The sequence below is a fragment of the Kitasatospora sp. Root107 genome, assembly GCF_001424875.1.
GTDB lineage: Bacteria > Actinomycetota > Actinomycetes > Streptomycetales > Streptomycetaceae > Kitasatospora.
Genome location: NZ_LMCT01000045.1, coordinates 115,344 through 171,527, shown reverse-complemented (window position 1 = coordinate 171,527; position 56,184 = coordinate 115,344). Strand labels below are relative to the sequence as shown.

Here is a 56,184-nt window from a genome sequence, read left to right as displayed (position 1 = left end):
ACCCGCGCGGGCTGCTGTTCGTCAGTTACCAGTCCGACCTGGTCGAGCAGTTCGAGTTCATCCAGAAGGCCTGGATCAACAACGTGGACTTCCCGCCGAACCGGCCCAACAAGCCGGGCCCCGACCCGGACGTCGGCCCGACCGGGACGGTCAGCTGGGAGTCGCCCGGCGCCTCCACCAAGCTGACGTTCAACCAGTTCGTCACCACCGAGGGCTCGGTGTACGGCTTCGCGCCCTCGCTGACCACGCTGCGGCTGCTCGGCGAGGGGCGGCTGACCGACAAGCTGCCCATCACCGTCCGGCCGACCGACGCCTTCCTGGCTGTTCCCGACCTCTACCGGCAGGGCGGCAAGAGCTGGTTCTGGGCCTACGGGACGGGCAGTTCGGGCCCGGTCGCCCGGACCATCTCGATCGCCGACGGCGCCGAGCACCACGACAAGGTGGAGCGGCCCGACCGGCCGCTCTCCACCTGGCCGCAGATCTACACCGGGGTCGACCGGGTGGACGCGGTGCTCCCGGTGCCGGACGAGCAGCGGAAGAACGGGCGCAGCCGGTTCTGGCTGTTCCACACCACCGAGGGCCGCCAGGTCTACCGGCTGATCTCGATCGCCGACCGGGCCGAGTCCGGCCTGCCGCCGGACCAGGCGGGCACGGTCGACCGGGGCGACCGGCCGATCACGGCCTGGGCCTCGTTCGACGGTATCCAGCAGGTGGACGCCTTCCTCCCGGTGCCCGACCAGCAGCGGGAGAACGGCAAGAGCTGGTACTGGGTCTTCCACACCTTCATGGGCCAGCAGGTCTACCGGCTGATCTCGATCGCCGACGGCAGTGCGCACACCGACCTGATCGAGCGTGGTGACCGCTCGATCTCGCTCTGGCAGTCGCTGGCCGGGATCAGCCGGGTGGACGAGTTCCTGGCCCTGCCGGACATGCAACTGGTCAACGGGTTCAGCCTGTTCTGGGTGTTCCACCAGGACAGGTACCGGATCATCTCGATCAAGAGCGGCGCCGGGCACCCGGACCAGGAGTCGGTCGCCGACCGGGCGCTGACGCTCTGGACCTCGCTCACCAGCTGACGTGGACTCATCCCGTACGACCCTTCGTGGTCGTACGGGATGTTTCAATCTCTTGAACTGATGTGAAATATGCCTTGGATTTGAAGGTCATCAGATTTTCCCATGCTTGGATCAAAGGCATGGAACACCCCTCCTTCTCTGTCCGGCTCGCGGCCACCGCCGCTGCCATCGCCCTCTCCACCACCCTGCTGACCGCCTGCTCCAGCGACAGCGCGGGCTCGGGCAAGGTCAGGATCGGCATCTCGGGGGCCAGCTCCGACTGGGACGTGCTCAAGCAGAAGGCCAAGGCCGAGGGCATCGAGATCGAGCTGGTCACCTTCGACGACTACGCCCTGCCGAACAAGGCGCTGGCGGCCGGCGACATCGAGCTGAACGCCTTCCAGCACCTGGCCTTCCTCAGTCAGTTCAACGCCAACAACAGCACCAACATCGTGCCGATCGGTGCCACCTCGGTCTCCCCGCTCGGGCTGTACTCGCTCAAGCACAAGGCCGTCGACCAGATCCCGGACGGCGCGAAGATCGCCGTCCCGAACGACCCGTCCAACCAGGGCCGGGCACTGCGGGTGCTGGAGCAGGCCAAGCTGATCGAGCTCAGGGCCGACACCGGCCTGTACGGCACCCCGGAGTCGATCTCGGCCAACCCGAAGCACCTGAGCATCGTGCCGGTGGACGCCCAGCAGACCCCGCGCAGCCTGCAGGACACCGCCGCCGCCGTGATCAACTCCGGGGTGGCGGGCCAGGCCGGGTACGAGGTCAAGCAGGCGATCTTCCGGGACGACCCGAAGAACCCGGGCACCCGCCCGTACGTCAACGTGATCGCGGCCCGCGCCACCGACCGGGACAACCCCATCTACCTGAAGATCGCCGAGCTCTACCACTCCCCCGAGGTGCAGGCCGCCGCGGCCGAGGAGTCCAAGGGCGCCAGCGTCCCCAGCGACCTCGACCGGCCCGCCCTGCAGGCCGAGTTGGACCGGCTGGCCAAGCAGGTGAGGAGCAGGTGATCGAGCTGGTCGAGGTCAGCAAGGAGTACGGGGACTTCCGCGCCCTGGACCGGGTCAGCCTGACCGTGCCGGACGGCGGGATCTTCGGCGTGATCGGCCACAGTGGCGCGGGCAAGAGCACCCTGCTCAGGCTGATCAACCAGCTGGAACGGCCGACGGGCGGTTCGGTCCGGCTGAACGGGACCGAGCTGACCGGCCTGAGCGAGCGACAACTGCGCGCGCACCGGCGGGAGATCGGCATGGTGTTCCAGCAGTTCAACCTGTTCAGGTCGCGTACCGTGCTCGGCAATGTGGCCTACCCGCTCGGGCTGGCCGGACTGCCCCGCCCGGTGGTCCGGCAACGGGCCCTGGAGGCGCTCGAGTTCGTCGGCCTCGGCGAGTACGCCAAGCGCCACCCCGAGCAGCTCTCCGGCGGACAGCGCCAACGGGTCGGCATCGCCCGGGCGTTGGCCAACTCACCCAAGGTGCTGCTGAGCGACGAGGCCACCTCCGCGCTCGACCCGGAGACCACCCTCGAGGTACTCGACCTGTTCCGGCGGATCAACACCGAACTGGGCGTCACCATCGTGCTGATCACCCACGAGATGGACGTGCTGCGGCGGATCTGCGACCGGGTCGCGGTGCTCGACAGCGGGCGGCTGGTGGAGACCGGCGACGCCTACCGGGTCTTCGCCCGGCCCCGGCACCCCACCACCGCCGCGTTCGTCCGCTCCGTACTGCCCGACCGCCCGGCCGGCGCCACCCTGGAGCGGCTGCGCGGGCGGAACAGCGGCCGACTGCTCACCGTGCCGTTCACCCACGACGGCGACCTCGGCCGCGGCCTCTCCCGGCTGCTCCGGGAACACCGGCTGGACTTCTCCCTGGTGCACGGCGGGATCAGCGAGGTCGGCGCGCTCCCGCTGGGCAGCCTGACCATCGAACTACACGGCGAGGAAGCCGATCTGACGGCCTTTCTGGCCGCCTGGGCGAGCCGCTCGGAGGTGCCGGCCGCATGAAGGTCGACTGGAACGTCTTCTGGCCCAAACTCGCCGACGCGACCGGGCAGACCGTCTACATGGTGTTGGTCACCCTGCTGCTCTCCTCGGCCCTCGGACTCGTGTTCGGCCTGCTGCTGTACGCGACCCGGAAAGGCAACCTGCTGCAGAACCGGGCGGTCTTCTCACTGCTCAACCTGCTGATCAACCTGGTCCGGCCGGTGCCGTTCATCATCGCGATCGTGGCGATGGCCCCGCTCACCCGCGCGGTCACCGGCTCCATGATCGGGACCGAGGCGGCGATCTTCCCGATGGTGGTGGTCGCCACCTTCGGGGTGGCCCGGATCGTCGAGAACAACTTGGTCGCGGTCGAGCCCGGGGTGATCGAGGCGGCCCGGGCGATGGGGGCGGGACCGGTCCGGATCATCCTGACCGTGTTGGTGCCCGAGGCGCTCGGCCCGCTGATCCTGGGACTGACCTTCATCCTGGTAGCGCTGATCGACTTCTCGGCGGTGGCCGGGACGGTGGGCGGCGGCGGGGTGGGCAACCTGGCCATGACGTACGGCTACCTGCGCTTCGACACCTCGGTGATGGTGGTGACGGTGGCCGTGCTGATCGCGCTGGTGCAGATCGCCCAGCTGACCGGGAACCTGCTGGCCCGCAAGGTGCTGCGGCGCTGATCCGGGGTCAGACAGGCGCCGCTAGCTCAGTTGGTTAGAGCAGCTGACTCTTAATCAGCGGGTCCGGGGTTCGAGTCCCTGGCGGCGCACAGACGGTCGGAAGGCCCTTCACTTCGGTGAGGGGCCTTCCGGCGTTTCCGCTCCGGAGCGGGCGGTCGGCCTGTCCAATGGACGACAGAGGCCACGCCAGCAGAGGAGCACACCCATGCCGAACCCCGCCCAGGGCCACCGGATCGACCTGGTCCACCCCGAGCAGACCGTGACGGTACGGATCGACGGCACCCAGGTCGCCAAGTCGAGCCGCCCGCTGGCGCTGTTCGAGACCGGCCTGCCGGTCCGTTACTACCTGCCGCCGCAGGACGTCGATCTGACGCTGTTCCAGCCGAGCGTGACGCACACCACCTGCCCGTTCAAGGGCGAGGCCTCCTACTGGTCGTACGGCGACCGGACCGACGTGGCCTGGTACTACCCGGAGCCACTGGACTCGGTGGCGGCGATCGCCGGGTACGTCTGCTTCTACGACACCGTCGCCGAGCTGAGCGTGGAGGGCGAGCTCCCCGGCCAGTAAGCCCGGCGTAAGAAAAAACGGGACAAAGGTCCCTAACATCTCCCATACCGTTCGGGGCAGGCTGGGACGGATCGTCTGAATCCGACCGCGTGAGCAACCGTCACAGGTCTCGCAGGAAAGGCCTCCCGTTGCCCCGCACTGCCCCGAACGGTCCCCGTCCGCGCCCCCGGAAGCCCGGTGGCTCCCGTCCCCGCCGGACCGGTTGGCGTCGGCTGATACCGACCTGGCGGTTCACCCTGGTCGGCACGCTGGTCTGCACGGTGCTCGGGGTCGGCCTGTTCGCGCTCGGGCTGACGTTGGTGAAGGTGCCGGACGCGCACGCGCAGGCCACCGCGCAGAGCAACACCTGGCTCTACCAGGACGGCACCCTGCTGGCACGGACCGGGCAGACCAACCGGCAGAACGTCGGCCTGGACAAGATCTCCCAGGACGCCCAGCACGCCGCGCTCGCCGCCGAGGACCGGAACTTCTACCACGAGGGCGCGGTCAACCTGAAGGGCCTGACCCGGGCGGCGTTCACCACCGCCACCGGCGGAAGCACCCAGGGCGGCTCGACGATCACCCAGCAGTACGTCAAGAACACCTACCTGAACCAGAAGCAGACCGTCACCCGCAAGGTGAAGGAGCTGTTCATCGCGCTCAAGGTGGACGCCACCGAGACCAAGGACGAGGTGCTGGCCGGCTACCTCAACACCTCCTACTACGGACGCGGCGCGTACGGCATCCAGGCCGCCGCCCAGGCGTACTACGGCATCGACGCCGCCCAGCTGAACCCCGCGCAGGGCGCCTACCTGGCCGCCCTGCTCAACGCGCCCAGCGCGTACGACGTCTCGACCGCCACCCCCACCGGCAAGCAGAACGCCACCAACCGGTGGAACTACGTGCTCGACGCGATGGTGCAGGAGAGCTGGCTCTCCGCCACCGACCGCGCCGCGATCACCTTCCCCGAGGTGAAGGAGCCGAAGAGCGCCCCCGGTCTGGCCGGCCAGGCCGGCTACCTGGTGACCGCCGCGACCGAGTACCTCACCGCGCACAACGTGCTCACCGACGCCCAGCTCGCCCAGGGCGGCTACACCATCAAGCTGACCGTGGACCCGAAGCGGCAGCAGGACCTGGACGCCGCCGTCCGCAGCCAGCTCACCGACCGGCTCAAGCCGGACAGCCGGCCGGTGGACGCCGCCGCGCAGGCCGGCGCGGTCTCGCTGGACCCGAAGACCGGGGCGGTGGTCGCGCTGTACGGCGGCCAGGACGCCACCAAGCACTGGATCGACAACGCCACCCGGCAGGACTACCAGGCCGGTTCGACCTTCAAGGCGATCGCGCTGGCCGCCGCGCTGGACTCCGGCGCGGAGACCCAGTCCGGACAGACCGTCACCCCGCAGACCGTGTACGACGGCCGGAGCAAGCGGCCGGTGGTGGGCGGTCGCGGCACGCCGTACGCACCGCCGAACGAGGGCAACAAGAGCTACGGACAGATCTCCCTGCAGCAGGCCACCGACTGGTCGGTGAACTCGGCCTTCGCCCAACTCGCCCAGGACACCGGGCTGGAGAAGGTCCGGGAGACCGCCGTCGCGCTCGGCCTGCCCGCCGACACCCCTGGTCTGGAGGCGGTCGCCTCGATCGCGCTCGGCTCCTCCACGCCGAGCGTGCTGGACATGGCCGGCGTGTACGCCACCCTGGACAACGGCGGCAAGCAGACCACCCCCTGGCTGGTGAAGTCGCTGGAGCACGAGGGCGAGAACGTCGCGCTGCCTGCGCCCAAGACCAACCAGGTGATCAGCGAGGAGACCGCCAGGACCGTCACCTCGATGCTCCAGGGAGTGGTGAGTGATCCGGGCGGCACCGGGTACCGAGCAAAGGAACTCGACCGACCGGCGGCCGGCAAGACCGGCACCACCGACGACCTCAAGTCGGTCTGGTTCGCCGGCTACACCCCTGAACTGGTCACCACCGTCGCCCTGTTCGGCCAGGACCCGGTCAGCGGCAAGCAGGTCTCGCTGGACGGGACCGGTGGCGCGGCCGGTGCGGCGGGCGGCAACTTCCCGGCCCGGATCTGGACCGCCTACATGACGGCGGCGCTGGACGGACAGCCCGTCACCGAGTTCCCCGAGCCGACGGGCGGCCGGAGCTGGTCCACCGAGCCCTCCTCGACCCCGTCCTCGACGCCGTCCAGCACCCCGAGCACCGCGTCCTCGAGCCCGGCCGAGCAGCCGTCGACCCCGGTCGACCCCGACCGGTCCAGCCCGACACCGACGCCCACCCCCACCCCCACGCCGAAACCGAAGCCCACGCCGACGCCCACACCCACCCCGACCCGGTCGCCCTCCCCGACTCCGCCGGACCCGACCCGGGAGCCGACGAACGACGGGGCGGCCTCGCCCAAGGCGGTGCAGACGGGCTGACCGTCGCTCCACAGCTGGCAGGACCGTCAGGCATGGACACCCCTTACCCGACAGCGGGTCGGACTGGCACAATGCGTCGGTGCACAGCTCCTCATCGCCACTCCCTCAGGTCTCCTGGCTCTCCCCCCGGTCGCTCGGCCTCTCGCTCGCCCTGATCTCGGCGCTCGCCTTCGGGGGCTCCGGCACGGCGGCCAAACCGCTGATCGAAGCGGGGCTCTCCCCGCTGCACGTGGTCTGGCTCCGGGTCACCGGTGCGGCGGTGGTGTTGCTCCCGCTCGCGTACAGGCACCGGGACGCGGTGCGGCGCCGGCCCCGGCTGATGATCGGCTTCGGGCTGCTCGCGGTGGCCGGGGTGCAGGCCTGCTACTTCGCCTCGATCTCCCGGATCCCGGTCGGGGTGGCGCTACTGATCGAGTACCTCGGGCCGCTGCTGCTACTCGGCTACCTCAAGTTCGTCCAGCGCAAGCCGGTCTCCCGGGCCGCCACCATCGGCGCCGGGGTCGCGGTGGCGGGCCTGGCCTGCGTGGTCGAGGTCTGGCACGGGCTGGCGTTCGACGCGCTCGGCGTCCTGTTCGGGCTCGGCGCCGCCTGCTGCCAGGTCGGCTACTTCCTGCTCGCCGACGCCGGCCGGCAGGGCGACAGCCCGGTCGACCCGATGGCGATCAGCGCGTACGGCCTGCTGATCGGTGCCGTCGCACTGACCGCGTTCACCCAGCCGTGGACGGCGGACTGGAGCGTGCTCGGCGGTGACGTGGTGATGAACGGGCGGGTGCTGCCCGCCGCCCTGGCCGCCGGCTGGATGGTGCTGATCGCCACCGTGCTCGCGTACCTGACCGGCGTGGTCTCGGTGCAGTTCCTCTCACCGGCGGTGGCCGCCGTGGTGGCCAACCTGGAGGCCGTGGTCGCCACCGTGGCCGCCTGGTTCCTGCTCGGCGAACGGCTCGGCGGCTGGCAGCTGGTCGGCGGCGTGCTGGTGCTGATCGGCGCCTTCACCGCCCAGACCAGCCGGCCCGCCGAGCTCACCCCGGAGACGGCACAGCCGCCCGCCGAGCGCAGCGTGGCGGGCCGCCGGGGCTGACGCCGACTCGGGACCGGGGACCGGGGCTTGGGCTTGGGCTTCGGGGGCTGATCAGGCGGCGGCTACCGGACGAGGGTCACTTTCCGGCCCAGCCGAACCAGTCCAGGTGACCCAGCGGCCAGACGACCGCCGACGCCGGGCCGACCACGTCGGACACCGGGACGGCTCCGGCCCCCGGGCCGCCTTGGTGGTAGCGGGAGTCGGCCGAGTCGCTGCGGTGGTCGCCCTCCACCCAGACGTACCCCTTCGGAACGGTGACCGGGCCGAAGTCCAGACCCGAGCAGGAGTCGTTGCCCGGGTGCAGGTACGGCTCGGACACCGGTGCACCGTTCACCGTGAGGGTCTTGTCGGTGCACCGGACGGTCTCACCACCGGTCGCGATCACCCGCTTGACCAGGTAGTTGTCGTCCTTCGGCGGCAGCAGGCCGACAAAGCTGAGCGTGCTGCCGACCGCGTCCGAGAACGCGTTGCCGGCGGTCGGCTGCCGAGGCAGCCAGCCGCCCGGGTCCTTGAACACCACCGGTTCGCCGGGCTTGGGCTCCCAGCCCAGCAGGGGTGCCATCTTGTTGACGGCCACCCGGTCACCGATCCGCAGGGTGTTCTCCATCGAACCGGACGGGATGCTGAACACCTGGAACAGGCAGGTCTTGATGGCCAGCGCGATCACCAGGCCGAGCACGATCATCGCGGGGAACTCGACCCACCAGGGCAGCCTGCGGCGACGTCCGTCGACCTTGGCCTTGGCTCGGGTCTTGGCTTTGGCCTTGCCGCCGGTCCCGGTGAGGTGGTGCTGTGCGCTGTGCTCGGCGGCAGGGGGCGACGTCTCCACCACTGGGCCGGACTGAGGAAGGGTCACGGATCAGGCCGCCTGCGGGCCGAAGCCCGGTGCGGACTCGGCGGAACGTCGCCGGAACACCACGACCGCCCCGACACCCGTGGCCGGCGCGGCCGACGCCGCTCGCCTGGTGCCGTCCTGCTTCTTGGACTGGGGCTTTTGGGGCTGGGACTTCCTGGCCATCGCGCTGTCCTTGCCTTTCCGGGGGTCCGGGGAGAACAGCACGCTAACGCCGCACAGGAACTGTCGCGAAATCAGACATTTAGCCACCACTGACAGATTAGGGTGGCTCGCGGGTTTTGTCGGGCCGCAGCAACGGGCCCGGGTCGCCTCAGGACTGGGCGATCGCCTCGTGGTGCCTGATCACCTCGGCGATGATGAAGTTCAGGAACTTCTCCGCGAACACCGGATCCAGGTGCGCGCCGGCGGCGAGTTCCCGCAGCCGGGCGATCTGCGCCCGCTCCCTGGCCGGATCGGCGGGCGGCAGCTTGTGCTCGGCCTTGAGCCGGCCGACCCGCTGGGTCGCCTTGAACCGCTCGGCCAGCATGTGGACCACGGCGGCGTCGATGTTGTCGATGCTCTCGCGCAGGCTGACCAGCTCGGCCCGGACCGACTCGGCGATCCCACCGTTCCCGTCGGCGGCGGCGCCGGTGGCGGCCGTGGAACTGGCCTTGGAACTGGCCGAGGAACCGGCGGTGGTGGCGGCGGAGTTCGTGGGCTGATCCGTCATCGGGGTGGCTCCGGAGCTAGCTGACTGGGCTCTCGCAATCTAACAGTGCAGCCACCTGGCCAGCCCGGAGTGTGTCACCTTCGTCCGCCATGTGGACACGACGGCGGACCGGCAACCGGCTTTCGGGCCTTCGTGTGGTGTTCGACACGTAGGCTGAACGCGGCATGACCGGAACTGACGGACCAGCAGTCCCCCAAGCACAGGAGGTACCTGATCATGGCAGCCACCCGTACCGCGCGCACCGCCTGGCAAGGCAATCTGCTCGAAGGCAAGGGCGAGGTCACCTTCTCCTCCTCCGGCCTCGGCCAGTTCCCGGTCTCATGGCCTGCCCGCACGGATGAGGCGGCGAACGGGAGGACCAGCCCCGAGGAGCTCATCGCGGCCGCGCACTCGGCCTGCTTCTCGATGGGCCTCTCGCACGCGCTGGCAGGCGCGGGCACCCCGCCCACCGCTCTGGACACCCAGGCCGATGTCACCTTCCAGCCGGGCGCCGGGATCACCGGCATCCACCTGACCGTCGTCGGCCAGGTCCCCGGCATCGACGAGGCTGCCTTCGTGAAGGCAGCCGAGGACGCCAAGGTCAACTGCCCGGTGAGCAAGGCGATGACCGGCACCACCATCACGCTGACCGCGAAGCTCGCCTGACGCTGCTCGCCGTCACACCGCTCCCTGACTCTCCGTCCGACAAGTAATGCTGTCCGACAAGAGGGGCGGAAGGGGGCGCGTGCGCCCCCGGTATGCATCTCACGATGCGTACCGGGGGCGCCGTCACGTACCGGCACGGTTGCCGCGAAACCTGACGAATCACCCTGGCGGCGGTCGCCGTTGCAACTGCGCGCGTCCTATGATCACGGCAGCGCCCTGCTTCCTTGCCGAACGCCATCCACCCGCGTTCTCCGCACCGAACGTCGACCGAACGTCGAGGGCCTCACAGAGCGGTGAGCCGGCCACTGCGGTGCGGTCGGCGGGAGCAGCATCAGCAGCGGACGGGAGCATGCCGTGCCGGGTCGGAACGAGGGGACCGACCGTTTCTGCCCGGTCTGCTCCGGACCACTGGGCCTGGGCGACAGCGGCCCGGACTCACTTGTCGACGCACTCCAGGCCAGCGAATCCCGTTTCCGTGCGGCCTTCGCCGACGCCGGGATCGGCATGGCCCTGATCGGCTCCGACGACCGGATCATCGAGGCCAACCCGGCCTTCGCCGCCATGATCGGCCGTGAGGCGCCGAACCTGGTGCGGACGCACATCCACGAGATCATCGACCCCGAGGACACCCCCCGGCGGCTCTATCTGGAGCTGCTCCGCGGCGAGCGTGACCGACTGCGGGTGGAGAAGAAGCTCAAGCACCGCGAAGGTCACGCGGTCTGGAGCAACGTGACCATCTCGCTGATCCGGGACGGCGCCGGGCACCCGATGTACACCCTCGCCATGGTCGAGGACGTGACCGAGCAGCGACTGCTCGGCGACCAGCTCGCCTACCAGGCGATGCACGACCCCCTGACCAGACTGCCGAACCGCACCCTCTTCTTCGAGCGGCTCAACGCGCTCTTCGGGCCCGGCCAGCTCGCCGAAGCCACCGAGGCCCCCGACGCCGCTGATGCCGCCGATGCCCCCGTGCCCGATCCGGTCGATCCCGTCGGTCCCGGCGAACTGGACAGCTCGGCGAGGCCGGACGGTCCGGACAGGCTCCCCCAGCTGACCGAGCTCGCCGGTCAGGGCAAGCGGGTCGGTCTCTGTTACGTCGACCTGGACGGCTTCGCAGCGATCAACGAGACCCTCGGACACCATGTCGGCGACGAGCTCCTGGTGGCGGTGGCCGCCCGGCTGGAACACGGCTTCGCCCGGGGCGACGGCCGGCTGGTGGCCCGGCTGGGCGGCGACGAGTTCGCCGTGCTGGTCTGCGACAGCGACGGGAGCGAGCAGCTGACCTCGCTCGCCGCCGAGCTGATCAAGATGCTGGAGGAGCCGTTCGACGTGGCCGGCCAGCAGCTGGTGGTGACCGCGAGCGTCGGAGTGGTCGAGCGTCGGATCGTCGAGACCACCCCCACCGACCTGCTGAAGGACGCCGACGCCACGCTCTACTGGTCCAAGGCGGACGGCCGGGCCCGCTGGACGCTCTACGACCCGGACCGCGGCGCCCACCAGCTGACCAGGCAGCGGCTGGCCACCGCGCTGCGACCGGCACTGGAGCGCGGCGAGTTCACCGTCGAGTACCAGCCGCTGGTGGGACTGGCCGACGGCACCGTGCACGGCGCCGAGGCGCTGGTCCGCTGGCGGCATCCCCGATACGGGACGCTCTCCCCCGACCGTTTCATCCCGCTCGCCGAGGAGTCCGGCGCCATCGTGCCGCTGGGCAAGTGGGTGTTGGAGGAGTCCTGCCGGCAGGCCAAGCGCTGGCTGCTGGAGTTCCCCGACGCCGAGACCTTCGTCAGCGTCAACCTGGCGGCCCGTCAGATCTGGGACTCCGACGTGGTGGCCGACGTCGCCCAGGCGCTGAAGCTCACCGGCCTGCCCGCCCGGCTGCTCCAGCTGGAGATCACCGAGAGCGCGGTGCTCGGCCCCGGCGGCCGCCCGGTCCAGGCTCTCCAGGCGCTGGCGGACATGGGCATCCGGATCGCCATCGACGACTTCGGCACCGGGTACTCCAACCTCGCCTACCTGTCCCGGCTGCCGGTGCACGTGCTCAAGTTGGACGGCAGCTTCATCGAAGGCTTCCGCGACCCGGCTCCGGGCGGGCGCCCGGACAGTCGCTTCCGGCGCACCGACGCGGACGAGCAGATCGTCGGCGCGATGGTCCAGCTGGCACACGCGCTCGGCCTGACCGTGACGGCCGAGGGCATCGAGAACGCCTCCCAGGCCGAACGCCTGCGGCTCACCGGCTGCGACACCGCCCAGGGCTGGTACTTCGCCCGGCCGGGCGAGGCCGAGCGGATCGCGGCCATACTGCGCGAGGGTCGCGTCCGCTCGGCCTGACGGGCCGTCGTGGCTACCGACCGTCAGCTCTCACTCAACCCGTATGCCTCCGCGATCAGCCCGTACGAGCGCTGCCGCGCCTCGTGACCGTGGATGTGCGAGGTCACCATCAGCTCCTGGGCACCCGTCCGCTTGCGCAGTGCCTCCAACCCGTCGGCCACCTCGCCCGGGGCACCGAGTACGACGTTGGCGAGCCAAGCATCCAGGAAGTCGGCCTCGGCCGGGCTGTACGGGTACTGCTCCGCCTCGTCCGGGGTCGGGATCAGCCCCGGTGTGCCGCGGCGCAGCCGGAGCATGGCCAACCCCGCCGACCGGGCCAGCCGCCTGGCCTGCCGCTCGTCGTCGGCCGCCACCGCGCTCACCCCGATCAGCGCGTACGGCTCGTCCAGGACGGCCGAGGGGCGGAAGGACGAGCGGTAGAGGTCGAGCGCGGGGACGGTGTTGGCCGCGCTGAAGTGGTGCGCGAAGGCGAACGGCAGGCCGAGCCGCCCCGCCAGCTGGGCGCTGAAGCCGGACGAGCCGAGCAGCCAGACCGGCGGCCGCCCGTCCCCCTGGGGTACGGCGCTGAGCCTGGCGTACGGGTGCCCGTCCGGGAAGTCACCGTCCATGAAGTGCAGCAGCTCCGAGAGCTGCTGCGGGAAGTCGTCCGGACTGTCCGCCACACCCCGGCGCAGCGCGCGGGCGGTGGCCGGGTCGGTGCCGGGCGCCCGGCCGAGGCCGAGGTCGATCCGGCCCGGGTGCAGCGACTCCAGCAGGCCGAACTGCTCCGCGATGGCCAGCGGCGCGTGGTTGGGCAGCATCACTCCGCCGGAACCGAGCCGAAGGGTGCGGGTGTGCGCGCCGAGGTGGGCCAGCAGCACGGCCGGGGTGGAGCTGGCGACTCCGGGCATCCCGTGGTGCTCGGCGACCCAGAAGCGGTGGTAGCCCCAGCGCTCGGCGTTGCGGGCCAGCTCGGTGGTGGCCCCCAGCGCCTCGCTGGACGAGTAGCCGACGCCGATCGTCGCGAGGTCGAGGATGGAGAGCGGGGCCGGGGCGGTGCCCCGGGCCACGCCACGGATGGGGTCGGCGGGCGGGGCCGGCGGTGTGCTCGCCTGCGGCTCGTCCTCGGAGGTCATGCCGGGGTTCTCCCTTCTGACAGGTGCGGGGTGTCCGTTCCTGCCGTCGGGACTCAACCAACCGAGCCGGGTGGTCTCCTGTTCCCGGTGGGCGGGCTCGACCGCCGTCGGCCGGGCGGCACCGGGTGTCACCGATCCCCCGGCCTACCACCCGTTGGTGAGCTGACGATCCGACAGCACCCTTCACCAGGAGGTGAATTAGGGGGTGGCGAATTGACGCCAGCGCGAGAAGTCGCCAGCCGTAGGACTCGCGCCGCCGCAATCCTTTCGGGCAGGCTTTCCGATCAGTAGGGCAGTGCATCAGCACGCCCACTCCCACCTGCAAGGTCGGCGGGCTGGACCAGTTCCGCTGGACCCCTGTGAGCCCCTGGAGCGGCACCCCGCCTCAGGGGCTCACGCCAATCCGGCCACCCTCCCCGAGCGGCTGCCGACTCGCCCGGGGTCATATCGTGACACCCGACACACGGGGGTGCTTCAGGGCATGAAACGTCAACCCGCTAGCGTTTACCCCCGTAGTCACTGGGACACCTCCCGGAGACTTGTTGAGGGAGCATCGCCTTGGACGCCGCAGCGCTGGTAGGGCCGGTATGGATCTGCGTACTCGCGCTCTTTGCCGTACTCGGTGACGCCTTCCTGCCCTTCCTGCCGAGCGGCACCCTGGTGATCCTGGCCGTCCTGAACACCGCCGAGGTGGACGGTGCGCCGCTGCTGCTCGCGGCCGGTGTCGCGGTGGCTTCCTTCCTGGGTGACTTCGTTCTGCTGAATCTCGCCCGCCGTGGTTCGCCCCGGGTGCAACGTCGGCTCGACGACCGCCCCGAACTGGCGGCCAGTGTCGAACGGCTGCAGCAGTACTTCAGCGGGCAGACCAGTCGGACGGCCGCCGCCGTGGTGATCGTGGCCCGCTTCGTCCCGGCCGGGCGGACCGTCCTCAACCTGGCCGTCGGCCACTCCGCCTCCTCCTCACGCCGCTTCCTCCGGATGTCGGCGCTGGCCGCGCTGATCTGGGCCTCGTACATCGTGAGTCTGGGCTGGCTGAACAGCCACTGGTTCAACACCGACTGGCTGAGCCTGGCGGTCTCCTGCGTCGCGGCGACCGCGATCAGCACCACGGTGGCCCGGCTGGTACGCCGTCGGCGCCGCGAGCTCGCGCTCACCTGACGCTCCCCCAGTTCGACGCTCCGGGCGGGCTTCCAGCCGGCCGGGCTTCCACCGACCGTCTCCCCTCGAGTGGTCTTCCGGAGAACTGTCCCAAGACTGCAACAGTGCTCCTATCGTGGAGCCGGACGCCCCTTTACTGCGTGTTGTCCCGCAGTGGAGGGGCTTTGAAGTGCTCTCATCCCACATGGCATGCTGGCGATGAAATATCCATCAATATCCGATTTCTCCGCATGGACTGTCGGATGCACTACGGCTGGGGAGACCATGGGCAGCATCTCGCGCAGGACCGTGCTCAGCGCCACCGCGGCCACCGCCGCACTCGGAGCGGTGGCCGCCTGTGGTGACAGCGGCTCCGGGACCGGTGGTTCGGGAGCCGACACGTCCAAGCCGGGAAGCGCGGCGGCGAGCGGCGGTTCGAGCACCGCGCCGGTGAAGGGCAAGCCGATCGGGGACGGCTCCGCATCGGACACCGGGGCTCAGCCCAACCAACCGAAGCCCGAGAAGCTCAAGCCCGGTGAGCGTCCGCCGCAGTTCGTGGTCTTCTCCTGGGACGGTGCCGGCGGCACCGACGACAACCAGTTCCCGAGGTTCCTCAAGCTGGCCGAGCAGTACAAGGCCACCATGACCTTCTTCCTCTCCGGCATCTACACGCTGCCGAAGAGCAAGTCGAACCTCTACCACCCGCCGCAGCACTCGGTCGGCGCGTCCGACATCCCGTTCCTCTCCGACAACGCGGTGAAGAGCACCATCAAGCTGATCAGCCAGGCCTGGTTGGCCGGGCACGAGATCGGCACGCACTTCAACGGACACTTCTGCTCCACCCGCTCCGACGGCAACGGCGTCAACAAGTGGAGCCCCGAGGACTGGCAGAGCGAGATCGACCAGGCCGTCTCCTTCGTCACCCAGTGGAAGACCAACACCGGCTTCACCGACGTCGACCCGCTCCCCTTCGACTACAAGAAGGAGCTGATCGGCGCTCGGACCCCGTGTCTGGAGGGCCAGAAGACGCTGCTGCCGACGGCGGTCAAGCTGGGCTGGAAGTACGACGCCAGCTCGCCGGGCGGCCTGCAGATCTGGCCGCAGAAGGTACAGGACGGGAAGATCTGGGACTTCCCGCTGCAGTCCATCCCCTTTCCCGGGCACGGCTTCCAGGTGCTCTCGATGGACTACAACATCCTGGCCAACCAGTCCGCGGGCAGCACGAAGGGTGACCCGGCCAAGTACGACGCCTGGCGCACCCAGGCCAAGGACGCCTACCTGGCCGGCTTCGACCGCGCCTACAACTCCAACCGCGCGCCGCTGTTCATCGGCAACCACTTCGAGCAGTGGAACGGCGGCATCTACATGGACGCCGTCGAGGAGGCGCTCAAGGTGATCGCGGGCAAGCCCGAGGTCCGGCTGGTGTCGTTCCGTCAGTTGGTCGAGTGGCTGGAGGTCCAGGACCAGTCGACGCTGCGGAAGCTGCGGACCCTCGGTGTGGGGAAGGCGCCCGCAGAGGGCTGGCCCGCCTTCCTCGGCTCGGCAGGCTGACACCCCGGGATTGCTGCTCCCGGCGGGCGCCGCCGCAGTGAAGACGGACAGTTGACGGCGAGTCAGACCATGACATCCGTCATCCGGATGTCATCACCGGCGGCACTGCCGGGCGGTACCCCTGTCGCGGGATTCTCATGGAGGCAGCAGACAGCCGCCGGGGGAATCATCGGACAGGGGAGACAGCGATGGCACTGACAACCAGCACTCGGATCGACGGCGGCGCCCGTACCGGCGGCGGCACTCGGACCGACTCCGCGGCCACTGACGCACGCGGTACCGGAGTGGACCCGAGGATCGCCGGGCTCGCACCGCTCGCCCTCGACGTGGCGCTGCCGCTCGCCGTGTACTTCACGGCCCACTCGCTGCTCGGGCTCTCGCTGGTCACCGCACTCGGCCTCGGCAGTGCGGTGCCGGCTGTCCGGACGGTGGCGAGCCTGGTGCGGCGGCGTCCGGTGAACGCGCTCGCGCTGCTGATGCTGACCGTCAACGTGGCGGGAATCGCCCTGTCCGCCGTGGCGGGTGACGCCCGACTGATGATCGCCAAGGACGGTGCAGTCTCCAGCGTGATCGGCGGCGCCATCATGATCTCGGCGCTGCTCGGCCGGCCCGCGATGAGCGCCGGACTGCGACCCTTCCTGGTCAAGAACAGGGCCGACCGGGAGGCGGCCTGGCTGCGGCTCTCCGCAGGGGACGACGTCTTCCGCCGCAACGAGCGGAACTTCTCCCTCGCCTGGGGCACCGTCCTGCTCATCGAGTGCGCGGCCAAGATCGTCGGTGCCTATGTCTTCCCCGTCGAGACCATGGTCTGGCTGGGGCCGGTGATGCTCTCCGCCGCCATCACGGTCGGTATCGCGGTCGGCAATGTCTTCGCCGGACGGATGGCCGAGCGCCTCGGCGCCGAGACGCTCTGAACCTGACGCGGACCTGACGCTTCCCCGCCCCCTGCTGGCTCGGGCCTCTCCGGACTTCCTCCGGAGGGGCCCGAGGCGTTGCTCGGGCGGAGCTGATGCCTCGTCACGACAGGGACCCGGGCTCCGGCCCGGGCTCCGGCCCGGGCTCCGGCCCGGGCTCCGGCCCGGGCTCCGACCGGGTCAGCCCGCGAGCAGCCGCAGCACGATCTGCTCGGCTCCGACCGGGCCGGCCACGATCGTGTAGTGGTTGGTGTCCGGCACCAGGGTTGCTCTGACCCGCTCCAGGTCGAGCCCCGCGAGCGCGATCCGCTCCACGTCGTACAGCCCCTGCGGCTCGTCCATCAGGCCGCGCTCGGCCCACAGCAGTTCCGCGGGCAGCGGCAGGCGGTGGACGGCGCCGGCGGCGTCCTTGTCGAGCAGGACCTCGCCGCCGTCCTGCCGAATCGCCTCCGGCACGCAGGAGGACCGGAGTTCGGGCTCGGTGCCGACCAGGTCCCGCTGGATGTAGGTCTCGAGCTCGGCCGTCCACGTTCCGGCGAAGGACGGATGCTGCTGCCAGAACGCCCGGTAGGCGTCCCGGCTCGGGAAGGTCATCGAGAGCCGGGCCAGCGCCGGGCCGAGCACGGCGGCCAGCGCGGCATCCTCGGTCACCCCGACCGGCAGCGGGAAGCTGACCGCCCCGTCCACGAGGAGCAGCGAGGACGCCAACTCGGGGTGCCGGACGGTGGCGAGCGCGGCGATCCAGGCGCCCATCGAGTGCCCGGTGAGCCGGACCGGGCCGAGGTCGAGCGCGGCCACCAGGGCGGCCACATCGTCGGCGTGCCGGGCCAGGCCGTACGGCCCGGTGACCGTCCGGCTGGCTGCCCGGCCGCGCAGGTCGGGAGCTATCAGGGTGGCCCGGCCGGCCAGGCAGCGGGCCACCTCGCTCCAGGCCAGGGCGTTCGCGGTGATGCCGTGCAGAGCCACCACGGTGGGCGCGCCGGGGTCGGTGGCCGGCCACCGAAGCACCGTCAGATCGCCGCCCGGGACGGGGACGGTCAGCTCTTCGTACTGGGCGGGTCCGGAGCTCACGTGGTGCCACCTTCCAGGGAGTGGGCCGGGCCGGGAACTCCGACCGTGTCGGTCTTGGAACGGCCGGCCCGGATACGAGCTGGCAGCTTAGCCAGGCCGCCCGGGAGCAGATAGACCACCGCGACGAACAGTGCACCGAGCAAAAAGAGCGGCTGCGACAGCGGTACTCGGAGCACAGCCGGGAGGTCCGCGATGGCCGAGGAGTTCGCCAGATCACCCAGTCGGTGACCCGCCCAGGTGTAGAGGACACCGCCGAGCAACGGGCCCCACCGAGTGCCCGAACCGCCGAGCACGACCATCACCAGCAGCGCGAGGGTCGCGTCCGAGGTGGCTGCCTGCGGCGTCGCGCCGCCGGTCAGCAGCAGGTAGACGACCCCGCCGGCGCCGGCCAGGCCGCCGGCGATGACGAAGGCCACCAACTTGAAGCCGTAGGGGCGCAGGCCGAGCACCTCGACCCGGCGCTCGTTCTCCTTGATGCCCTCCCAGATCCGGCCGGTGGGCGAGCTGACGGTCCACTGGACGACGGCCAGGGTCAGCACCAGGTAGCCGAGTGCGATCCAGTAGAGGTTGGCGGTGTTCTCGATCCCGACCAGGCTGTCGGGCAGCATCTCGACCGGCGCGGCTCGCCCCTCTTCCCCGCCGGTCACCCCGCCGGGGTTGCGCTGGACCAGGATCGAACCGGCCTGGGCGAACGCGAGCGTCACCATGGAGAACCCGATCCCGGTCACCCGCAGGCTGACCGAGCCGAGCAGCAGCGCGAGGCTGATGGAGCAGCCGATGCCGAACAGTGCGGCGGCGGCGAACGGGAGTTGGAGTTCGAGCATCGCGAGGTCGGTCGCGTAGAGACCGGTGGCGAAGTAGAGCGCGTGCCCGAACGAGAGCAGACCGGTGCGGCCGAGCAGAAGGTCGTAACCGGTGGCGAGCGCCCCGTAGACCAGGCAGAGGGCGATGAGTTGCAGGCTTCCCGGACTGCCGAGCGGGCCGTCGAGCAGTCCCGGGAGCGGAAGCGCACTGTATGGGGCGACAAGGAACAGGATCAGCAGAGCGATCGGCCACCAGCGTAGCGCTCTGTATATGAGTGTCGAGCGTTCCGTGATTGATTCACCTGTTCGAGGGATGGCGCGATCTGCCCTCCCTGGAGCAGACTTGCCGTCAGCGGCGCTGCCGGTGCTCGTGGTTGAGGTGTCTGTGCTCACGCGAGCCTCCCGGTGAGTCCGCGCGGTCGTACCAGGAGCAGTACGGCCAGCAGCACGACGACCGAGAGGTCGCCGAGCCCGGCAGCGGTGTAGTAGTTGGCGAACTGCTGGACAAGGCCCACCGCGACGGAGGCCACTGCCGCTCCGGTGACGGAGCCCATGCCTCCCATCACGACCACGACGAAGGCGAAGATGAGCAGGCTGGTCCCCTGGCCGGGGTGGACCGAGCCGAAGTAGAGGCCGCTCAGCGCCCCGCCGAGTGCGGCGGCCGCGCCGCCGATCGCGAAGACCAGCGTGAACGCCTTGCGGACGTCGATGCCCAGGGCCGTGACCATCGCGCGGTCCTCGACGCCGGCCCGGACCACCAGGCCGTACCGGGTCCGGCTCAGGAAGAGCCGCAGCGCCACCAGGACGAGGGCCGCTGCCGCGAGCAGGACGAAGCGATTGACCGGGACGATCGCGCCGAACAACCCCACCGTGCCGGAGAGCGCGGCGGGTTGGGGGAAGGGACGGGAGTCCGCCCCCCAGATCCCCATCAGGAGCGCGGGCACCGCGAGACCGACACCGACCGTGGCCAGGATCTGGTCCCGGGGCCGGTTGTAGAGAGGACGGATCAACACCAGTTCGAGCAGGACGGCCGCGACCGTCCCGACAGCCGTGCCGAAGACCACCGCCAACCAGAAGCCCATCCCGCCCTCGGTGCCCGCCCACCAGGTGGCGTAGGCGCCGACCGAGAGCAGCGCCCCGTGGGCGAAGTTGAGCACATCCATCAGACCGAAGATGAGCGAGAGCCCGGAGGCGACCAGAAAGTACAGCGCACCCAGTCCGAGACCGGTGCAGGTGAGGAGGACGACAGTGTCCATCAGGGAGCCACCTCCTTGGTGACAGTGGCAGTCGGAACGACGGGAGGAGGTACGGCAACGGTCGGCGTGGGCGCCGGGCCGGGGACAGAGGTAGCGGCAGGCGCCGGGCGGCCGACGCCGAGCAGCCGGCGGGCGGCCTCCTCGTCGGCGAGCAGCTCGGCCGTGCCACCACGGTGGGCGGTCCGGCCGTCGGCCAGCACGGCACAGGTGCCGGCCAGTCGGCGGACCAGGGCGAGGTTCTGCTCGACCAGCAGGACGGGCACCGTCGCGGCGGCCCGCTCCAGCACGTCGGCGACCTCGGCCACGATCTTCGGCGCCAGGCCCTTGGTGGGCTCGTCGGCGATGATCAGGCGATTGCCGTTGAGCAGGGTCCGCCCGATCGCCACCATCTGCTGCTGACCGCCGGACAGCGTCCCGGCCAACTGCCCGGCCCGCTGCTTGAGTTCTGGGAAGAGCTCGTGGACCAGGTCGTACGCCGGGGAGCCGTCCCGTTCGGCCAGCCGGAGGTTCTCGGCCACGGTCAGGCCGGCGAAGATCCCCCGGTCCTCCGGCGCATAGCCGATGCCCTGACGGACCACCAGATGGGTCGGCAGCTTGACCAGTTCGGTGCCCGCGAATCGCAGGCTCCCGGTTCGCGGCACAAGCCCCATGATCGCTTTGACCGTGGTGGTCTTCCCCGCGCCGTTGCGCCCGAGCAGGGCGGTGACCCCGCTCGGCGCGACGTCCAGGTCCACCCCGTGCAGGATGTGCAACCCGTCGATCACCACCCGCAGGTCACGCACGCTCAGCAGCGCCGCTCTGTCAGCAGCGGCAGCCGAAGTAGCAGAGGAAGCGCCCACGGCAGGGTCGGTCTGACCGGAGGTCAGGAAGGAGGAGTCCGTCACAGTCCCTCTCCCAGGTAGGCCTGCTGCACGGTGGCGTCCGCCATCACCGCAGCAGGGGTGTCGAGCGCGAGCAGCGTGCCGTGGTGCATCACGGCGAGCCGGTCCGCGAGTCCGAGCAGGACGTCCATGTGGTGCTCCACCATCAGCACGGTGCGGCCGAGGTCCCGGTGCACCGAGCGGATCAGCGCGGTCAGGGCCGGGACCTCCTCCGCGCTGACTCCGGCCATCGGCTCGTCCAGCAGGATCAGCCGGGGGTCGGAGACCAGCAGGACGGCCAGCTCGAGCTTGCGCTTCTCGCCGTGCGACAACGCACTTGCCAAAGTGTCGGCCCGGTGGGCGAGTTCGGTCCGCTCCAAGGTCTCGGCGACCTGCCCGGCGTACCGGCCGGCCCGGCGCCAGATCCGGTACGAGGCGCCCGGCCCGGCCGCCGCCTGAGCGGCCAGCCGGACGTGGTCTGCCACCGTCATCCCGCTCCACAGGGAGGAGGTCTGGAAGGTGCGGCCCAGACCACGGCGGGCCCGGCCGTGTACCGACTCGGTGGTGATGTCCGCTCCGTCGAGCTCGATGGCCCCGTGCGTCACCGGGTAGATCCCGGAGATCAGATTGAACAAGGAGGTCTTACCCGCACCGTTCGGGCCGATGAAAGCGATGAACTCGCCCTCGTGCACGTCGAAGGAGACGTCCTCGACGATCGGCACCCCACGGACGGACCAGCCCACCCCGCGCAGCCGCAGCACCGAATCGACCGAGGCTTCCGCCGACGCTCCCACCACACCCACTGAGGCTCCCGCCGCGGCGGACGAGGCAGCTGCGGCTGCACGGTTCGGCATGTGGATCAGCCCGCGATCGGGGTGACCGGGGGTGCCACCTGGTCAGCGGGAAGGCTCTTCTCCACCGTCGGCTTCGCATCCGCGCCGGTCCCGGTGAGCTTCACCTGGAACATCGGCTGCAGCAGCGCGTGGTCCTCGGCCCGGACGGTCAGCTTGCCCTTGACCCCCTCGAAGCTCCACCCCTCCAGCGCCTTCACCAGAGCGTCGGCGTCATCGGCCGAACCCTTGTTGGCCTCGATCGCGTGCACCACCATCTGCGCGGCGGTGAAGCCGTCGGGAGTGAAGATGTCCGGCTTGGCACCGGCCTTGCCGACGGCGGCAGCCATCGCCTTCTCGGCCTCCGTGCCGGCCGCGCCGTCGAAGTAGTGGTTCAGGAAGGAGATCTTCTCGGCCGCCGGACCGAAGAGCGGGTAGGAGGCCGCCAGATCGAGGCCGGTCACCACCTTGGTCGAGGCGAAGACGTCCTGCTGACTGAGCGAGGTCCAGAGCGCGGAGGCGGTCTCCCCCGCCCAGGCGACGTACAGCAGATCGGGCTTGGCGGACTTCGCCTGGGTGGCGAACGGGGTGAGGTCGGTCGCACTCGGCGGCGCGAGCACCGACTCCACCGTCGCGCCCTGACCGCCCAGCACCGCCTTGACGGCCGCCACGTTGCCCTGCCCGAAGGCGTTGTCCTGGGCCAGCACCGTGACCTTCTTGCCCTTGGCGTCCCCGATGAACGAGGCCGCCGTTCGGATGTCCTGGTACGACTGCCGGCCCGAGCGGAAGGTGTACCTGTTCAGCCCGGTGACCTTGTCGGTGGCGGCCGGGCCGCTGATGAAGAGCACCTTGTTCTGCGCCGCGATCGGGCCCACCTGAAGCGCCACGCCCGAGGCGGTCGACCCCGCCAGGATCTTGTGCCCCTTGCCGATCAGGTCCTTGGCGGCGGAGACGGCCTTGGCCGGGTCGCCCGCGTCGTCCTGCTCGGCGATCTCGATCTTGTGGCCGTCCACCGCGCCGGTGCCCTTGGTCGCGTAGTCGAGACCGGCTTTGAAGCCCTCCAGGTACTGCTTGCCGTAGGCCGCCAGCGGACCGGTCTTCGAGTACACCAGGCCGACCTTCACCGGGGCCTTGCTGCCGCCCGCGTCGGCCGCCGTGGTGCCCGACGAGGTGCCCGCCGTGCCGGCCTTGGCGCAGCCGACCACGGATACCGCGAGCAGGCCACCCAGCGCAGCGGCGAGCAGGCGCCGGCTCCCTCGGCGAACGGTCGGTCGTGCGGCCTGAGCTGCGGGTCTGGGGGTGTTGGTCGAACTGCGCATGATGGCCGACTCCTGACGACACGGCGGTGGTGGATTCCGGAACCGTAGGTGCGGCACCGGGCGGGCGACATGTGACGGGACGACGCAGCGTCAGCTGTCGATATGTGCCGGACAGCCATATCCCCGGCCATCGCCCCGGCTCATGTGCCTGATCGACATGAGACCGGCCACCCTCATGGCCACAGTCGCCATGGAAAGCCCTGGTCGGCTGCGGAGAAGGTGGTGGGCGCAGCAAGGTCCCGACCTCCTGCGGCACCGTCCCAACCCCCTCATGAGGTGACTGACTTGGACAAGGTCCTGGACTCCCCCGCCCGCGCGGTCGAGGACATCCCCGACGGCGCGACACTCGCCGTCGGCGGTTTCGGTCTCTGCGGCATTCCGAGCACGCTGATCGGCGCCCTGGTCAGTGCCGGCACCTCCGGCCTGCGGGTGGTGTCCAACAACTGCGGGGTGGACGACTGGGGTCTCGGCCTGCTCCTGCGGGCCGGCCGGATCGCCCGGATGACCTCCTCGTACGTGGGGGAGAACAAGGAGTTCGCCCGGCAGTACCTGTCCGGCGAACTGGAGGTCGAGCTCACCCCGCAGGGCACGCTGGCCGAGCGCCTGCGGGCGGGCGGCGCGGGCATCCCCGCCTTCTTCACCCCGGCGGGCGTCGGCACCCAGGTCGAGGAGGGCGGCCTGCCCTGGCGGTACGCCGCCGACGGGGGTGTCGCGCTGGCCTCACCGCCCAAGGAGGTCCGGGAGTTCGGCGGCCGGCGGTACCTGCTGGAGGAGGCGATCACCGCCGACTTCGCGCTGGTCCGCGCCGAGGTGGCGGACCGGCACGGCAACTGCGTCTTCAACGCCGCCGCCCGCAACTTCAACCCGCTCTGCGCCACCGCCGGCCGGATCACCGTGGTCGAGGCGGACCGGATCGTCGAGCCCGGCGAGCTCCCGCCGGACGCGATCCACCTGCCCGGCGTCTACGTCGACCGGGTGGTCGCCGCCGACCCCGCCGACCGCCGGATCGAGCGCCGCACCGTCCAGGCCCTGCCCGCCAACTCCACCACCCCCCAGGGGAGCTGAGCCATGACCGCCGCCACGCCCACCACCGCCACCACCACCCGCGCCACCACCCCCGCCCGCGCCCTCGACCCGCGCGACGCCCTGGCCGCCCGGGCGGCCCGCGAGCTCCGCGACGGCCAGTACGTCAACCTGGGCATCGGCCTGCCCACCCTGATCCCCGGTCACCTGCCGCCCGGCGTGCACGTGGTGCTGCACTCGGAGAACGGCATCCTCGGCGTCGGCCCCTACCCGTACGACGGCGCGGAGCACCCCGATCTGATCAACGCGGGCAAGGAGACGGTCACCGTCGCCGACGGCGCCGCGTACTTCGACTCGGCGTTCTCCTTCGGCATGATCCGGGCCGGCCGGATAGACGTCTCGGTGCTCGGCGCGATGCAGGTCTCCGCCGCCGGTGACCTGGCCAACTGGATGATCCCCGGCAAGATGGTCAAGGGGATGGGCGGTGCGATGGATCTGGTGCACGGCGCCCGTCGGCTGATCGTGGTGATGGAACACACCGCCAGGGACGGCTCCCCGAAGATCGTTGACGAGCTGTCACTGCCCGCCACCGGCCGGGGCGTGGTGCACCGCATCGTCACCGACCTGGCCGTCATCGACGTCACCCCCGAGGGCCTCCGGCTGGTCGAGGTCGCCCCCGGTCACACCTTCGACGAGGTGCAGGCCGCCACCGGCCCGAAGCTGCTCTGACCCACCCTCAGTCGGGCCCGGCCGCATCCCTCACGGAAGACGCCGGGCCCGGCCCGCCTCAGTGAGCCAACCGACGCCCCGTCAGCCCTGCTCGGCCAAGTCCGGCACCCGCCAGTCGATCGGCTCGCTGCCGAACCCGGTCAGCGCCTCGTTGATCTGCGAGAACGGGCGGCTGCCGAAGAACAGCCGGGCCGACAGCGGCGAGGGGTGCGCCCCCTGCACCACCACGTGCCGGGAGGTGTCGATCAGCGGCAGCTTCTTCTTCGCGTAGTTGCCCCAGAGCACGAAGACGCAGGGCTCCGGCCGGTCGCTGACCGCCGTGATCACCGCGTCGGTGAACTTCTCCCAGCCCTTGCCCTTGTGCGAGTTGGCCTCGTGCGCCCGCACGGTGAGCACCGCGTTGAGCAGCAGCACGCCCTGCTCGGCCCAGTGCATCAGGTAACCGTTGTCGGGGGCGGGGATGCCGAGGTCGGCGTCCAGCTCCTTGAACATGTTCCGCAGCGAGGGCGGGATCTTCACGCCGGGCTGCACCGAGAAGCTCATCCCGTGCGCCTGGTTGTCGTCGTGGTACGGGTCCTGGCCGAGCACCAGCACCCGGACCTTGTCGTACGGCGTGGCCGCCAGCGCCGCGAACTCCTGCCCGCTGGGCGGGAAGACCTGGTGCTCGGCCCGCTGCTCGGCCACGAAGGCCGCCAGCTCGCCGAAGTACGGCTTGGCCAACTCCCCCGCCAGCGCCCCGCGCCAGGACTCCGGCACCTCGAACCCGGCCACCGTCTCCACCAGCTCAGTCACAGCCCCACTGCCTTTCACCGCACAACACCTCTGGCACCCGAATGGCACCCGAAATGACACCCCGAACGCTACACACCCGGACCGACACGCCAGTGCCCCTCCGGCCGCTGGAAGCCCAGCCGACCGAAGGGGCACCGAGAGCGAACAGCGGTCAGACCAGCTCGATCAGGTCGGCGATCGACTTGACCACCCGGGTCGGCCGGTACGGGAAGCGCTCCACGTCCGCCTCGGCGGTCAGACCGGTGAGCACCAGGATGGTCTCCATGCCGGCCTCCATGCCCGCGACGATGTCGGTGTCCATCCGGTCGCCGATCATCACGGCGGTCTCGGAGTGGGCGCCCGCGCTGTTCAGCGCCTCGCGCATCATCAGCGGGTTGGGCTTGCCGACGAAGTACGGGTCGACACCGGTCGCCTTGGTGATCAGCGCCGCGACCGAGCCGGTGGCCGGCAGCACGCCCTCGGGGGACGGGCCGGTCTCGTCCGGGTTGGTGCAGATGAACCGCGCCCCGGCGTTGATCAGGCGGATCGCCTTGGTCAGCGCCTCGAAGCTGTAGGTGCGGGTCTCGCCGAGGACCACGTAGTCCGGGTCCTTGTCGGTCAGCACGTAGCCGGCCTGGTACAGCGCGGTGGTCAGGCCGGACTCGCCGATCACGTACGCGGTGCCGCCCGGGCGCTGGCCCTTGAGGAACTTGGCGGTGGCCAGGGCCGAGGTCCAGATGCACTCCTCCGGCACCTCCAGGCCCATGCCGGCCAGTCGGGCGCTGAGGTCCCGGGGGGTGTAGATGGAGTTGTTGGTCAGCACCAGGAACGGCTTGCCGGACTCCCGCAGGCGGCGGAGGAACTCCTCCGCGCCCGGGATCGGCGTGCCCTCGTGAATGAGGACGCCGTCCATGTCGGTCAGCCAGGACTCGATGGGCTTGCGCTCTGCCACGTGCGTGTCTCCCGAAGTCGTGCGAGGTCGTGCGGATAGCGGTGACGGTGGTGCCCCGGAGAGCCCCACCAGGGATACTGCGCTGCCCCAACGGGGCACAGCCTAATCCGCACGCCTGCCCGACGGGAGTACGTCCCGCCCACCGGACGGCCCGCTCCGCCCCTCGGATCGATCCTCATGGCCACCTCAAGACAGTCTTAAAGGTTTCCTAACAGACCTGAGGGCCCGTCAACTACCAAGCGGCGCCTGGCTAGCGTACTTCTCAGCGACCCCCACCGCTGAAGGAGTACCCCCACCATGTCCGTTCGTCGCACCGCCGTCGTCGTCGCTCTCGCCGGCACCGCCCTGGCCACCACCGCGCTCGGCGCCGGCACCGCCACCGCCCACGGCTCCCTGCAGAACCCGCTCAGCCGGGTGTACGGCTGTTACCTGGAGAACCCCGAGCAGCCCAAGTCGGCTGCCTGCAAGGCCGCCATCGCCTACGGCGGCACCCAGGCCATGTACGACTGGAACGGCATCCGGATCGGCGACGCCGCCGGCCGCCACCGCCAGCTGATCCCGGACGGCCGCCTGTGCAGCGCCAACGCCACCGAGTTCGTCGGCCTCGACCTGGCCCGCAACGACTGGCCGGCCACCAACCTGACCGCCGGTGCGAGCACCACGTTCAAGTTCCGGGCCACCGCGCCGCACCGGGGCACCTTCCAGCTCTTCATGACCAACAGCAGCTACAACCCGAACCTCCCGCTGAGCTGGTCCAACCTGGACACCACGCCGTTCGCCAGCATCACCGACCCGGTGGTGGTGAACGGGTACTACTCGTTCCCGGTGACCGTCCCGACCGGTAAGACCGGCCGTCAGATGATCTACGCGATCTGGCAGCGCTCGGACAGCCCGGAGGCGTTCTACACCTGCTCCGACGTGACCTTCGACGGCACCGGTACGGCCGCCGCACCGGCCGCCGTGGTCCCCGCCTCTGACACCTCCGCGCACCACGACCACGCGGCCGCACCGGCCGTCGCACCCGTTGCTGCCGCCGCCGTACCCGCCGCCGCGCCGGCCACCAGCAAGCAGCTGGCCGAAACCGGCACCGACCGCTCCACCGGCCTGATGACCGCCGTCGGCACCTCGTTCGTGCTGGCCGGTGGCGCCGTCGCCGTCCTGCACCGCCGTCGCCGGATCGAGGGCCGGTCCGCCCGCTGACCTGGGCCGCCACCTCGTACGCGCCGTACCCGCCCGGGGCGGGGGTCGTGGTTGAGTAAGGGCATGAGCAGCACGCCCCGACCCCCGTTCCGTGTCGGCCTCGTCGGCTTTGGCCTGGCGGGCTCCGCCTTCCATGCCCCGCTGATCGCCACCACCCCCGGACTGCAGCTGGACGCGGTGGTCACCGCCAACCCCGACCGCCGCGCCCAGCTGCACCGCGAACACCCCGGCGCCCGCCCGCTGGACACTCCTGAGCAGCTGTTCGACGAGGCTGCCGAGGGCCGGCTCGACCTGGTGGTGATCGCCTCCCCCAACCGCACCCACGTGCCGCTGGCCCGCACCGCGCTGACCGCCGGACTGCCCACCGTGGTGGACAAGCCGCTGGCCGCCACCGCCGCCGAGGCGGCGGAGCTGTGCCGGCTCGCCGAGCGCACCGGCACCCTGCTGTCGGTCTTCCAGAACCGCCGCTGGGACGGCGACTTCCTGACCGCCCGTCGGCTGGTCGAGGACGGCTCGCTCGGCCGGGTGCACCGGTTCGAGTCCAGGTTCGAGCGGTTCCGGCCCAAGCCCAAGGCGGGCTGGCGCGAGCTGGCCGACCCGGCCGAGGTCGGCGGTACCCTCTACGACTTGGGCAGTCACCTGGTGGACCAGGCCCTGACGCTGTTCGGCCCGGTCGAGTCGGTCTACGCCGAGATCGACGTCCGCCGGGACGGCGCGGCGGTGGACGACGACGCCTTCCTCGCCCTCACTCACACCTCGGGCGTCCGCTCGCACCTGTGGACCAGCGCGATCGCCGCCCTCGGCGGCCCCCGTCTGCGGGTGCTCGGCGACACCGCCGGGTACGTGAAGTTCGGCATGGACCCGCAGGAGGCCGACCTGAGGGCCGGCCACCGCCCGCACGACGGCGCCCCCTGGGGCACGGACAGCACGCAGGGCACGCTCGGCACCGACGAGTCGTCAGCTCCGTACCCCACCGCCCCCGGCGACTACCCGGCCTACTACGCGGGCATCGCCGCCTCACTCGCCGACGGCACCCCGCCGCCGGTCGACCCGCGCGACGCCGTCGCCACCCTCGCCGTACTGGAGGCCGCCCGGAACTCGGCAGCCCTCGGCAGCACCGTGCAGCTGCCCGGCCAGGGCTACTGATCGGCGACCGGTCTGCGTAGGATGACCCCGAAGCTCTCGCCCCGCACCGAAGGAGGTCCGGCCATGACACTGCTCGCCGTACTTCTCGGGCTGGTCCGGGTGTTGACGGGTGATCAGCTGACCGGTTCCGGCGGCCTCGGTGTCGTCGCAGCCGCCGCCACCCTGGTCCTGTTGGCCGGGGTGGCGGCGGCTGCGCTGTCGACCGCCCGGCTGCTCGGGGCGCAGGCTCCACGGGCGGTACGGGACCAGGCGCTGCGCAGGCGCGCGTTCCGGTCCGCCTTCCTGCCCCAGCGTGATCCGGACGCCCGGGGCCGTCGTCGCCCCAGGGCACCGGGCGCGGCCCCGACGGCCGCCTGAGCCCGCCGCACCACTCCACAGCACACCGGCTCACCGGCCGTCCTCCGCCGACCTCTCGTACCCGAGTACTCGAGACCCCCGGAGGGCTCGCCCCGTCATGTCCGTCTTCACCCTGCTCGACCCCGCCGTCACCCTGGCGCACGACGCCGTCGCCGCCCTGGCCCAGCCGCTGCCGACCGCCCTGGCGATCGTGCTGTTCACCGTCTGCGTCCGCCTGTTGCTGCACCCGCTGGCCCGCGCCGCCGCGCGTGGCGAACGGGCCAGGCTCCGGCTGGCACCCCAGCTCGCCGAGCTGGGCCGCAAGCACCGCGACAAGCCGGAGAAGCTGCGCGCCGCAGCCGCCGAGCTGTACCGCACCGAGGGCGCGTCACCGTTCGCGGGCTGCCTTCCGATGCTGGCCCAGGCGCCGTTCTTCATGGTGATGTACCGGCTCTTCACCACGCCGAACGACCTGCTCGGCGCGACCCTGTTCGGCGTCCCGCTCGGCCTGCACCCGACCGCCGCGAGCGGTCCGGCCGAACTGATCGCGTTCGCCGCCCTGTTCGCGGCACTCGCGGGCCTCGGCTGGCTCGGCTTCCGCCGGGCCCGCCGGAACATCACCGACCCGACCGCCCCGGGCGCCGTGCTGATGCCGTACCTCTCGTACGGCACGGCGCTGTTCGCGGTCCTGCTGCCGCTGGCCGGCGCCCTCTACCTGCTCACCACCACCGCCTGGACGCTGGCCGAACGGGCCTGGCTGCTCCGGCCGGTCCCGGTCGGAAAGTCCTAGCCCTGGTCCCACCCGGCAAGGTACTGGTCGATCTCACCGATGATCCGGGCCTTGCCGGGTGCGTCCAGGAAGGACGCCTCGACGGCGTTCCGCGCCAGCGCGGCGACGCCGGACTCGTCCAGGTCGAGCAGCCGGGCAGCGACCGCGTACTCGGTGTTCAGGTCGGTGCCGAACATCGGCGGGTCGTCGCTGTTGACCGTCACCAGCAGGCCCGCGTCGACCATCTGACGGATCGGGTGCTCCTCCATCCGCTCCACCGCGCGGGTGGCGATGTTGGAGGTCGGGCAGACCTCCAGCGGGATGCGGTGCTCGCCGAGCCAGTCCAGCAGCGAGGGGTCCTTGACCGCCTGGGTACCGTGGCCGATCCGCTCGGCGCCGAGCACCCGCAGGGCGTCCCAGACCGTCTCGGGTCCGGTGGTCTCACCGGCGTGCGGGACGCTGTGCAGGCCGATCGCGCGGGCCCGGTCGAAGTACGGCTTGAACTGCGGGCGCGGCACGCCGATCTCGGGACCGCCGAGCCCGAAGCTGACCAGGCCCTCGGGCGCCAGGTCGACGGCCAGCCGGGCGGTCTCCTCGGCGGCGGCCAGACCGGCCTCGCCGGGGATGTCGAAGCACCAGCGCAGCACCACGCCGAGTTCCTTCTCGGCCCGCAGCCGGGCGTCCTCGATCGCCTCCATGAAGGCCACGTCCGGGATGCCCCGGCTGACCGAGGAGTACGGGGTGACGGTCAGTTCGGCGTACCGGATGTTCTGCCTGGCCATGTCCTCGGCCACCCCGTAGGTGAGCGAGCGGACGTCCTCGGCGTCGCGGATCAGGTCCACCACGCTCAGGTAGACCTCGATGAAGTGCCCGAAGTCGGTGAAGGTGAAGTACTCGGCCAGCGCGGCCGGGTCGAGCGGCACCTTGCTCTGCCCGGCGTGCCGGGCGGCCAGTTCGGCGACCACCCGCGGCGAGGCGGAACCGACGTGGTGGACGTGCAGTTCGGCCTTGGGCATCCCCGCGATGAACGCCTCGATGCCACGCTTGCCCTGAGCCACCACTTCGTTCTCCTTCGTACGACGCAGACGCGCCATGCTAACCCGCTCTCAACCACCCAGCGCCACGGCCACGGTGTGGATCAGCAGCCCCGCCAGCGCACCCACCACGGTGCCGTTGATCCGGATGAACTGCAGGTCACGGCCGACGTTGGCCTCGATCTTGCGGGAGGCGTCGTCGGCGTCCCAGCCCGCCACGGTCTCCGAGATCAGCGCGGTGATCTCGGCCCGGTAGGTCTTCACCACGTACCCGGCGGCGTCCTGCAGCCAGCCGTCGGTCTTCGCCTGCAGCCGGTCGTCGGTGGCCAGCCGTCGGCCGAACGAGCGCAGCCCGTCCCGGATCCGGCGGCGCAGCTCGCTCTGCTCGTCCTCGGCGGCGGTCAGCACCAGCGTGCGGACGGCCGCCCAGGAGGAGGCGATCAGCTCCTGCACCTCGGGCCTGGCCAGCAGCTCGGCCTTGGCCCGCTCGACCCGGTCGATGGTGGCCGGGTCCTGCTGGAGCTCGGTGGCGAAGTCGGCCAGGAAGTTGTCGACCGCGCCCCTGGCCGGGTGCTGCGGATCGTCCCGGATGTCGGTGACGAAGCGCATCAGCTCCTTGTAGACCCGCTCGCCGACCTGGTGGTCGATGAACTTCGGCGTCCAGCCCGGGGTCTTCTGGGTGACCCGCTGGACCACGTCCACATGATGCTCCGTCAGCCAGTCGTGCACCCGGACGGCGATCAGGTCCACCACCCCGTGGTGCCCGCCGTCGGCGACCACCTTGCCGAGCAGCCGCCCGGCCGGTTCGGCCACCGAGGTGGCCGCCGCCCGCCGGGTGACCGCCTCGGCCACCACGGCCTGCACGTCGTCGTCGTTGAGCACCGCGAGCACCCCGCGCAGCGCGGCCGCCGCCTCGCTGGTGACCCGCTCGGCACTGCCCGGCGCGGCCAGCCACTCGCCGAGCCTGCGGGCGATGCCGATCCGGGCCAGCCGGTCCCGGACCACGGGGGCGGAGAGGAAGTTGTCGCCGACGAAGTCGCCCAGCGACTGGCCGAAGGCGTCCTTCTTGGTCGGGATGATCGCGGTGTGCGGGATCGGCAGTCCGAACGGGCGGCGGAACAGCGCGGTGACGGCGAACCAGTCCGCCAGCGCACCCACCATGCCCGCCTCGGCCGCCGCCGCGACATACCCGGCCCACGGCCCGGCCCCGGCCGCGTCGGCCCAGGTGGCAAGACCGAACACCACGGTGGCCAGCCCGAGCAGGCCGGTGGCGAACAGCTTCATCCGCCGGACGCCCAGGCGTTTCTCCTCGTCGGCCGCCGTGAAGCTGACTCCCAAGCCGACCCCGGGCCGGACCTTCTGATCGACGCTCACTCCGACAGTCTGCCCCGACCGGCCAGATCATCCGACGAAGCCACGTGCTTCTCCGGGACAGATCAGGGACAGTGCAGGAATCCGTTGAAAGGTGTCACGCACGATGACCAGCTCCGACCGACCGACCCGCTGGGGCATCCTCGCCACCGGCGGGATAGCCGCCGCCTTCACCGAGGACCTGCTCGCCGTTCCCGGCGCCGAGGTGGCCGCCGTGGCCTCCCGGACCGAGAGCTCGGCGCAGGCCTTCGCCGACCGCTTCGGCATCCCCCGGGCGTACGGCTCCTGGGCGGAGCTGGCCGCCGACCCCGGGATCGACGTGGTGTACGTGGCCACCCCGCACGCCGCCCACCTGGCCGCCACCACGCTGATGCTCGAGTCGGGGAAGGCGGTGCTGTGCGAGAAGCCGTTCACCCTGAACGCCCGTCAGGCCGAGCAGCTGGTCGCCACCGCCCGGGCGCAGCGGAGCTTCCTGATGGAAGCGATGTGGATGTACCTCAACCCGGCGGTCCGCCGGATCGTCGAGCTGGTCCGGGACGGCGCGATCGGCGAGGTGCGGGCCGTGCACGCCGACTTCGGCTTCCCAGCCGTCGCCGACCCCGCCCACCGGCTCTGGGATCTGGCGGCGGGCGGCGGCGCCCTGCTGGACCTGGGCGTCTACCCCGTCTCCTTCGCCCACCTGCTGCTGGGCGAGCCCGAGCAGGTCAAGGCGGTGGCCACCCTGACGCCCGAGGGCGTGGACGAGCACACCGCCATCGTGCTGGGCCACGCGGGCGGTGCGCTGTCGCTGCTCAGCTGCTCGCTGGTGGCCGGATACGGTCAGCGGGCCTCGGTGCACGGCAGCACCGGCCGGATCGAGCTGCCCGCCGACTTCTTCCAGGCCAACGGCTTCGTGCTGCACCGCGACGGGAAGCCGGCCGAGGAGTACGTGCTCGACCGGGGCCCTGGCCACGGGCTCGGGCTGGAGGCCGCCGAGGTGGTCCGCTGCCTGCGGGCGGGGCTGACCGAGTCGCCGCTGGTGCCGCTGGACGGCACGCTCGCGGTGATGCGGACCCTGGACGCCGTCCGGGCCCAGATCGGGGTGCGGTACCCCGACGAGTGAGCAGCCGTCAGGCGCCGAGCACGATCCGCTGCACACCCGCCCAGCGCGCCGGGTCGGTGACCCTGCGGCCGTCGAGCAGCGCCCGGACGCCCGGCAGGTCGGCCGCCCCCAGGGTGCGGTACTCGGGGTGGTCGGCCTGCACCACCGCCGCCTCGACCGGTTCGCCCCGGTGCGGCGGCAGGCCGAGCCCGGTCAACTCCTCGGCCCCGTACAGCGGATCGGCCACGTACGGCCGCGCCCCGGCCGCCCGGAGCGCGGCCACCAGCGGGAAGACGCCGGAGTACGCGGTCTCCTTGACCCCGCCCCGGTAGGCGGCGCCGAGCACCAGCACGCCTCGACCGGCCAGCCCGCCGAGCGCCGCCGCCAGCCGCCCGACCGCGTACTCGGGCATCGCCAGGTTGGCCGCCCGGCCGGCCTCGACCACCGTCGCGGTCGGGTCGCCGGACAGGTAGAGCCTCGGGTAGACCGGGATGCAGTGGCCGCCGACCGCGACGCCGGGCTGGTGCAGGTGGCTGTACGGCTGCGAGTTGCAGGCTTCGATCACCTCGGCGAGATCCACCCCGATCCGGTCGGCGTACCGGGCGAACTGGTTGGCCAAGCCGATGTTGACGTCCCGGTAGGTGGTCTCGGCCAGTTTGGCGAACTCGGCCGCCTCGGCCGAGCCGAGCGCCCAGACGCCGTTCGGGCGGGGCAGGTCGGGGCGGGGGTCGAAGTCCAGCACCTCGCGGTAGAACTCGACGCCCTGCCGGGTGGAGCGCTCGTCGATCCCGCCGACCAGCTTCGGGTAGCGGCGCAGATCGGCGAAGACCCGTCCGGAGGAGACCCGTTCGGGGCTGAACACCAACCCGAAGTCCGCGCCGGGCTGCAGGCCCGAGCCCTCGGCCAGCAGGGTGGCCAGGCGTCCGGCGGTGGTGCCGACCGGCAGGGTGGTCTCGTAGCTGACCAGCGTGCCGGGGCGCAGACCCGCCGCCACGGCAGCGGTGGCGGCGTCCAGCAGGGTGAAGTCGGGCCGGTCGTCGGGACCGGTCAGCAGCGGCACCGCGACCAGCACGGCCGCCGCCTCGGCGACCGCCGCCGAGGTGTCCGCCATTGCCGTCAACTGCCCTGCGGCAACGGCGAGTTTCAGCCGCTCGGGCAGGCCCGCCTCGCCGGGGAACGGCGCCTGGCCGTCGTTCACCTGCCAGACCACCGAGGGCGCGGTGTCTGCACCCAGCACCCGGTGTCCCTTCCCGGCGCACTGCACCGCGAGCGGCAGCCCGATCTTGCCGAGACCGACCACACAGATCGTCCGTCCCACCGTCAACATCAACTCCCGGTCATCCGGTTGGCGAACCTGCGCCAGCTCTGCCGTCGGCGCAGCTCGCGCCTGGTCCGTTCCGGGACGATGTCGCGCCAGAGCTGCCGGGGCAGCCCCAACCGTGGCGTGCCCCGGCCGAGTTCGTCCTCGATCAACCCCCGGACCGCCCGGTACCGGTCACTCCGGGCCAGCTCCAGCCGGAGCCGCTCGGGCTCGGCCAGCTCGGCCAGTACGTCGCAGTGCTCGCGGACCAGCCGGCCCACCTCCGCCACCACGTGACGCTGCTCGGCCTCGGGCTGCCCGAGCAGCTCGGCCTGGAGCAACTGCGGTACGTCCCAGCCGAAATGACGCCGGTGCAGGGCCCGGCGCACCTCACCGCCGGGCTCGGTGAGCCGGTCGATCACCGCAAGGTTCTCCGCCAAGCCGCGCAGCCGGTCCCAGGGGCTCGAGCGTACGGTCGTGTTCGCCCGGTCCGCTCGCAGGACCGCGTGGTAGCAGTCGTAGTCGGCCAGCACCGAGATCCGCCGGGCGTGCAGACAAGCCTGCAAGGTGAAGGACATGTCCGAGTAGACCGGCAGGTCCTCCCGGCGGCGCAGCCCGTGCCGGATCAGCGGCTCGCGGCGGAACAGCTTGGTGTCCGAAAGCGCCCAGGCCAGCGCGGAGTCGGTGAAGTCGACCGAGGGCTCGGTGCGGTCGAAGATGCCCTGCGGGACCTGCCGGCCGCCGACCCCGACCATCCGGCCGAGCACCACGTCCGACTGGTAGCGGTCGGCCATCGCGACCAGCCGCTCCAGCGCCTGTGGGCCGAGCCAGTCGTCCGCGCCGAGGAAGAACACGTAGCGCCCCCTGGCCAGTTCCATCGCCCGGTTGGTGGGCGCGGCCGGGCCGCCGGAGTTGGCCTGCCGCTCCACCCGGAACAGCCCCGGATGCTCCCGGGCGAACCGGGCCAGCTCGGCGCCGCTGTCGTCGGTGGAGCCGTCGTCGACCGCGACCACCTCCAACCGGTCCCGGCCGATGGACTGTTCGACCAGCGAGGTCAGACAGGCCGTCAGGTACGGCATGGTGTTGTAGACCGCGATCACCACGGTGACGTCGGGGGTGCTCATCGGGCCACCGCCCCCAGCAGGCTCTGCCGCCCGGCGGCGGCCAGCACCGACTCGGCCACCTCGACCGTGTGCAGGCCCTCGGTCAGCGCGACGGTCTCGGCCGGGCGCCCGGCCACCGCCTCGCGGAACTGTTCGTGCTCGCTCATCAGCGGCTCCCGTTTCGGGAAGGCGTACCGGATCACGTCGCCCTCGGTCACTCCCCGGAAGGTGCGGACGGTGTCCCACTCGGTGGCCACCGCGCCGTTCACCTGGAGGGTCAGGTCGGCGGTCAGCGTGTCGGCGACCAGGCAGCCGCGCTCGCCGGTCACCGCGACGTACCGCTCCTTCTGCGGGCTGAGCCAGTTCACCAGGTGGCTGACCATGGTGCCGTCGGCCAGCGTGCCGACGACGGCCACCATGTCCTCGTACGGGCGGCCGCTCTTGCGCACCGTCCTGGCCGCCACCGAGGCGTACGCCTGGCCGGTGATCCAGCCGGTCAGGTCGATGTCGTGGGTGGCCAGGTCCTTGACCACGCCGACATCGGCGATCCGGCGGGGGAACGGGCCCTGACGGCGGGTCGACACCTGGTACACCTCGCCGAGTTCGCCGCTCGCCAGCCTGGCCCTGAGCTGCTGGAGGGCCGGGTTGTAGCGCTCGACGTGGCCGACCCCGGCGACCTGGCCCCGGAAGGCGTCCACCAGCCGGCGGGCGGCCCGGGCGTCGTGCGCGAGTGGCTTCTCGATCAGCGCGGGCACCCCGGCGACGGCCAGCCGGAGGCCGATGCTCTCGTGCTGAGCGGTCGGGCAGGCCACCACCGCGTAGTCGACGCCCAGCGCGAGCAGGTCGTTGAGGTCGGCCAGCACCGGGACGCCACCCGGCGCCATGCCGCCCGCCGGGTCCACCACGCCGACCAGTTCGACCCCCGCCAGCTCGCCCAGCACCCGGGCGTGGTTGCGTCCCATCGCGCCGAGGCCGATCAGCCCCGCCCGCAGCGGCCTCCCCCGCCCGGTGCCTCTGCCGTCAGACCGCACGCCGCACCGCCCGGACCACCAGGGCCAGTTCGGCCTCCGACAGGGTGGGGTGCACCGGCAACGCGACCACCTCGGCGGCCGCCCGTTCGGTCTCGGGCAGCTCCCACCGCCCCGGGTAGGGCGGCAGCCGGTGGATCGGCACCGGGTAGTACACCTCGGACCCCACCCCGGCCTCGGCCAACTCCCGGCGGAACCGGTCCCGTTCGGCGCGCACCCGGACGGTGTACTGGTGGTAGACGTGCCGGGCCCCGGCCGCCACCGGCGGGAGGCCGAGACCGGTGGCGGCCAACTCCCAATCCAGCATGGCGGCGTTGGCCCGGCGGCGCTCGGTCGCCTCGGGCAGCCGGCCGAGCTGCACCCGGCCGACCGCCGCCGAGACGTCGGTCATCCGGAGGTTGGCCCCGACGATCTCGTTCCGGTAGGGCTGCTCCATCCCCTGGTTGCGCAGCAGCCGCAGCTTCCGCGCCAGCGCCGGGTCTGCGACGGTGACCATGCCGCCCTCCAGGGCGTGCATGTTCTTGGTCGGGTAGAAGCTGAAACACCCGGCGGCGCCGAACGATCCCACCGGCCGGCCGTCCAGGGTGGCACCGTGCGCCTGGCAGGCGTCCTCGACCACGGCCAGACCGTTCCTGACGGCCAGTCGGGTCAGCTCGGCCATCGACGCCGGGTGCCCGTAGAGGTGGACCGGGAGCAGGGCGGCGGTCCGCGGGCCGATCGCGGCCAGCACCGCCGCCGGGTCGAGGCAGAAGCTGTCGGGGTCGATGTCGGCGAAGACCGGCTCGGCGCCGACCAGCCGGACGGCGTTGGCGGTGGCAGCGAACGAGAAGGACGGCACCACCACCTCGTCGCCGGGCCCGATTCCGAGCGCCGTCAGCGCCAACTGCAGGGCGGAGGTGCCCGAGTTGACCGCCACGCAGTGCCTGCCGTCCACCAGCTCGGCGAACTCCCGCTCGAAGGCGGCCACTTCCGGGCCCTGGACGACCGACCCGCTGCGCAGCACCCGGACCGCGGCGGCGATCTCCGCCTCCCCGATCACCGGCCGCGCCACCGGCACCACCCCGGCACCCGCCACCCCGGCACCGGAGCGGGCCGTCGGCACCGACTCCCCGACCAGCTGAGCCATCCGCGCGCACTCCTCACAAGCCTGTCCGGTGATCCGGAGTGTCAACGGTCCACGACACCCCGGAGTCACCGGGTCCACCCGGGCGAGTGACGGCTGTCGAACCCCTGGCCGACCGGCTCAGCCGATCGCCACCTCCGCGTACATCCGGGCGATCACGTCCTCGATGGCCGGTTCCCGGACCGACAGGTCGACCAGTGGGTAGCGCTCGGCCACCGCCGCGACCAGCGGGGCGGCGCTCTGCTCGGCCGGGAAGGCCAGCCACTGCCGGGGGCCCTCGACCCGGACCACCCGGGCGCCCGGCACGGTGATCGCGGGGCGGGGCTCGGCCAGGTCGACCACCAGGGTGCGTTCGCTGCAGCCCGCCGTGTGCAGCCCGTCCAGGCTGCCGTCGTAGACCACCCGGCCGTGGTCGATCACCATCACCCGGCCGCAGAGCTGCTCGATGTCGGTCAGGTCGTGGGTGGTGAGCAGCACCGTGGTGCCCTCCGCCCGGTTCACCTCGCGCAGGAACTCCCGGACCCTGGCCTTGCTCACCACGTCCAGCCCGATGGTGGGTTCGTCCAGGTAGAGCACCTGCGGGTCGTGCAGCAGGGCGGCCGCCAGGTCCCCCCGCATCCGCTGGCCGAGCGAGAGCTGCCGGACCGGGGTGTCCAACAGGGCGCCCAGGTCCAGCAGTTCGACACAGCGCGCCAGGTTGGCCCGGTACCGGTCGGGCGGGATGCGGTAGATCCTGCGCGCCAGTTCGTAGCTGTCGCGCAGCGGCAGGTCCCACCACAGGGTGGTGCGCTGGCCGAACACCACGCCGATCCGCCGGGCCAGCCCGACCCGCTCCCTGGCCGGTTCGACCCCGGCCACCCGGAGCCGGCCCGCGGTGGGCACCAGGATGCCGGTGAGCATCTTGATCGTGGTGGACTTGCCCGCGCCGTTCGGGCCGATGTAGCCGACGCACTCGCCCGCGCCGACGGTGAAGCTCAGCCCGTCCACCGCGTGCACCACCCGCTTCTCCCGGCGCAGCCGTCCGGTCCGGGTCCGGATGGTGAAGTCCCGGCGGACGTCCTCGAGTTCGATCAGTGCCATGTCCAACTCCTTCTCTGGAAGCTCTAGTTGCCGGTGCCCCGGTACGCCCGCAGCCCGGCCCTCCAGGCCAGGCCGGCGGCCAGCACGCAGAGCAGGGCGGCCAGCGGGGAGGCGAACCGGAACGCCACCGGCAGGCCGAGCGGATCGGGTTTGCCGAGGATGTGCAGCGCGGGCAGCCAGTTGACGAAGGCGATCGGCAGCCCGAAGACCGTCCCGGCCACCAGCTCCTTGGCGAAGACGGTCGGCGGGTACTGGAGCATGGTGGCGCCGCCGTAGGTGAAGGAGTTCTGGAACTCACCCGCCTCGCCCCACCAGAACTGCACGGTGGCGAAGCCGATGAAGATCGCGCCGAAGATGACGCTGCCGGAGACCAGCAGCACGGCCAGCAGCAGCACCCGGTCGGCCGTCCAGTACACGTCGACCCGGGTCAGCGACCAGGCCAGGATCGCCGCCGCCTGTACGGGGCGGCCGACCCGGCGCAGCGAGAAGCGTTCGGCACAGACCTGGGCGAGCGCCGGGGCGGGCCGGATCAGCATGGTGTCCAGGGTGCCGGTGCGGATCCGCTCGCCGAGCGCGTCCACACTGCCGACCAGCATGTTGGCCATCCCGAGCGCGAAGCTCGACGTCCCGTACAGGAAGCCGAGTTCGCCCAGCGACCAGCCGCCGAGCTGCTCGGTGTGCTGGAACATCAGCAGCAGCACCACGAAGTCGAGCGCGGTCACCGTGGTGCTGGCGGCCAGCATCAGGACGAACGAGGCCCGGTAGGCCATCGTCGAGCGGGTCCACATCCCGGCCATCAGCCACCACGAGCGCAGCGCCCAGGCCGCCCGGACCGTCAAGGTGTCAGCCACCGTGCACCACCACCTTGCGGGTGGCCAGCAGTTGGACCAGTCGGCCGGCCGCGAGCAGCAGCACCGCCCAGGCCGCCTGGAAGCCCAGCGCACCGAGCAGGGCCGTGCCGGAGCGGCGCTCCAGGAAGACGTCGGTGGGGACCTGGATCAGCGCCGACCAGGGCAGCAGCCGCGCCAACTCGCCCAGCCCGCCCGGGAAGAGGGTGAGCGGCAGGAGCGCCCCGGAGAAGAACAGCGCGACCACCACCATCACCGAGCGCACCCCCTCGGAGTCGTGCAGCCAGAATCCGGTCAGCGAGACCAGGAACCGCAGCCCGAAGCTGACCAGCACGGCGAGCAGCACCGAGACCAGGAAGGCCGCCCAGGTGTACGGGTGGCCGGGCAGCCGGATGCCGAAGGCCAGCACCCCGACCAGCGTGGGCGCCACACCTCGCCCGATCAGGTGGAACGCGGCCCGGCCCAGATCGGCGGCCAGCCACCAGCCCATGAAGTCCACCGGCCGGTACAGGTCGACGGCGATGTCCCCGTTCCTGAACCGCTCCTGGACGTCGTCCTGGAAGCCGCCGCCCCAGACCGCGACGGTGATCAACAGCGCCTGGCTGACCCAGATGTAGGTCACCGCCTGGTTGCTGTCGTAGCCGCCGACCCCCGGCCTCGCCTGCCAGAGCGCGAGGAAGGTGTACGCCAGGATGCAGCCGAAGACGGTGTTGGTGAAGGCCCCGGCCAGGGTGGCGGCCCGGTAGGTGGAGTAGCGGCGGAACGAGCCGGCGGCGACCGCGAGGTAGAGCCGTACCGAGCCGGTCCCGGCCTTCCGTTCTGGTGGCCGGAGCCGCTGGGCGAGCTGCATTGTGTCTCCTTGTCGACTTTTGGGCAGGCAGGAGAGCACAGCCGAAGAGACCTGGGCAGCCCCCTGGGGGCAGCCCTCAACGGCCCCGACCGGCTGACCCCCGGGGGTGCCGGGGACTGCGGGCGGAGCTGCGTCTGTCCTGCTGCGCTATGTGGTTGTCACCTTTCAAAGTACCGCCGGTCCGGTTCCGGCGCAGCCGAATTACCGGTGGCCACGCCTCGTCAAACCCATCTGATGGCGGATCAGATCCCACATAATTCCCCCATGAGCCAGCAGCTGGACCTGCCGCCCGCACCCGACAGCCTCGAGTGGGAGGACCGCGCCGAGGGCTCCCGACGCGACCGCCGCTGGGCCCGGCGGACCGCCCGCAAGGCCCGGCGTCGGTCACTGCCCTGGTGGCGGCGGGTGGTGCCGACCTGGCGGATGGTGGTCGGCGGACTGCTCGGTCTTGTGCTGCTCGGACTGGCGGGCTTCGTCGCGCTCTACCTGATCGTCCCGGTGCCCGGCCCCAACACCCAGGCGGTGGCGCAGAGCAACGTCTACTACTACGCCGACGGCAGCACCGAACTGGCCCGCACCGGCTCGGTCAACCGGCAGGACGTGACGATCCGGCAGGTCCCGCTGGACACCCAGCACGCGGTGGTCTCCGCCGAGGACCGCACCTTCTACCGGAACAAGGGCATCGACCTGCGCGGCATGGTCCGGGCAGCCTGGAACACTGCCGCGGGCAAGGGCACCCAGGGCGGCTCCACCATCACCCAGCAGTACGTGAAGAACTACTACCTGACCCAGGACCAGACCGTGGCCCGCAAGGTCAGGGAGCTGTTCATCTCCCTCAAGGTGGACCAGCAGCAGAGCAAGGACGAGATCCTGGCCGGCTACCTCAACACCAGCTACTTCGGCCGCAACGCGTACGGCATCCAGACCGCCGCCAAGGCCTACTACGGCGTCGACGTCTCTCGGCTGACCACCGCTCAGGGTGCCTACCTGGCCGCCCTGTTGCAGGCGCCGAGCGCCTACGACGTGAAGAACAGCACCCCGGCCAACCAGGCCAAGGCGCTGGCCCGCTGGAACTACGTCCTGGACGGCATGGTCCAACTCGGCTTCCTGGACGCCGCCACCCGGGCCGCCACCACCTTCCCCGAGCCGATCGACCCGCAGCCCGTCACCGGCCTGAGCGGCCAGGCGGGCTACCTGGTGGACATCGCCGACGACTACCTGACCAGCAGCAACGTACTGGACGCCGCCACCCTGAAGGCCGGCGGCTGGAAGATCACCACCACCTTCGACAAGCCCAGGCAGGACGCCTTCGTAGCGGCCGTCCAGGAGGAGCTGACCGCCGAACTCGACCCCGCCGCCCGGCCGGAGACCGATACCGCGGTGCGGGTCTCCGGCGCCTCGGTCGAACCGGGCACCGGGCGGATCGTCGCGGTCTACGGCGGCCCGGACTACGCCAAGCAGCAGTACAACGACGCGCTCCGGCAGGACAACCAGGTCGGCTCCACCTTCAAGCCGATCGACCTGGCGGCCGGCCTGGACGGCGAGCACACCACCCGGGACGGCCGCCCGATCACCACCCAGACCGTGTACGACGGCAGCAGCCGCCGCCCGGTGGTCGGCGGGCCCACCGCCTACGCGCCGCCCAACGAGGACGACGTCGACTACGGCTCGGTGACCCTGCGGTTCGCCATGATGAAGTCGGTCAACTCGGTCTACGCCCAGGAGGGCGTGGACGCCGGTCTCGGCCACGTCCGGCAGACCGCGATCCGGCTCGGCCTCCCCGACACCGTGCCGGGCATGGACCCGGCCAACACCTCGATGACCCTGGGCACCGCCACCCCGAGCGCGATCGACCTGGCCTCGGCGTACGCCACCCTGGCCAACCACGGCCAGGCGTTCACCCCGTGGGCCGTGCTCAAGCTGGAACGCTCCGGCGGCTACTCCGACCTGCCCGAACTCCCCGCCCACCCGGCCCGCGCCGCCGTCGGCCGGGGCACCGCGGATGCCGTCACCGACGTGCTGGAGGACGTGATCAGCCCCGCCGGCACCGGCGCCCGGGCTCTCGGCCTGGGCCGCCCTGCGGCCGGCAAGACCGGCACCACCGACAGCAACCGCTCCGCCTGGTTCGCCGGGTACACCCCCGAACTGACCACCGTGGTGGGCCTGTTCCGCGAGGACCCGAAGACCCACGCCAAGCTCTCACTGGCCGGCACCGCCGGCTACAGCCGGATCAACGGCGGCGCCTTCCCGACCGAGATCTGGACCAGCTACATGACCACCGCCCTCCGCGGCACCCCGGTCCAGCAGTTCGACCTCAGCCCCAGCCGGGGCAACACCCAACCCAGCGCCCCCGCCTCACCCACCGTCAGCCCCACCCCAACTCCGACGCCGACGCCGACGCCCACCCCGAGCCCGACACCGAGCCCCACCCCGCTCCGGACCCCCTCCCCCACTCCCTCACCTACTCCCAGCAGCTCCCCCTCCTCCGACCGGAGCCCGAGCCCGGGCAGCTCCCCGCTGCCGAGCCCGTAGCACCGGTGGGACAATGGCGACAATCGTCACGCCATGGACCTGGAGGTGTGGATCATGGGACAGGCACGTGAGGTCATGGACCGGTACACCGAGGCGGTCACCAAATCCGACCTGACGACGGTCGCCGACTGCTTCGCCGAGGACGCCGTCGCCTACACCCCGGACCACGGGGAGATCCACGGCCGCGAGAACATCGTCGCGTACTTCCGGGAGATGACCGACGCCCTTCCGGCCGCGGAATTCGATCCCCTGTTCAAGTACGAGATCGACGACACCGCCATCGACGAGGGGTTCTTCAGCGGCAAGAACACCGGGCCGCTGACCCTGCCCACCGGCGAGACCCTGCCCGCCACCCAGCGCGAGGTCAGGCTCAGGGGGTGCGACCTCGCCACGGTCCGGGACGGGCGGATCGTCAGCTACCGGCTCTACTTCGACCAGATGGAGTTCCTCGAGCAGGTGGGGCTGCTCCCGGAAGAAGCCTGAGCCTCACAGGTAGAGGCCGGTCGAACCCTCCGCGTCACCGAACCGCATCGCCGCCACCGCGTGCAGGTCCCGCTCGCGCAGCAGCACGTACGTCGCGCCCCGGACCTCGACCTCCAGCTTGTCCTCCGGGTCGTACAGCACCCGATCGCCGGGCTCCACGGACCGGACGCTCTGGCCCACCGCAACAGCTTCCGCCCACGTGCATCTTTTACTTAGCTCAGCGGTGGCCGGGATCAGGATGCCGCCGGTCGAACGGCGCTCGCCCTCGCTGCCCTCGGTCTTCACCAGCACCCGGTCGTGCAGCATCTTGATCGGCAGCTTCGCGCCCAGCCGGTCGTGCCGGGTCACCTCGTGCTGTTCGTTCCGCTCTTCGTTCACGCCTCCGACCGTACCCGCCCGGCCCCGGCAGCGTGACGCTGCCCCGGCATACGGAAGGGCCGGACCCACCGGCCCGGCCCCTGCCCGTACAACCCGCTCAGCCGCGCCGGCGCCTGCGCACCGAGGCCACCAGCAGCAGCACCCCGACGCCGACCAGCGCGGCCGGGACGATCCGCTCCTTGCGCGGCTGCCCCTTCTCGTCGGTGAACTGCGCCTTCAGCTGCTCCACCGCACCGCTCGCGGTGACGTACGCCCGCCCGGCCTTCTCCTCGACCGAGCCGAGCAGCTTCGCCCTGGTCTGGGCCGCGATGGTGCTCGGGTGCACCCGGACCGCGAGCTCGTCCAGGGTCGTCGCGAGCTGGGTGCGGGTCCGCGTGATGTCCGCCTCGATCTGGGCGGTCGTCCGCGCCGCCTTGTCTGTCCCGGCCTTGCCCACTCGGGCCACCCCTTCACTGGTTGCGTCCGTCTGCGTCCGTTACGACAGGTGTCAGTCTGTCAGCTCGCCGCCCCGCCCGCGCAGCACCACCCACCAACGGGAGTAGGTTGGCCGCTGGTACGACCAACGAGTCCGCACGAGGAGAAGCCCCACCATGAGCGAGCGCCTTCAGCCCGGCGACACCGCCCCCGCCTTCACCCTGCCCGACGCCGACGGCAACCAGGTCTCCCTCGCCGACCACCTCGGCCGCAAGGTGATCGTGTACTTCTACCCCGCCGCGCTCACCGCCGGCTGCACCAAGCAGGCCTGCGACTTCACCGACAACCTGGAGGTCTTCGCGGGCGCCGGGTACGACGTGCTCGGCATCTCCCCCGACAAGCCGGCCAAGCTGGAGAAGTTCCGCGAGGCCGAAAACCTCAAGGTCACCCTGCTCGCCGACGAGGACCACGCGACGCTGGAGGCGTACGGCGCCTACGGCGAGAAGCAGAACTACGGCCGCACCTACGTCGGCGTGATCCGCTCCACCGTGATCGTCGACGAAGAGGGCAAGGTCGAGCGCGCCCTCTACAACGTCAAGGCCACCGGCCACGTCGCCAAGCTCCTCCGCGACCTCAAGGTCGAGACCGCCTGACGCACGGGCACAACGAAGCGGTGGCGGTGCACCCCCCGACCGGGTGCACCGCCACCGCCGTCTCTCACCTCGTCAGGTCAGCAGACCCCGAGGTCGTTCCAGACGCCCCACTGGCCGGTGGTCGAGGGGTCCTCACCGGTGGTCCACCACTTGTTCGTGTAGTGGTGGCCCTTCCAGGACACCTTGGTGCCGGTGGTGGCGTAGATGGCGCCCGCGCTCCAGCTCGGAGCGGTGCAGGTGCCGGTCGACGGGCTGGCACTCGCGCTCGGGCTGGCGCTGGTGCTGGGCGAGCTGCTCGGGCTCGACGACGGGCTGCTCGACGGGGAGCTGCTCGGCGAGGAGGACGGGCTGCTGGACGGGCTGCTGCTCGGGGAGGAGGACGGCGAGGAGGTCGCGCCGCTGGTGCCCCGGGTCAGGTCGCCGGTCAGGCCGTACAGGGTGCCGCCGACGTTGACCGTCCAGTTGGCGGGGGTCGAGACCGGCAGGTAGTAGGTGAAGTCCATGGTCAGGGACGCGCCCGGGGCCAGCGACTGCCAGCTCGGCAGCTTGACCGAGGCCCGGTTGTAGATGCCCTTCAGGCCGCCGACGTTGTTGCCGGTGTGGTCCTGACGGATCGTCGTGAGACCGAAGCCCGAGGAGTCCTTGGCGTTGCCCGGGGCCGAGCTCGAGTAGTCGAACTGGAACTCGGTACCGCCCGGCAGGGTCACCGTGGAGTTGTTGGTGATCTGCAGCTTCGGGCTGATCGGGTAGTTCGAGTCACCCAGCGCGAAGCTGTTGAACTGCACGTCGATCGGCAGGGTCTGGGTCGGCAGCGCGATGGTGGAGCGCTTCGCGCCGTACGCCGAGGCGGCCTTGAACTTGTCGTACATCAGCGAGGTCAGGGTCGAACCGGGGACGTACTGGTTCTTGGCGGCGTCCCACTTGTAGTCGCCGGCCAGCTCCCAGATCATCGCGCCGCCAATGCCGTTGTTCACGACGTAGTCGGCCTTGGCGCCGACCGACTGCTCGTCCTCGGTGGAGAGGAAGACCTTCTTGGTGGCGTTCCACAGCCACGGCGCGACCAGGGTCGAGTCGTAGTTGCGGGTGTAGGTGCCCTGGAGCGCGGTGTCGGTCACGCCGTACTTGGAGAGGTAGTCCGGGACGATGCCCTTCTCCAGGTTCTTCGCGTGCCACATCGGGTTGGAGCCCGCCGGGGACTCGACCCCGTTGGTGTCCTTGTCGTTCCAGATGTTGTCGATGCCGACCGCACCGTCACCACAGGTGGTCAGACCGGCGCCGGCCGGGCAGGTGTTGGTCGAGGCGGTGCCCCAGAGACCGTTGGTGCCACCGGTGACGTTCTTGAACCCGCGGGTGTAGTACGGCAGACCGACGTTGATCCGGCCGGCCGTCATCGCGCCACGGAAGTAGTGGTAGGCCCAGTCGGTGTTCAGATAGCCGATGCCGCCGTACTGCGTGGTGCCGTACACGTTGGCGGCCGCCAGCTCGGCGTCCTTGCCGTCGTCGAACAGCGAGGCGTTCGGGCCGACGTACTTGTTCCAGGCGCCGTGCAGGTCGTACGACATGATGTTGACGTAGTCCAGGTACTTCGCCATCTGGTACGTCTCCATGCCACGGAGCAGGTACCCGGAGGACGGAGCGGCGACGGTCACCATGTAGTGCTTGCCGTCGGCCGCGCCGGCCCGGTCCATCTTCTCGCGCAGGGTCTTCAGCAGGACGTCGAACGCCTTGACCAGCGAGCCGCGCTTGGCGTTCGCGGTGGTCCAGTCGAGCGGGTTGCCCGCGTCCTTCATCGAGGTGGCGTACTCGTAGTCGATGTCGACGCCGTTGAAGCCGTACTTCTTGATGAAGTCGACGGCCGAGTCCGCGAAGGTGTTGATGCCGGCCTGGTTGACCGAACCGTCCGCGTTGACCGTGGTGGAGTAGAAGCCGCCGGAGTTGACACGGTTGCCGTCGGCACCGAAGTAGCCGCCGGTCTCGGCCCAACCACCCACCGAGATCAGGGTCTTGACGTTCGGGTACTGCTTCTTGTACTTGGTCAGCAGGTTGAAGTGACCCTTGTACGGAAGCGTCGGGTCCATCTCCGCGCCGGCCACGCCCGGGAAGGTGATCCCGGTGGCCTCGTTGGTCGCGGTGTCGTCGCCGACCGAGAGCTTGTTGTTGCCGTCGATGTGCCCGAACGCGTAGTTCAGGTGGGTGACCTTGTCCCAGGGGATGTTGTTCACCAGGTAGGCGGGGGTGCCGTCCTTGCCGGTACGCCAGCCGGTGAAGTACCCGATGATGCGGCGCTGGTGGTCGGCGCCCATCTTCTCGCGGCCCTCGGCGTCGTACACGCTGCAGTAGGGCACGTCCACGCCTGGCGTGGTGTACATGCCGTCGGGGCGACAGGACTGATTGTCGACAGCCGCGGCAGCCTGCGAAGGCGCCGTGCCGAGCGTGGCGACCAGCAGACCGGCCATCACGGCGGCGGCAGCGGTGGCGAACGCCACCCGCTTGCCGGACGTCTGACGGCCCGCAGCGGTGGGACGCTGCTCCGTCGTGGATCGGATCAACACTCGGTCCTCCAGGGGAGAGTGCCGGCGCGCGCTGTGGGGGCGCGCAGTGGGGGAGGTAGGACACCCGCAGCCGACGACCGGTCAGAACCCCGGCTGCCGCGCTGCAGATTGGCGCGAAGCTATGTGGTCTGAACCACATAGGTCAATAGGTCTGTACCAATCGGTAGCCATCCGAGACCGCCCGCGACCCGTGACCCTCGTCACATGTTCATCTCCCGGGCCACCCGTGCCCTTTCACCCCAACGCTCGTTCGTATCCATGGGGGACGGGCGCACAACTGAGCCCGGAAGGCGTGAACATGACGGTCCGATACACCCGCGAAATTCTGACGGACACTGCGGCCAGGGTCGCGTCGATCGACCAGCTCCTGCTGGCACTCGGGCGTGAACCCGAGCCGGGCACCCGCAAGTACCTCCGCCGTCGGCTAACCACCTACGGGATCGACGTCTCGCATTTCAGCCCGAGGGGCACCGTCTACACCAGAGAGCTGCTGGAGGAGGCCGTGGCCGCCTGCCACAGCGTGGCCGGGGTCGTACGCCACCTTCACCAGCGACAGGCGGGCGGGACGCAGGCCCACATCGGGCGGCGCATCAAGGCGTTCGGGATCGACACGTCGCACTTCACCGGGCAGGCGCACAACCGGGGACAGCGGTCTGCGCGGCGGCTGCGCCCCGACCAGGTGCTCGTACAGCGGCCCGCCGACGCCAAACGCCTGCCTGGCTCCCGGATCCGCAAGGCCCTGCTCGAACTCGGCCACCCGGACGCCTGCCAGGACTGCGGGACCGGGCCCGTCTGGCAGGGTAGACCGCTCACCCTTGAGGTCGACCACATCAACGGGGACTGGTCGGACAACCGGCCTGACAACATCCGGCTGCTCTGCCCGAACTGCCATGCCACTACCGACACCTACTGCGGCCGGAACAAGAACCGTCGACGGGTCGGCCGACACTGAAGGCACTGCTGCTCCGCGCCCACCTGTAGCATGATGGCTGCTGTACAGGCGGCCTTGGCGTAATGGCAGCCGCGCGGGTTTTAGGTGCCCGTGAGGGAAACCTCGTGAGGGTTCGAGTCCCTCAGGCCGCACAGACGAAGGCCCCCGCCGAGGCGGGGGCCTTCGCCGTGGCCGACCAGCCGTCAGCCGAGCAGCTCGCGGACCACCGGGGCGAGGCCGCGGAAGGCCTGGCCGCGGTGGCTGATGGCGTTCTTCTCCGCAGGGGTCAGTTCGGCGCAGGTGCGGGTCTCGCCGAGCGGCTGGAGGATCGGGTCGTAGCCGAAGCCGCCGTCGCCCGAGGGGGCGGTGCGCAGGGTGCCGAGCAGCCGGCCCTCGACCACCCGCTCGGTGCCGTCCGGCAGGGCGAGTGCGGCGGCGCAGGCGAAGTGCGCGCCCCGGTGGGGGGCGTCGATGTCGCCGAGCTGGGCCAGCAGCAGCTCGAGGTTGGCGCGGTCGTCGCCGTGCTTGCCGGCCCAGCGGGCGGAGAAGATGCCGGGCGCACCGTTCAGCACGTCCACGCAGAGACCGGAGTCGTCGGCGACGGCGGGCAGGCCGGTGGCGCGCGCCAGCGCGTGTGCCTTCAGCAGGGCGTTCTCGGCGAAGGTCACGCCGGTCTCGGGCACGTCCGGGATCTCCGGGTAGGCGTCGGCACCGACCAGCTCCACGTCGAGTCCGGCCGCGCCGAGGATGGCGCGCAGCTCCGCGACCTTGTGCTGGTTCCGGGTGGCGAGGACGAGGCGTCGGGTAGTCATGCGCCTCAGCCTATGCGTCGTCAGCCGGTGCAGGCCTTGGACAGGTTGGAGGCGGCGTCGCCGAGCGGCTTGAGGTCGGGGACCTGCTTGGCGTTGATCGCCTGCTGGGTCTTCTCGACCTGGGTCTGCAGGTCGGTGATCGCCTTGCTGACGTCGGTGTCGCTGGAGTTGCGGCCCAGCTCGTCGAGGTCGTTCTTGAGCGTCTGCAGCGCCTGCCCGGCGGCCTGCGGGTCGTTGCCCGCGTTGCCCCAGGCCTGGCTCACCGCGGCGAAGTCGCTGCTGATCTTCACCGCCGTGTTGCCGCAGTCGAGTGCCTTCTGGGCCGCCGAGCAGCCCACGCCGAGCGGCAGCAGGAGCGCGAGCGCGGCCACCGACAGGGTGGCGGAACGGTTGATGCTGAGGGGCATCGAAAGGTCCTCCGTTGTGAAGACGCTGGGGCAGGTCCGACGGTCAGGAGGACGACGGCGTGGCCGCCGCCGGTTCCCGTACCGGGCTGACGGCCCGAACCGTACGGGCTCCGGGCCCCGCCTGTACAGCGGCCGGCCCCGGAGCCCGTACGGTCTGACGACCGGTCAGCCCTCGAGCACCTTGCGCTGGATCTCGTCCAGCTCGGCGCATCCCAGCGTGCCCAGGTCGAGCAGCTGGTCGAGCAGCGCGCGGTCGAACGGCGCGCCCTCGGCGGTGCCCTGCACCTCGACGAAGCGGCCGTCGGCGGTGCAGACGATGTTCATGTCGGTCTCGGCCCGGACGTCCTCCTCGTAGCGGAGGTCGAGCATCGGGACGCCGTCGATGATGCCGACGCTGACCGCGCTGACGCCGCCGGTGATCGGCTGGCCCTTTGCTCGGAGCAGCTTCTTGTCGCGAGCCCAGGAGACCGCGTCCACCAGCGCCACGTACGCGCCGGTGATGGCCGCGGTGCGCGTGCCGCCGTCGGCCTGGAGCACGTCGCAGTCGAGCACGATGGTGTTCTCGGCGAGCGCCCGGTGGTCGATCACCGCGCGCAGCGAACGGCCGATCAGGCGGCTGATCTCGTGGGTGCGGCCGCCGATCTTGCCGCGGACCGACTCGCGGTCGCCGCGGGTGTTGGTGGCGCGCGGGAGCATGGAGTACTCGGCGGTGACCCAGCCCTCGCCAGTGCCCTTGCGCCAGCGGGGGACGCCCTCGGTGACGCTGGCGGTGCAGAGCACCTTGGTGTCGCCGTAGGAGACCAGGACGGAGCCTTCGGCGTGCTTGCTCCAGCCTCGTTCGATGGTGATCGGGCGGAGCTGATCGGGGGTGCGGCCGTCGATGCGTGACATAGGCACCGAGCCTAGCCGCTCCCGCCGAAGCCTCGGAAAACACTGCGGCCCGTCCACCCCTCGCAGGGTGACGGGCCGTCGCGGGTGAGACCGGAAGGTCTCAACTCACATCATGTCCTCGATGTCCGCGGCGATCGGGTCGGCGTCGGTGCCGATCACGACCTGGATCGCGGTGCCCATCTTGACGACGCCGTGGGCGCCGGCGGCCTTCAGTGCGGCTTCGTTGACCAGGGAGGCGTCCTTGACCTCGGTACGCAGGCGGGTGATGCAGCCCTCGACCTCTTCGATGTTCTCGATGCCGCCGAGACCGGCGACGATCTTCTCAGCCTTGCTGGCCATGTCTTTCTCCCTCTGTCTCGGCTCCCGGCAGCTCTGCCCGGTGCCGTACCGCTCGGTGCTGGTGGCTGTCGTCGGAAGGTGACGCGGACTCAGTTGCCGCGCCCACGACGGCGCGCGACCAGCATCGCCCGAGTTCGACCGACTTGCCACGTTAGTCCACTTTTGGCCCAGCAGGACGCGCGCGCTGCCGATCTTCATCACAGGATGACGATCAGCAGGACCTTGGACCCGGCGCGCCCACTCTGCTCGTAAGTGGTCTACACCAATATTAGGTGCACTTCGGACAACGCGGAAACGCCCGTCGGTGTTCCGGGCCCGGACACATCCGGCACTCGGAGGACGATGATGAGTTCGGCAGGCGCCACAGCCCCACAGGCGCAGTGGTGGCACGGCTTCTACGGCGGCCTCCAGAAGATGGGCCGCAGTCTCCAGCTCCCGGTGGCGGTACTGCCGGCCGCCGGCATCCTGAACCGGCTCGGCCAGCCCGACGTCTTCGGCTCGGACGGTCTCGGCTGGGACAACGTGGCGAAGGTCTTCGCCGCCGCCGGTGGCGCTCTGCTCGACTCCAGTCTCGGTCTGCCCCTGCTGTTCTGCATCGGGGTCGCGATCGGCATGGCCAAGAAGGCCGACGGCTCGACCGCACTCGCGGCGGTCGTCGGCTTCCTCGTCTACTACAGCGTGCTCCATGCCTTCCCGGAGGACTGCACGGGCACCACCGTTCTGGTCGGGAACAAGTGCGTGGACTTCAGTTCGCGGAATGCGGCGAGCGCCGTCTACCAGAACCCCGGCGTACTCGGCGGCATCCTGATCGGCTTGGCGTCGGCCTGGCTCTGGGTCCGCTACCACCGCAAGCAGCTGGTCGACTGGCTCGGATTCTTCAACGGCCGCCGCCTGGTCCCGATGATCACGGCCCTGTTCGGCCTGGCGTTCGCCTGCCTCTCCGTCTGGATCTGGCCGCCGATCGGCGACGCGATGACCGACTTCAGCCAGTGGCTGGCCGACCTGGACGCCTGGGGTGCCGGCCTGTTCGGTCTCGCCAACCGCGTCCTGCTGCTGATCGGCATGCACCAGCTGCTGAACACCTTCGTCTGGTTCCAGTTCGGCGACTACACCAAGCCGGACGGCTCGGAGGTCCACGGCGACATCCCGCGCTTCCTGGCGGGCGACCCGACGGCCGGTCAGTTCACCACCGGCTTCTTCCCGATCATGATGTTCGCGCTTCCCGCCGCTGCGCTGGCCATCGCGCACTGCGCCAAGCCGCACCGCCGCAAGGAGATCACCGGCCTGATGCTCTCGGTCGGCCTGACCTCCTTCGTCACCGGCGTCACCGAGCCGATCGAGTACTCCTTCGCCTACATCGCCCCCGCGCTGTACGCCGTGCACGCCCTGCTCACCGGTGCCTCGATGGCGGTCTCCTGGGCACTCGGCGTGAAGGACGGCTTCAGCTTCTCGGCCGGTCTGATCGACTACTGCATCAACTGGACCCTGGCCACCAAGCCCTGGCTGATCATCCCGATCGGACTCTGTTTCGCGGTGGTCTACTACACGCTCTTCCGCTTCATCATCACCAAGTTCAACCTCAAGACTCCCGGCCGCGAGGACGACGACGAGGTCGAGGACGTCACCAAGGCCTGACGCTCCGCCAATTCCCAGGAAAGGCCCTCGGACCACCGGCCCGGGGGCCTTTCGGCATGCCCGGAACGGGACCAACGACCCTATCGGAATTACGCCGGTCAATCGCCGGGTATTCGGTTTCGGACTTTTTTCAGTTCCTTGTCAGCGGCGTGTTAGAAAAGCTCTGCACCTCGAACTGGTGTAGACCAATCGGCGCCCTGCCGATCGGTGCGCAGAGTCGCCCACCGCCGAAGGACAGCCCATGAGTTCGACCACCGCCCCCGCCAGGAAGCCAGGCGCCGGGCTCCTCCAAGGACTGCAGAAGGTCGGCCGCAGCCTCCAGCTCCCGGTCGCCGTGCTCCCGGCCGCCGGCCTGCTGGTCAGCCTCGGCAACCTGATCGCCTCGTACCTGCACGGTGACTTCTGGGACAAGGTCTCGGCGGTCCTGCTGGCCGGCGGCACGTCGATTCTGGACGGGGCCTTCGGTCTGCCGCTGCTGTTCTGCATCGGTATCGCGATCGGCTTCGCCAAGAAGGCCGACGGCTCCACCGCGCTGGCCGCGGTGGTGGGTTACCTGACCTTCTCCAAGGTGCTCCAGGCATTCCCGGTCACCGAGGGCCACATCGAGGGCGATAAGTGGGTCGCCGCGACCTACCAGAACCCCGGCGTACTCGGCGGCATCATCATCGGTCTGCTGACCGCCGTGCTGTGGCAGACGTACCACCGCACCAAGCTGGTCGACTGGCTCGGCTTCTTCAACGGCCGCCGCCTGGTCCCGATCATCATGGCCTTCGTCGGCACCGCCCTCGGCGTGCTGGTGGCGCTCTGCTGGGGCCCGATCGGCGACGGGATCAACGCGTTCAGCGACTGGCTGATCGGGCTCGGCTCGTTCGGCTCGGCGATATTCGGTGTGGTCAACCGCGGCCTGCTGCCGGTCGGCATGCACCAGTTCGTGAACACCTTCTTCTGGTTCCAGGCCGGCGACTTCACCGACCCGGCCGGCCAGGTGCTGCACGGCGACATCACCCGCTTCCTGGGCGGCGACCCGACGGCCGGCCAGTTCACCTCCGGCTTCTTCCCGATCATGATGTTCGGCCTCCCGGCCGCCGCCCTGGCCATCGCGCACACCGCCAAGCCGCACCGCCGCAAGGAGATCACCGGCCTGATGATGTCGCTGGCGGCGACCAGCTTCATCACCGGCGTGACCGAGCCGATCGAGTTCTCCTTCATGTTCCTGGCGCCGCTGCTCTACGTGGCGCACGCGATCCTGACCGGCATCTCGATGTTCGTCACCTGGGCGCTCGGGGTGCACGCGGGCTTCAGCTTCTCGGCCGGACTGATCGACTACGTCACGCTCTGGCACCTGGACACCAAGCCCTGGCTGGTGATCCCGATCGGGCTCTGCTTCGCGGTGGTCTACTACGTGCTCTTCCGCTTCGTGATCACCAAGTTCAACCTCAAGACCCCCGGCCGCGAGGACGACGAGGAGATCGAGGACGTCACCAAGGACTGACCCCTCGTCAATCCGAAACCCGCTCCCGACGGCCCCGCCGCCGGGAGCGGGTCGTTTTGTTGCGCAACTCGCCAAAATGGCGATTACAGCGGGTAGTCATGATCATTAATCCAAAAGAAGGTTTCGATTTCATAGCACTTCCCACCTGCACGGCTTCCAGGGGTTACGGCCCCCCTCCATGCGTGCTAGAAAACTGGTCTACACCACTAGTGGTGTAGACCAGTTCGCGGTTCGGCCCCCGATGCTCCTCCCCCGACCGATCCGCCCTGCCGTTAGGAACCACCCCCATGACTACGACTGCGCAGGCACCGGCGCCCGCCGCGGCACCGGTCCCCTCGCCCGGCAAGAAGTTCGGGCAGAGCGTGCTCCAGGGCCTCCAGAAGATCGGCCGGAGCCTCCAGCTCCCGATCGCCGTCCTCCCGGCGGCCGGTCTGCTGCTCCGCCTCGGTCAGGACGACGTCTTCGGCAAGGACGGCCTCGGCTGGGACAAGGTCGCCGCGGTGTTCGCCACCGCCGGTGACGCCGTCTTCTCCAATCTGCCGCTGCTCTTCGCGGTGGGCATCGCGATCGGCTTCGCCAAGAAGGCGGACGGCTCCACCGCGCTCGCCGCCCTGGTCGGCTTCCTGGTCTACAAGAACGTGCTGACCGCGTTCCCGATCACCGAAGGCGCGATCAAGGACGGCAAGTGGGTCGCCGCGACCTACGAGAACCCGGGCGTGCTCGGCGGCATCGTGATCGGTCTGCTGAGCGCCGTGTTGTGGCAGAAGTACCACCGCACCAAGTTGGTCGACTGGCTCGGCTTCTTCAACGGCCGCCGCCTGGTCCCGATCATCATGGCCTTCGTCGGCACCGCCGTCGGCGTCGTGTTCGCGCTCTGCTGGGGCCCGGTCGGCGACGCCATCAGCAGCCTGAACGACTCGCTGATCGGTGCCGGGGCCTTCGGTGCCGGTGCGTTCGGTCTGGTCAACCGTGGCCTGCTGCCGGTCGGCATGCACCAGTTCGTGAACTCCTACGCCTGGTTCCAGACCGGTGACTTCACCAAGGCCGACGGCACCGTGGTGCACGGCGACCTGACCCGCTACTTCGCCGGTGACCCGACGGCCGGTCAGTTCATGGCCGGGTTCTTCCCGATCATGATGTTCGCGCTCCCCGCCGCCGCCCTGGCCATCGCGCACGCCGCCCGCCCCGAGCGCCGCGCCGCCGTGATGGGCATGATGATGTCGCTCGCGCTGACCTCCTTCGTCACCGGTGTCACCGAGCCGATCGAGTTCGCCTTCGTCTTCATCGCCCCGGCCCTGTACGTGATCCACGCGGTGCTCACCGCCATCTCGATGGCCGTCACCTGGGCCCTCGGCGTGCACGCCGGCTTCACCTTCTCGGCCGGACTGATCGATTACCTACTCGGCTGGAGCAAGTCCACCAACGCCTGGATGATCATCCCGATCGGTCTGGTCTTCGCCGCCCTGTACTACGTGCTGTTCCGCTGGGCGATCGCCAAGTTCAACCTGCCGACTCCCGGTCGCGAGAGCGACGAGGAGCTCGAGGAGCTCACCAAGGCCTGACCGCCCTTACCGCTTCAACGGACGGACCCCGCTCGGCAACTGCCGGGCGGGGTCCGTCCGTTGTCCTGAGGGTCAGAGCTGATAGACCGCGCCGGGGCGGGCCAGTTCGACCGGGCCGCCGTACACCGCTGCGGCGTCACGGCGGTTGGTCTCGGGGTCGGTCCACGGCGGGATGTGGGTGAGCAC

55 protein-coding genes and 2 tRNA genes (2 of these 57 running past the window's edge) are annotated in these 56,184 nt (G+C 70.7%); 28 read left to right on the top strand and 29 right to left on the bottom strand.

The window, feature by feature from the left end:
- The 8 genes from ASC99_RS29430 to ASC99_RS29395 form a co-directional block, all read left to right on the top strand.
- A protein-coding gene (locus ASC99_RS29430) for a Dyp-type peroxidase (RefSeq protein WP_057237689.1) crosses the window boundary here: on the top strand, positions 1–1,076 show its final stretch. The gene continues 1,195 nt to the left of window position 1, outside the view; only the last 1,076 of its 2,271 coding nucleotides appear in the window; its start codon lies beyond the left edge, outside the window; it ends in the stop codon at positions 1,074–1,076.
- 119 nt (positions 1,077–1,195) lie between these two features.
- Positions 1,196–2,077: a MetQ/NlpA family ABC transporter substrate-binding protein gene (locus tag ASC99_RS29425; RefSeq protein ID WP_057237687.1), complete on the top strand. Its 882-nt coding sequence runs from the start codon at positions 1,196–1,198 to the stop codon at positions 2,075–2,077.
- Positions 2,074–3,072, top strand: coding sequence for a methionine ABC transporter ATP-binding protein (locus ASC99_RS29420; protein WP_057237685.1), 999 nt, complete (start codon positions 2,074–2,076; stop codon positions 3,070–3,072). Before ASC99_RS29425 ends, ASC99_RS29420 begins: the two co-directional genes overlap by 4 nt.
- Entirely contained in the window at positions 3,069–3,731 is a 663-nt protein-coding gene (locus ASC99_RS29415; RefSeq protein WP_057237683.1) for a methionine ABC transporter permease, read from the top strand. The genes ASC99_RS29420 and ASC99_RS29415 overlap by 4 nt, the downstream gene beginning before the upstream one ends.
- A gap of 15 nt (positions 3,732–3,746) precedes the next feature.
- Positions 3,747–3,820 (top strand) — tRNA-Lys (locus ASC99_RS29410).
- Between the two features lie 116 nt (positions 3,821–3,936).
- Positions 3,937–4,299, top strand: coding sequence for a DUF427 domain-containing protein (locus ASC99_RS29405; RefSeq protein WP_057237681.1), 363 nt, complete (start codon positions 3,937–3,939; stop codon positions 4,297–4,299).
- Positions 4,300–4,427: 128 nt separating this feature from the next.
- Complete coding sequence (locus tag ASC99_RS29400; protein ID WP_057237679.1) at positions 4,428–6,701, top strand: transglycosylase domain-containing protein; 2,274 nt, start codon at positions 4,428–4,430, stop codon at positions 6,699–6,701.
- 79 nt (positions 6,702–6,780) lie between these two features.
- Positions 6,781–7,779 (top strand): DMT family transporter, encoded by a 999-nt coding sequence (locus ASC99_RS29395; RefSeq protein ID WP_057237677.1) that lies wholly within the window; start codon positions 6,781–6,783, stop codon positions 7,777–7,779.
- Positions 7,780–7,855: 76 nt separating this feature from the next.
- Here the strand turns inward: ASC99_RS29395 and lepB are convergent, their stop codons facing one another.
- The 3 genes from lepB to ASC99_RS29385 all read right to left on the bottom strand — a co-directional run bounded on the left by lepB (position 7,856) and on the right by ASC99_RS29385 (position 9,236).
- Positions 7,856–8,635 carry a signal peptidase I gene (gene lepB / locus ASC99_RS29390; protein WP_157531830.1) on the bottom strand — a complete coding sequence of 260 codons (780 nt, stop codon included), beginning with the start codon at positions 8,633–8,635 and terminating at the stop codon, positions 7,856–7,858.
- 3 nt (positions 8,636–8,638) lie between these two features.
- A complete protein-coding gene (locus ASC99_RS39080; protein WP_157531829.1) occupies positions 8,639–8,797 on the bottom strand; it encodes a hypothetical protein in 159 nt (52 codons plus the stop codon).
- A gap of 148 nt (positions 8,798–8,945) precedes the next feature.
- Positions 8,946–9,236, bottom strand: coding sequence for a chorismate mutase (locus ASC99_RS29385; protein ID WP_057237840.1), 291 nt, complete (start codon positions 9,234–9,236; stop codon positions 8,946–8,948).
- Between the two features lie 324 nt (positions 9,237–9,560).
- Here ASC99_RS29385 and ASC99_RS29380 point away from each other — a divergent pair, with 324 nt between their 5' ends.
- On the top strand, positions 9,561–9,989 hold the full coding sequence (locus tag ASC99_RS29380) for an OsmC family protein (RefSeq protein ID WP_057237676.1): 429 nt from the start codon (positions 9,561–9,563) through the stop codon (positions 9,987–9,989).
- Between the two features lie 354 nt (positions 9,990–10,343).
- Positions 10,344–12,317, top strand: coding sequence for a bifunctional diguanylate cyclase/phosphodiesterase (locus ASC99_RS37930; protein ID WP_057237674.1), 1,974 nt, complete (start codon positions 10,344–10,346; stop codon positions 12,315–12,317).
- Positions 12,318–12,340: 23 nt separating this feature from the next.
- Here the strand turns inward: ASC99_RS37930 and ASC99_RS29370 are convergent, their stop codons facing one another.
- Positions 12,341–13,432, bottom strand: a complete 1,092-nt coding sequence (locus tag ASC99_RS29370) for an LLM class flavin-dependent oxidoreductase (RefSeq protein WP_057237671.1) — start codon at positions 13,430–13,432, stop codon at positions 12,341–12,343.
- A 558-nt stretch (positions 13,433–13,990) separates the two neighbouring features.
- Here ASC99_RS29370 and ASC99_RS29365 point away from each other — a divergent pair.
- The 3 genes from ASC99_RS29365 (at position 13,991) to ASC99_RS29355 (ending at position 17,034) form a co-directional block, all read left to right on the top strand.
- A complete protein-coding gene (locus ASC99_RS29365; protein ID WP_057237669.1) occupies positions 13,991–14,590 on the top strand; it encodes a DedA family protein in 600 nt (199 codons plus the stop codon).
- A 264-nt stretch (positions 14,591–14,854) separates the two neighbouring features.
- Positions 14,855–16,120: a hypothetical protein gene (locus ASC99_RS29360; protein ID WP_057237667.1), complete on the top strand. Its 1,266-nt coding sequence runs from the start codon at positions 14,855–14,857 to the stop codon at positions 16,118–16,120.
- A 188-nt stretch (positions 16,121–16,308) separates the two neighbouring features.
- The gene (locus ASC99_RS29355; protein ID WP_235502419.1) at positions 16,309–17,034 is read left to right on the top strand and encodes a VC0807 family protein; all 726 of its coding nucleotides are present in this window, start codon (positions 16,309–16,311) and stop codon (positions 17,032–17,034) included.
- 180 nt (positions 17,035–17,214) lie between these two features.
- Here the strand turns inward: ASC99_RS29355 and ASC99_RS29350 are convergent, their stop codons facing one another.
- From ASC99_RS29350 to ASC99_RS29325, 6 genes are all read right to left on the bottom strand, one after another.
- The gene (locus tag ASC99_RS29350; RefSeq protein ID WP_057237665.1) at positions 17,215–18,105 is read right to left on the bottom strand and encodes an alpha/beta fold hydrolase; all 891 of its coding nucleotides are present in this window, start codon (positions 18,103–18,105) and stop codon (positions 17,215–17,217) included.
- Entirely contained in the window at positions 18,102–19,181 is a 1,080-nt protein-coding gene (locus ASC99_RS29345; RefSeq protein WP_369824165.1) for a branched-chain amino acid ABC transporter permease, read from the bottom strand. Before ASC99_RS29345 ends, ASC99_RS29350 begins: the two co-directional genes overlap by 4 nt.
- Positions 19,182–19,297: 116 nt before the next feature.
- Positions 19,298–20,164 (bottom strand): branched-chain amino acid ABC transporter permease, encoded by an 867-nt coding sequence (locus tag ASC99_RS29340; protein ID WP_057237663.1) that lies wholly within the window; start codon positions 20,162–20,164, stop codon positions 19,298–19,300.
- A complete protein-coding gene (locus ASC99_RS29335) occupies positions 20,164–20,946 on the bottom strand; it encodes an ABC transporter ATP-binding protein (protein WP_200948459.1) in 783 nt (260 codons plus the stop codon). Before ASC99_RS29335 ends, ASC99_RS29340 begins: the two co-directional genes overlap by 1 nt.
- 98 nt (positions 20,947–21,044) lie before the next feature.
- Entirely contained in the window at positions 21,045–21,821 is a 777-nt protein-coding gene (locus tag ASC99_RS29330) for an ABC transporter ATP-binding protein (RefSeq protein ID WP_235502420.1), read from the bottom strand.
- A 62-nt stretch (positions 21,822–21,883) separates the two neighbouring features.
- Positions 21,884–23,173 carry a substrate-binding domain-containing protein gene (locus tag ASC99_RS29325; protein ID WP_057237662.1) on the bottom strand — a complete coding sequence of 430 codons (1,290 nt, stop codon included), beginning with the start codon at positions 23,171–23,173 and terminating at the stop codon, positions 21,884–21,886.
- Between the two features lie 285 nt (positions 23,174–23,458).
- Here ASC99_RS29325 and ASC99_RS29320 point away from each other — a divergent pair, with 285 nt between their 5' ends.
- Together ASC99_RS29320 and ASC99_RS29315 are read left to right on the top strand one after the other, a co-directional pair.
- The gene (locus tag ASC99_RS29320) at positions 23,459–24,238 is read left to right on the top strand and encodes a CoA transferase subunit A (RefSeq protein WP_057237660.1); all 780 of its coding nucleotides are present in this window, start codon (positions 23,459–23,461) and stop codon (positions 24,236–24,238) included.
- A gap of 3 nt (positions 24,239–24,241) precedes the next feature.
- The gene (locus ASC99_RS29315) at positions 24,242–24,925 is read left to right on the top strand and encodes a 3-oxoacid CoA-transferase subunit B (protein WP_057237657.1); all 684 of its coding nucleotides are present in this window, start codon (positions 24,242–24,244) and stop codon (positions 24,923–24,925) included.
- A gap of 81 nt (positions 24,926–25,006) precedes the next feature.
- On the opposite strand, the gene ASC99_RS29310 is transcribed toward ASC99_RS29315, so the two are convergent.
- Entirely contained in the window at positions 25,007–25,717 is a 711-nt protein-coding gene (locus tag ASC99_RS29310; RefSeq protein ID WP_082598727.1) for a uracil-DNA glycosylase, read from the bottom strand.
- A gap of 151 nt (positions 25,718–25,868) precedes the next feature.
- Positions 25,869–26,648 carry an HAD-IIA family hydrolase gene (locus ASC99_RS29305; RefSeq protein WP_057237655.1) on the bottom strand — a complete coding sequence of 260 codons (780 nt, stop codon included), beginning with the start codon at positions 26,646–26,648 and terminating at the stop codon, positions 25,869–25,871.
- A gap of 297 nt (positions 26,649–26,945) precedes the next feature.
- Between ASC99_RS29305 and ASC99_RS29300 the strand changes: the two genes are divergently transcribed.
- The 4 genes from ASC99_RS29300 to ASC99_RS29285 all read left to right on the top strand — a co-directional run bounded on the left by ASC99_RS29300 (position 26,946) and on the right by ASC99_RS29285 (position 30,120).
- Positions 26,946–27,848: a lytic polysaccharide monooxygenase gene (locus ASC99_RS29300; RefSeq protein WP_057237654.1), complete on the top strand. Its 903-nt coding sequence runs from the start codon at positions 26,946–26,948 to the stop codon at positions 27,846–27,848.
- 63 nt (positions 27,849–27,911) lie between these two features.
- Positions 27,912–28,994: a Gfo/Idh/MocA family oxidoreductase gene (locus ASC99_RS29295; RefSeq protein ID WP_057237652.1), complete on the top strand. Its 1,083-nt coding sequence runs from the start codon at positions 27,912–27,914 to the stop codon at positions 28,992–28,994.
- 63 nt (positions 28,995–29,057) lie between these two features.
- A complete protein-coding gene (locus ASC99_RS29290) occupies positions 29,058–29,351 on the top strand; it encodes a DUF6412 domain-containing protein (protein ID WP_057237650.1) in 294 nt (97 codons plus the stop codon).
- Positions 29,352–29,448: 97 nt separating this feature from the next.
- Entirely contained in the window at positions 29,449–30,120 is a 672-nt protein-coding gene (locus ASC99_RS29285; protein WP_057237648.1) for a membrane protein insertase YidC, read from the top strand.
- Here the strand turns inward: ASC99_RS29285 and ASC99_RS29280 are convergent.
- Complete coding sequence (locus tag ASC99_RS29280) at positions 30,117–31,160, bottom strand: adenosine deaminase (RefSeq protein ID WP_255359291.1); 1,044 nt, start codon at positions 31,158–31,160, stop codon at positions 30,117–30,119. The two genes, ASC99_RS29285 and ASC99_RS29280, sit on opposite strands and share 4 nt — an antisense overlap.
- 45 nt (positions 31,161–31,205) lie before the next feature.
- Complete coding sequence (locus ASC99_RS29275; RefSeq protein WP_057237646.1) at positions 31,206–32,507, bottom strand: DUF445 domain-containing protein; 1,302 nt, start codon at positions 32,505–32,507, stop codon at positions 31,206–31,208.
- A gap of 103 nt (positions 32,508–32,610) precedes the next feature.
- Here ASC99_RS29275 and ASC99_RS29270 point away from each other — a divergent pair, with 103 nt between their 5' ends.
- On the top strand, positions 32,611–33,606 hold the full coding sequence (locus tag ASC99_RS29270) for a Gfo/Idh/MocA family protein (RefSeq protein ID WP_057237644.1): 996 nt from the start codon (positions 32,611–32,613) through the stop codon (positions 33,604–33,606).
- Between the two features lie 7 nt (positions 33,607–33,613).
- On the opposite strand, the gene ASC99_RS29265 is transcribed toward ASC99_RS29270, so the two are convergent.
- The 7 genes from ASC99_RS29265 to ASC99_RS29235 form a co-directional block, all read right to left on the bottom strand.
- Complete coding sequence (locus ASC99_RS29265; protein WP_235502421.1) at positions 33,614–34,903, bottom strand: nucleotide sugar dehydrogenase; 1,290 nt, start codon at positions 34,901–34,903, stop codon at positions 33,614–33,616.
- A gap of 8 nt (positions 34,904–34,911) precedes the next feature.
- On the bottom strand, positions 34,912–36,009 hold the full coding sequence (locus tag ASC99_RS29260; RefSeq protein ID WP_057237640.1) for a glycosyltransferase family 2 protein: 1,098 nt from the start codon (positions 36,007–36,009) through the stop codon (positions 34,912–34,914).
- Positions 36,006–36,950, bottom strand: coding sequence for a Gfo/Idh/MocA family protein (locus tag ASC99_RS29255; RefSeq protein WP_082598726.1), 945 nt, complete (start codon positions 36,948–36,950; stop codon positions 36,006–36,008). Before ASC99_RS29255 ends, ASC99_RS29260 begins: the two co-directional genes overlap by 4 nt.
- Before the next feature lie 58 nt (positions 36,951–37,008).
- A complete protein-coding gene (locus ASC99_RS29250) occupies positions 37,009–38,142 on the bottom strand; it encodes a DegT/DnrJ/EryC1/StrS aminotransferase family protein (RefSeq protein WP_057237636.1) in 1,134 nt (377 codons plus the stop codon).
- A 117-nt stretch (positions 38,143–38,259) separates the two neighbouring features.
- Positions 38,260–39,219: an ATP-binding cassette domain-containing protein gene (locus ASC99_RS29245; protein ID WP_057237634.1), complete on the bottom strand. Its 960-nt coding sequence runs from the start codon at positions 39,217–39,219 to the stop codon at positions 38,260–38,262.
- A 23-nt stretch (positions 39,220–39,242) separates the two neighbouring features.
- The gene (locus ASC99_RS29240; protein WP_369824162.1) at positions 39,243–40,070 is read right to left on the bottom strand and encodes an ABC transporter permease; all 828 of its coding nucleotides are present in this window, start codon (positions 40,068–40,070) and stop codon (positions 39,243–39,245) included.
- Entirely contained in the window at positions 40,063–40,917 is an 855-nt protein-coding gene (locus ASC99_RS29235) for an ABC-2 family transporter protein (RefSeq protein WP_057237632.1), read from the bottom strand. The genes ASC99_RS29240 and ASC99_RS29235 overlap by 8 nt, the downstream gene beginning before the upstream one ends.
- 264 nt (positions 40,918–41,181) lie before the next feature.
- Between ASC99_RS29235 and ASC99_RS39075 the strand changes: the two genes are divergently transcribed.
- Positions 41,182–43,449 carry a transglycosylase domain-containing protein gene (locus ASC99_RS39075; RefSeq protein WP_057237630.1) on the top strand — a complete coding sequence of 756 codons (2,268 nt, stop codon included), beginning with the start codon at positions 41,182–41,184 and terminating at the stop codon, positions 43,447–43,449.
- 54 nt (positions 43,450–43,503) lie between these two features.
- Positions 43,504–43,932, top strand: a complete 429-nt coding sequence (locus ASC99_RS29225; protein ID WP_057237827.1) for a nuclear transport factor 2 family protein — start codon at positions 43,504–43,506, stop codon at positions 43,930–43,932.
- Positions 43,933–43,935: 3 nt separating this feature from the next.
- On the opposite strand, the gene ASC99_RS29220 is transcribed toward ASC99_RS29225, so the two are convergent.
- Together ASC99_RS29220 and ASC99_RS29215 are read right to left on the bottom strand one after the other, a co-directional pair.
- Positions 43,936–44,238 carry a co-chaperone GroES gene (locus ASC99_RS29220; protein WP_057237824.1) on the bottom strand — a complete coding sequence of 101 codons (303 nt, stop codon included), beginning with the start codon at positions 44,236–44,238 and terminating at the stop codon, positions 43,936–43,938.
- A 169-nt stretch (positions 44,239–44,407) separates the two neighbouring features.
- A complete protein-coding gene (locus ASC99_RS29215; RefSeq protein WP_057237629.1) occupies positions 44,408–44,746 on the bottom strand; it encodes a DUF3618 domain-containing protein in 339 nt (112 codons plus the stop codon).
- Positions 44,747–44,900: 154 nt separating this feature from the next.
- Between ASC99_RS29215 and bcp the strand changes: the two genes are divergently transcribed.
- Positions 44,901–45,377: a thioredoxin-dependent thiol peroxidase gene (gene bcp, locus ASC99_RS29210; RefSeq protein ID WP_057237627.1), complete on the top strand. Its 477-nt coding sequence runs from the start codon at positions 44,901–44,903 to the stop codon at positions 45,375–45,377.
- Between the two features lie 77 nt (positions 45,378–45,454).
- Here the strand turns inward: bcp and ASC99_RS29205 are convergent, their stop codons facing one another.
- Positions 45,455–47,833, bottom strand: a complete 2,379-nt coding sequence (locus tag ASC99_RS29205; protein ID WP_057237822.1) for a glycosyl hydrolase family 18 protein — start codon at positions 47,831–47,833, stop codon at positions 45,455–45,457.
- Between the two features lie 394 nt (positions 47,834–48,227).
- Between ASC99_RS29205 and ASC99_RS29200 the strand changes: the two genes are divergently transcribed.
- Together ASC99_RS29200 and ASC99_RS29195 are read left to right on the top strand one after the other, a co-directional pair.
- Positions 48,228–48,881, top strand: coding sequence for an HNH endonuclease signature motif containing protein (locus ASC99_RS29200; protein ID WP_057237625.1), 654 nt, complete (start codon positions 48,228–48,230; stop codon positions 48,879–48,881).
- Between the two features lie 48 nt (positions 48,882–48,929).
- Positions 48,930–49,012: transfer RNA gene (locus ASC99_RS29195), tRNA-Leu, on the top strand.
- A gap of 51 nt (positions 49,013–49,063) precedes the next feature.
- On the opposite strand, the gene rdgB is transcribed toward ASC99_RS29195, so the two are convergent.
- The 4 genes from rdgB to ASC99_RS29175 all read right to left on the bottom strand — a co-directional run bounded on the left by rdgB (position 49,064) and on the right by ASC99_RS29175 (position 51,309).
- Positions 49,064–49,672 (bottom strand): RdgB/HAM1 family non-canonical purine NTP pyrophosphatase, encoded by a 609-nt coding sequence (gene rdgB, locus ASC99_RS29190; RefSeq protein WP_057237623.1) that lies wholly within the window; start codon positions 49,670–49,672, stop codon positions 49,064–49,066.
- 20 nt (positions 49,673–49,692) lie between these two features.
- Entirely contained in the window at positions 49,693–50,079 is a 387-nt protein-coding gene (locus tag ASC99_RS29185; RefSeq protein ID WP_057237621.1) for a hypothetical protein, read from the bottom strand.
- A 165-nt stretch (positions 50,080–50,244) separates the two neighbouring features.
- The gene (gene rph, locus ASC99_RS29180; RefSeq protein WP_057237619.1) at positions 50,245–50,970 is read right to left on the bottom strand and encodes a ribonuclease PH; all 726 of its coding nucleotides are present in this window, start codon (positions 50,968–50,970) and stop codon (positions 50,245–50,247) included.
- A gap of 105 nt (positions 50,971–51,075) precedes the next feature.
- The gene (locus ASC99_RS29175) at positions 51,076–51,309 is read right to left on the bottom strand and encodes a glucose PTS transporter subunit EIIB (protein ID WP_057237617.1); all 234 of its coding nucleotides are present in this window, start codon (positions 51,307–51,309) and stop codon (positions 51,076–51,078) included.
- A gap of 345 nt (positions 51,310–51,654) precedes the next feature.
- Between ASC99_RS29175 and ASC99_RS29170 the strand changes: the two genes are divergently transcribed.
- The 3 genes from ASC99_RS29170 (at position 51,655) to ASC99_RS29160 (ending at position 55,998) form a co-directional block, all read left to right on the top strand.
- The gene (locus ASC99_RS29170; RefSeq protein ID WP_057237615.1) at positions 51,655–52,944 is read left to right on the top strand and encodes a PTS transporter subunit EIIC; all 1,290 of its coding nucleotides are present in this window, start codon (positions 51,655–51,657) and stop codon (positions 52,942–52,944) included.
- Positions 52,945–53,185: 241 nt separating this feature from the next.
- On the top strand, positions 53,186–54,436 hold the full coding sequence (locus ASC99_RS29165) for a PTS transporter subunit EIIC (protein ID WP_057237613.1): 1,251 nt from the start codon (positions 53,186–53,188) through the stop codon (positions 54,434–54,436).
- A 287-nt stretch (positions 54,437–54,723) separates the two neighbouring features.
- Entirely contained in the window at positions 54,724–55,998 is a 1,275-nt protein-coding gene (locus ASC99_RS29160) for a PTS transporter subunit EIIC (RefSeq protein WP_057237611.1), read from the top strand.
- 72 nt (positions 55,999–56,070) lie between these two features.
- Here the strand turns inward: ASC99_RS29160 and ASC99_RS29155 are convergent, their stop codons facing one another.
- Positions 56,071–56,184, bottom strand: partial view of an MBL fold metallo-hydrolase gene (locus ASC99_RS29155; protein WP_057237609.1) — the 3' portion only. Its footprint extends 633 nt past the window's final position; the window shows 114 of its 747 coding nt (coding positions 634–747); the start codon falls outside the window, past its right edge; its stop codon occupies positions 56,071–56,073.

Bases quoted from the DNA above. Each gene is read 5' to 3' on its own strand.
- ASC99_RS29205 (WP_057237822.1), bottom strand. From the start codon at position 47,833: ATGGCCGGTCTGCTGGTCGCCACGCTCGGCACGGCGCCTTCGCAGGCT.
- ASC99_RS29315 (WP_057237657.1), top strand. From the start codon at position 24,242: ATGACCGCCGCCACGCCCACCACCGCCACCACCACCCGCGCCACCACC.
- ASC99_RS29355 (WP_235502419.1), top strand. From the start codon at position 16,309: ATGGCACTGACAACCAGCACTCGGATCGACGGCGGCGCCCGTACCGGC.
- ASC99_RS29255 (WP_082598726.1), bottom strand. From the start codon at position 36,950: ATGGGACGCAACCACGCCCGGGTGCTGGGCGAGCTGGCGGGGGTCGAA.
- ASC99_RS29425 (WP_057237687.1), top strand. From the start codon at position 1,196: ATGGAACACCCCTCCTTCTCTGTCCGGCTCGCGGCCACCGCCGCTGCC.
- ASC99_RS29165 (WP_057237613.1), top strand. From the start codon at position 53,186: ATGAGTTCGACCACCGCCCCCGCCAGGAAGCCAGGCGCCGGGCTCCTC.
- rph (WP_057237619.1), bottom strand. From the start codon at position 50,970: ATGTCACGCATCGACGGCCGCACCCCCGATCAGCTCCGCCCGATCACC.
- ASC99_RS29415 (WP_057237683.1), top strand. From the start codon at position 3,069: ATGAAGGTCGACTGGAACGTCTTCTGGCCCAAACTCGCCGACGCGACC.
- ASC99_RS29295 (WP_057237652.1), top strand. From the start codon at position 27,912: ATGAGCAGCACGCCCCGACCCCCGTTCCGTGTCGGCCTCGTCGGCTTT.
- ASC99_RS29160 (WP_057237611.1), top strand. From the start codon at position 54,724: ATGACTACGACTGCGCAGGCACCGGCGCCCGCCGCGGCACCGGTCCCC.
- ASC99_RS29200 (WP_057237625.1), top strand. From the start codon at position 48,228: ATGACGGTCCGATACACCCGCGAAATTCTGACGGACACTGCGGCCAGG.
- ASC99_RS29235 (WP_057237632.1), bottom strand. From the start codon at position 40,917: ATGCAGCTCGCCCAGCGGCTCCGGCCACCAGAACGGAAGGCCGGGACC.
- ASC99_RS29290 (WP_057237650.1), top strand. From the start codon at position 29,058: ATGACACTGCTCGCCGTACTTCTCGGGCTGGTCCGGGTGTTGACGGGT.
- ASC99_RS29245 (WP_057237634.1), bottom strand. From the start codon at position 39,219: ATGGCACTGATCGAACTCGAGGACGTCCGCCGGGACTTCACCATCCGG.
- rdgB (WP_057237623.1), bottom strand. From the start codon at position 49,672: ATGACTACCCGACGCCTCGTCCTCGCCACCCGGAACCAGCACAAGGTC.
- bcp (WP_057237627.1), top strand. From the start codon at position 44,901: ATGAGCGAGCGCCTTCAGCCCGGCGACACCGCCCCCGCCTTCACCCTG.
- ASC99_RS29250 (WP_057237636.1), bottom strand. From the start codon at position 38,142: ATGGCTCAGCTGGTCGGGGAGTCGGTGCCGACGGCCCGCTCCGGTGCC.
- ASC99_RS29405 (WP_057237681.1), top strand. From the start codon at position 3,937: ATGCCGAACCCCGCCCAGGGCCACCGGATCGACCTGGTCCACCCCGAG.
- ASC99_RS29325 (WP_057237662.1), bottom strand. From the start codon at position 23,173: ATGCGCAGTTCGACCAACACCCCCAGACCCGCAGCTCAGGCCGCACGA.
- ASC99_RS29220 (WP_057237824.1), bottom strand. From the start codon at position 44,238: ATGCTGCACGACCGGGTGCTGGTGAAGACCGAGGGCAGCGAGGGCGAG.
- ASC99_RS29225 (WP_057237827.1), top strand. From the start codon at position 43,504: ATGGGACAGGCACGTGAGGTCATGGACCGGTACACCGAGGCGGTCACC.
- ASC99_RS39080 (WP_157531829.1), bottom strand. From the start codon at position 8,797: ATGGCCAGGAAGTCCCAGCCCCAAAAGCCCCAGTCCAAGAAGCAGGAC.
- ASC99_RS29260 (WP_057237640.1), bottom strand. From the start codon at position 36,009: ATGAGCACCCCCGACGTCACCGTGGTGATCGCGGTCTACAACACCATG.
- ASC99_RS29340 (WP_057237663.1), bottom strand. From the start codon at position 20,164: ATGGACACTGTCGTCCTCCTCACCTGCACCGGTCTCGGACTGGGTGCG.
- ASC99_RS29300 (WP_057237654.1), top strand. From the start codon at position 26,946: ATGTCCGTTCGTCGCACCGCCGTCGTCGTCGCTCTCGCCGGCACCGCC.
- ASC99_RS39075 (WP_057237630.1), top strand. From the start codon at position 41,182: ATGAGCCAGCAGCTGGACCTGCCGCCCGCACCCGACAGCCTCGAGTGG.
- ASC99_RS29175 (WP_057237617.1), bottom strand. From the start codon at position 51,309: ATGGCCAGCAAGGCTGAGAAGATCGTCGCCGGTCTCGGCGGCATCGAG.
- ASC99_RS29185 (WP_057237621.1), bottom strand. From the start codon at position 50,079: ATGCCCCTCAGCATCAACCGTTCCGCCACCCTGTCGGTGGCCGCGCTC.
- ASC99_RS29370 (WP_057237671.1), bottom strand. From the start codon at position 13,432: ATGACCTCCGAGGACGAGCCGCAGGCGAGCACACCGCCGGCCCCGCCC.
- ASC99_RS29270 (WP_057237644.1), top strand. From the start codon at position 32,611: ATGACCAGCTCCGACCGACCGACCCGCTGGGGCATCCTCGCCACCGGC.
- ASC99_RS29285 (WP_057237648.1), top strand. From the start codon at position 29,449: ATGTCCGTCTTCACCCTGCTCGACCCCGCCGTCACCCTGGCGCACGAC.
- ASC99_RS29360 (WP_057237667.1), top strand. From the start codon at position 14,855: ATGGGCAGCATCTCGCGCAGGACCGTGCTCAGCGCCACCGCGGCCACC.
- ASC99_RS29170 (WP_057237615.1), top strand. From the start codon at position 51,655: ATGAGTTCGGCAGGCGCCACAGCCCCACAGGCGCAGTGGTGGCACGGC.
- ASC99_RS29380 (WP_057237676.1), top strand. From the start codon at position 9,561: ATGGCAGCCACCCGTACCGCGCGCACCGCCTGGCAAGGCAATCTGCTC.